At 66.0% G+C, this 54972-nt stretch carries 57 protein-coding genes, 3 tRNA genes and 1 riboswitch (1 of these 61 only partly in view); of the genes, 34 read left to right on the top strand and 26 right to left on the bottom strand.

Annotated features, from left to right (window positions below):
- The 6 genes from pcp to I7X43_RS12220 form a co-directional block, all read left to right on the top strand.
- Positions 1 to 118 carry the final stretch of a pyroglutamyl-peptidase I gene (pcp, locus tag I7X43_RS12245; protein ID WP_198101227.1) on the top strand. Its footprint begins 524 nt before the window's first position, so 118 of the gene's 642 nt are visible here — the last part of the coding sequence; its start codon lies beyond the left edge, outside the window; the stop codon is at positions 116 to 118.
- Positions 118 to 1317, top strand: coding sequence for a glycolate oxidase subunit GlcF (glcF, locus tag I7X43_RS12240; RefSeq protein WP_198101226.1), 1200 nt, complete (start codon positions 118 to 120; stop codon positions 1315 to 1317). Before pcp ends, glcF begins: the two co-directional genes overlap by 1 nt.
- Positions 1318 to 1369: 52 nt before the next feature.
- The gene (locus I7X43_RS12235; RefSeq protein ID WP_198101225.1) at positions 1370 to 1570 is read left to right on the top strand and encodes a zinc-finger domain-containing protein; all 201 of its coding nucleotides are present in this window, start codon (positions 1370 to 1372) and stop codon (positions 1568 to 1570) included.
- A 1-nt stretch (position 1571) separates the two neighbouring features.
- Positions 1572 to 2021 carry a YybH family protein gene (locus I7X43_RS12230; protein ID WP_198101224.1) on the top strand — a complete coding sequence of 150 codons (450 nt, stop codon included), beginning with the start codon at positions 1572 to 1574 and terminating at the stop codon, positions 2019 to 2021.
- Positions 2022 to 2100: 79 nt separating this feature from the next.
- Positions 2101 to 3018 carry a YheT family hydrolase gene (locus I7X43_RS12225; RefSeq protein ID WP_246480391.1) on the top strand — a complete coding sequence of 306 codons (918 nt, stop codon included), beginning with the start codon at positions 2101 to 2103 and terminating at the stop codon, positions 3016 to 3018.
- Entirely contained in the window at positions 3011 to 3520 is a 510-nt protein-coding gene (locus I7X43_RS12220) for a DUF2946 family protein (protein WP_198101223.1), read from the top strand. The genes I7X43_RS12225 and I7X43_RS12220 overlap by 8 nt, the downstream gene beginning before the upstream one ends.
- 3 nt (positions 3521 to 3523) lie before the next feature.
- Here I7X43_RS12220 and I7X43_RS16585 read toward each other — a convergent pair whose 3' ends face one another.
- Entirely contained in the window at positions 3524 to 5914 is a 2391-nt protein-coding gene (locus tag I7X43_RS16585; protein ID WP_198101222.1) for an alpha/beta hydrolase family protein, read from the bottom strand.
- A gap of 135 nt (positions 5915 to 6049) precedes the next feature.
- Between I7X43_RS16585 and I7X43_RS12210 the strand changes: the two genes are divergently transcribed.
- The 3 genes from I7X43_RS12210 to I7X43_RS12200 all read left to right on the top strand — a co-directional run bounded on the left by I7X43_RS12210 (position 6050) and on the right by I7X43_RS12200 (position 10007).
- Positions 6050 to 7231, top strand: a complete 1182-nt coding sequence (locus I7X43_RS12210; protein WP_198101221.1) for a serine/threonine-protein kinase — start codon at positions 6050 to 6052, stop codon at positions 7229 to 7231.
- 83 nt (positions 7232 to 7314) lie between these two features.
- Entirely contained in the window at positions 7315 to 9363 is a 2049-nt protein-coding gene (locus I7X43_RS12205; protein ID WP_246480390.1) for an ATP-dependent helicase, read from the top strand.
- Entirely contained in the window at positions 9363 to 10007 is a 645-nt protein-coding gene (locus I7X43_RS12200; RefSeq protein WP_198101220.1) for a lysoplasmalogenase, read from the top strand. The genes I7X43_RS12205 and I7X43_RS12200 overlap by 1 nt, the downstream gene beginning before the upstream one ends.
- On the opposite strand, the gene I7X43_RS12195 is transcribed toward I7X43_RS12200, so the two are convergent.
- The 5 genes from I7X43_RS12195 to I7X43_RS12175 form a co-directional block, all read right to left on the bottom strand.
- Positions 9976 to 11724, bottom strand: a complete 1749-nt coding sequence (locus I7X43_RS12195; protein ID WP_198101219.1) for an ATP-binding response regulator — start codon at positions 11722 to 11724, stop codon at positions 9976 to 9978. The genes I7X43_RS12200 and I7X43_RS12195 overlap by 32 nt on opposite strands.
- Positions 11724 to 12347, bottom strand: coding sequence for a response regulator (locus I7X43_RS12190; RefSeq protein WP_198101218.1), 624 nt, complete (start codon positions 12345 to 12347; stop codon positions 11724 to 11726). Before I7X43_RS12190 ends, I7X43_RS12195 begins: the two co-directional genes overlap by 1 nt.
- A 208-nt stretch (positions 12348 to 12555) precedes the next feature.
- Positions 12556 to 13356: a LytR/AlgR family response regulator transcription factor gene (locus I7X43_RS12185; RefSeq protein ID WP_198101217.1), complete on the bottom strand. Its 801-nt coding sequence runs from the start codon at positions 13354 to 13356 to the stop codon at positions 12556 to 12558.
- Positions 13357 to 13366: 10 nt separating this feature from the next.
- Entirely contained in the window at positions 13367 to 13798 is a 432-nt protein-coding gene (locus I7X43_RS12180) for a hypothetical protein (protein WP_198101216.1), read from the bottom strand.
- Between the two features lie 2 nt (positions 13799 to 13800).
- Complete coding sequence (locus I7X43_RS12175) at positions 13801 to 15291, bottom strand: histidine kinase (protein ID WP_246480389.1); 1491 nt, start codon at positions 15289 to 15291, stop codon at positions 13801 to 13803.
- Positions 15292 to 15466: 175 nt separating this feature from the next.
- Between I7X43_RS12175 and I7X43_RS12170 the strand changes: the two genes are divergently transcribed.
- Positions 15467 to 16117, top strand: coding sequence for a glutathione S-transferase family protein (locus tag I7X43_RS12170; RefSeq protein ID WP_198101215.1), 651 nt, complete (start codon positions 15467 to 15469; stop codon positions 16115 to 16117).
- Between the two features lie 38 nt (positions 16118 to 16155).
- Here I7X43_RS12170 and I7X43_RS12165 read toward each other — a convergent pair whose 3' ends face one another.
- The 3 genes from I7X43_RS12165 to I7X43_RS12155 are packed head-to-tail and all read right to left on the bottom strand — an operon-like array spanning position 16156 to position 17839.
- Positions 16156 to 16722: a YceI family protein gene (locus I7X43_RS12165; RefSeq protein ID WP_198101214.1), complete on the bottom strand. Its 567-nt coding sequence runs from the start codon at positions 16720 to 16722 to the stop codon at positions 16156 to 16158.
- A 22-nt stretch (positions 16723 to 16744) separates the two neighbouring features.
- Positions 16745 to 17305, bottom strand: a complete 561-nt coding sequence (locus tag I7X43_RS12160) for a YceI family protein (RefSeq protein ID WP_198101213.1) — start codon at positions 17303 to 17305, stop codon at positions 16745 to 16747.
- On the bottom strand, positions 17306 to 17839 hold the full coding sequence (locus tag I7X43_RS12155) for a cytochrome b (protein WP_198101351.1): 534 nt from the start codon (positions 17837 to 17839) through the stop codon (positions 17306 to 17308).
- A 167-nt stretch (positions 17840 to 18006) separates the two neighbouring features.
- On the opposite strand from I7X43_RS12155, the gene I7X43_RS12150 reads away from it, so the two are divergent.
- Complete coding sequence (locus tag I7X43_RS12150; RefSeq protein WP_198101212.1) at positions 18007 to 18696, top strand: CYTH domain-containing protein; 690 nt, start codon at positions 18007 to 18009, stop codon at positions 18694 to 18696.
- Between the two features lie 9 nt (positions 18697 to 18705).
- On the opposite strand, the gene I7X43_RS12145 is transcribed toward I7X43_RS12150, so the two are convergent.
- From I7X43_RS12145 to I7X43_RS12110, 8 genes are all read right to left on the bottom strand, one after another.
- Complete coding sequence (locus tag I7X43_RS12145) at positions 18706 to 19506, bottom strand: substrate-binding periplasmic protein (RefSeq protein WP_198101211.1); 801 nt, start codon at positions 19504 to 19506, stop codon at positions 18706 to 18708.
- Between the two features lie 36 nt (positions 19507 to 19542).
- Positions 19543 to 20259 carry a site-2 protease family protein gene (locus tag I7X43_RS12140; protein WP_198101210.1) on the bottom strand — a complete coding sequence of 239 codons (717 nt, stop codon included), beginning with the start codon at positions 20257 to 20259 and terminating at the stop codon, positions 19543 to 19545.
- Positions 20260 to 20338: 79 nt separating this feature from the next.
- A complete protein-coding gene (locus I7X43_RS12135; protein WP_198101209.1) occupies positions 20339 to 20575 on the bottom strand; it encodes a hypothetical protein in 237 nt (78 codons plus the stop codon).
- Between the two features lie 137 nt (positions 20576 to 20712).
- Entirely contained in the window at positions 20713 to 21975 is a 1263-nt protein-coding gene (locus I7X43_RS12130) for a type II toxin-antitoxin system HipA family toxin (RefSeq protein WP_198101208.1), read from the bottom strand.
- Complete coding sequence (locus tag I7X43_RS12125) at positions 21969 to 22460, bottom strand: helix-turn-helix domain-containing protein (RefSeq protein ID WP_198101207.1); 492 nt, start codon at positions 22458 to 22460, stop codon at positions 21969 to 21971. The genes I7X43_RS12130 and I7X43_RS12125 overlap by 7 nt, the downstream gene beginning before the upstream one ends.
- A gap of 19 nt (positions 22461 to 22479) precedes the next feature.
- Positions 22480 to 22716, bottom strand: a complete 237-nt coding sequence (locus tag I7X43_RS12120; protein ID WP_198101206.1) for a hypothetical protein — start codon at positions 22714 to 22716, stop codon at positions 22480 to 22482.
- A gap of 144 nt (positions 22717 to 22860) precedes the next feature.
- A complete protein-coding gene (locus I7X43_RS12115) occupies positions 22861 to 23586 on the bottom strand; it encodes a response regulator (protein WP_198101205.1) in 726 nt (241 codons plus the stop codon).
- Complete coding sequence (locus I7X43_RS12110) at positions 23583 to 25007, bottom strand: ATP-binding protein (protein WP_198101204.1); 1425 nt, start codon at positions 25005 to 25007, stop codon at positions 23583 to 23585. The genes I7X43_RS12115 and I7X43_RS12110 overlap by 4 nt, the downstream gene beginning before the upstream one ends.
- Before the next feature lie 139 nt (positions 25008 to 25146).
- Here I7X43_RS12110 and I7X43_RS12105 point away from each other — a divergent pair, with 139 nt between their 5' ends.
- A complete protein-coding gene (locus I7X43_RS12105; RefSeq protein WP_198101203.1) occupies positions 25147 to 26418 on the top strand; it encodes a cytochrome-c peroxidase in 1272 nt (423 codons plus the stop codon).
- Positions 26419 to 26451: 33 nt separating this feature from the next.
- Here the strand turns inward: I7X43_RS12105 and I7X43_RS12100 are convergent, their stop codons facing one another.
- Both I7X43_RS12100 and I7X43_RS12095 read right to left on the bottom strand, forming a co-directional pair.
- Positions 26452 to 27180 carry a hypothetical protein gene (locus I7X43_RS12100; RefSeq protein WP_198101202.1) on the bottom strand — a complete coding sequence of 243 codons (729 nt, stop codon included), beginning with the start codon at positions 27178 to 27180 and terminating at the stop codon, positions 26452 to 26454.
- Between the two features lie 7 nt (positions 27181 to 27187).
- Positions 27188 to 30733: an indolepyruvate ferredoxin oxidoreductase family protein gene (locus tag I7X43_RS12095; protein ID WP_198101201.1), complete on the bottom strand. Its 3546-nt coding sequence runs from the start codon at positions 30731 to 30733 to the stop codon at positions 27188 to 27190.
- 157 nt (positions 30734 to 30890) lie between these two features.
- Here I7X43_RS12095 and I7X43_RS12090 point away from each other — a divergent pair, with 157 nt between their 5' ends.
- From I7X43_RS12090 to I7X43_RS12075, 4 genes are read left to right on the top strand one after another with little or no spacing between them, the layout of a single operon-like run.
- The gene (locus tag I7X43_RS12090; RefSeq protein ID WP_198101200.1) at positions 30891 to 31463 is read left to right on the top strand and encodes an Lrp/AsnC family transcriptional regulator; all 573 of its coding nucleotides are present in this window, start codon (positions 30891 to 30893) and stop codon (positions 31461 to 31463) included.
- A gap of 12 nt (positions 31464 to 31475) precedes the next feature.
- Positions 31476 to 32597 (top strand): GGDEF domain-containing protein, encoded by a 1122-nt coding sequence (locus I7X43_RS12085; RefSeq protein WP_198101199.1) that lies wholly within the window; start codon positions 31476 to 31478, stop codon positions 32595 to 32597.
- 20 nt (positions 32598 to 32617) lie between these two features.
- Complete coding sequence (locus I7X43_RS12080) at positions 32618 to 33472, top strand: EamA family transporter (RefSeq protein ID WP_198101350.1); 855 nt, start codon at positions 32618 to 32620, stop codon at positions 33470 to 33472.
- 24 nt (positions 33473 to 33496) lie between these two features.
- Positions 33497 to 34075 (top strand): hypothetical protein, encoded by a 579-nt coding sequence (locus tag I7X43_RS12075; protein ID WP_198101198.1) that lies wholly within the window; start codon positions 33497 to 33499, stop codon positions 34073 to 34075.
- Between the two features lie 6 nt (positions 34076 to 34081).
- Here I7X43_RS12075 and I7X43_RS12070 read toward each other — a convergent pair whose 3' ends face one another.
- Complete coding sequence (locus tag I7X43_RS12070) at positions 34082 to 35458, bottom strand: M28 family peptidase (RefSeq protein WP_198101197.1); 1377 nt, start codon at positions 35456 to 35458, stop codon at positions 34082 to 34084.
- A 58-nt stretch (positions 35459 to 35516) separates the two neighbouring features.
- Between I7X43_RS12070 and I7X43_RS12065 the strand changes: the two genes are divergently transcribed.
- The 3 genes from I7X43_RS12065 to I7X43_RS12055 are packed head-to-tail and all read left to right on the top strand — an operon-like array spanning position 35517 to position 39036.
- Positions 35517 to 36473, top strand: coding sequence for a DUF2157 domain-containing protein (locus tag I7X43_RS12065; protein ID WP_198101196.1), 957 nt, complete (start codon positions 35517 to 35519; stop codon positions 36471 to 36473).
- A complete protein-coding gene (locus I7X43_RS12060) occupies positions 36470 to 38017 on the top strand; it encodes a GDYXXLXY domain-containing protein (RefSeq protein WP_198101195.1) in 1548 nt (515 codons plus the stop codon). Before I7X43_RS12065 ends, I7X43_RS12060 begins: the two co-directional genes overlap by 4 nt.
- A 56-nt stretch (positions 38018 to 38073) precedes the next feature.
- A complete protein-coding gene (locus tag I7X43_RS12055) occupies positions 38074 to 39036 on the top strand; it encodes a HEAT repeat domain-containing protein (protein WP_198101194.1) in 963 nt (320 codons plus the stop codon).
- Positions 39037 to 39091: 55 nt separating this feature from the next.
- Here the strand turns inward: I7X43_RS12055 and I7X43_RS12050 are convergent, their stop codons facing one another.
- A complete protein-coding gene (locus tag I7X43_RS12050) occupies positions 39092 to 39763 on the bottom strand; it encodes a dienelactone hydrolase family protein (RefSeq protein ID WP_246480388.1) in 672 nt (223 codons plus the stop codon).
- On the bottom strand, positions 39754 to 40695 hold the full coding sequence (gene mltA, locus I7X43_RS12045) for a murein transglycosylase A (RefSeq protein WP_375140396.1): 942 nt from the start codon (positions 40693 to 40695) through the stop codon (positions 39754 to 39756). Before mltA ends, I7X43_RS12050 begins: the two co-directional genes overlap by 10 nt.
- A gap of 283 nt (positions 40696 to 40978) precedes the next feature.
- Here mltA and I7X43_RS12040 point away from each other — a divergent pair, with 283 nt between their 5' ends.
- The gene (locus I7X43_RS12040) at positions 40979 to 41119 is read left to right on the top strand and encodes a hypothetical protein (RefSeq protein ID WP_198101192.1); all 141 of its coding nucleotides are present in this window, start codon (positions 40979 to 40981) and stop codon (positions 41117 to 41119) included.
- Here the strand turns inward: I7X43_RS12040 and apaG are convergent.
- Positions 41113 to 41499 carry a Co2+/Mg2+ efflux facilitator ApaG/CorD gene (gene apaG / locus I7X43_RS12035; protein ID WP_198101191.1) on the bottom strand — a complete coding sequence of 129 codons (387 nt, stop codon included), beginning with the start codon at positions 41497 to 41499 and terminating at the stop codon, positions 41113 to 41115. The two genes, I7X43_RS12040 and apaG, sit on opposite strands and share 7 nt — an antisense overlap.
- Here apaG and I7X43_RS12030 point away from each other — a divergent pair.
- From I7X43_RS12030 to I7X43_RS12020, 3 genes are all read left to right on the top strand, one after another.
- The gene (locus I7X43_RS12030; protein ID WP_198101190.1) at positions 41498 to 42100 is read left to right on the top strand and encodes a DNA-3-methyladenine glycosylase I; all 603 of its coding nucleotides are present in this window, start codon (positions 41498 to 41500) and stop codon (positions 42098 to 42100) included. The genes apaG and I7X43_RS12030 overlap by 2 nt on opposite strands.
- 10 nt (positions 42101 to 42110) lie before the next feature.
- Positions 42111 to 42788 carry a ribulose-phosphate 3-epimerase gene (gene rpe, locus I7X43_RS12025; protein ID WP_198101189.1) on the top strand — a complete coding sequence of 226 codons (678 nt, stop codon included), beginning with the start codon at positions 42111 to 42113 and terminating at the stop codon, positions 42786 to 42788.
- Positions 42789 to 42875: 87 nt separating this feature from the next.
- Positions 42876 to 42963: riboswitch (cyclic di-GMP riboswitch) on the top strand.
- Between the two features lie 41 nt (positions 42964 to 43004).
- Positions 43005 to 44819 (top strand): S8 family peptidase, encoded by a 1815-nt coding sequence (locus tag I7X43_RS12020; protein WP_198101188.1) that lies wholly within the window; start codon positions 43005 to 43007, stop codon positions 44817 to 44819.
- A 24-nt stretch (positions 44820 to 44843) separates the two neighbouring features.
- On the opposite strand, the gene I7X43_RS12015 is transcribed toward I7X43_RS12020, so the two are convergent.
- Together I7X43_RS12015 and I7X43_RS12010 are read right to left on the bottom strand one after the other, a co-directional pair.
- Positions 44844 to 45773 (bottom strand): pseudouridine-5'-phosphate glycosidase, encoded by a 930-nt coding sequence (locus tag I7X43_RS12015; protein ID WP_198101187.1) that lies wholly within the window; start codon positions 45771 to 45773, stop codon positions 44844 to 44846.
- Positions 45763 to 46707: a PfkB family carbohydrate kinase gene (locus tag I7X43_RS12010; protein ID WP_198101186.1), complete on the bottom strand. Its 945-nt coding sequence runs from the start codon at positions 46705 to 46707 to the stop codon at positions 45763 to 45765. The genes I7X43_RS12015 and I7X43_RS12010 overlap by 11 nt, the downstream gene beginning before the upstream one ends.
- Here I7X43_RS12010 and I7X43_RS12005 point away from each other — a divergent pair.
- The gene (locus tag I7X43_RS12005; protein ID WP_198101185.1) at positions 46706 to 47410 is read left to right on the top strand and encodes an HAD-IA family hydrolase; all 705 of its coding nucleotides are present in this window, start codon (positions 46706 to 46708) and stop codon (positions 47408 to 47410) included. The two genes, I7X43_RS12010 and I7X43_RS12005, sit on opposite strands and share 2 nt — an antisense overlap.
- Here the strand turns inward: I7X43_RS12005 and I7X43_RS12000 are convergent.
- Positions 47358 to 47963, bottom strand: coding sequence for a chalcone isomerase family protein (locus I7X43_RS12000; protein WP_198101184.1), 606 nt, complete (start codon positions 47961 to 47963; stop codon positions 47358 to 47360). The two genes, I7X43_RS12005 and I7X43_RS12000, sit on opposite strands and share 53 nt — an antisense overlap.
- A 270-nt stretch (positions 47964 to 48233) precedes the next feature.
- On the opposite strand from I7X43_RS12000, the gene trpE reads away from it, so the two are divergent.
- The 10 genes from trpE to I7X43_RS11950 form a co-directional block, all read left to right on the top strand.
- Entirely contained in the window at positions 48234 to 49721 is a 1488-nt protein-coding gene (trpE, locus tag I7X43_RS11995; protein ID WP_198101348.1) for an anthranilate synthase component I, read from the top strand.
- Positions 49722 to 49723: 2 nt separating this feature from the next.
- Positions 49724 to 50308 carry an anthranilate synthase component II gene (locus I7X43_RS11990; protein WP_198101183.1) on the top strand — a complete coding sequence of 195 codons (585 nt, stop codon included), beginning with the start codon at positions 49724 to 49726 and terminating at the stop codon, positions 50306 to 50308.
- Entirely contained in the window at positions 50305 to 51333 is a 1029-nt protein-coding gene (gene ltaE / locus I7X43_RS11985; RefSeq protein WP_198101182.1) for a low-specificity L-threonine aldolase, read from the top strand. The genes I7X43_RS11990 and ltaE overlap by 4 nt, the downstream gene beginning before the upstream one ends.
- A gap of 1 nt (position 51334) precedes the next feature.
- On the top strand, positions 51335 to 52366 hold the full coding sequence (gene trpD / locus I7X43_RS11980) for an anthranilate phosphoribosyltransferase (RefSeq protein WP_198101181.1): 1032 nt from the start codon (positions 51335 to 51337) through the stop codon (positions 52364 to 52366).
- Between the two features lie 3 nt (positions 52367 to 52369).
- Positions 52370 to 53152: an indole-3-glycerol phosphate synthase TrpC gene (trpC, locus tag I7X43_RS11975; protein ID WP_198101180.1), complete on the top strand. Its 783-nt coding sequence runs from the start codon at positions 52370 to 52372 to the stop codon at positions 53150 to 53152.
- Positions 53149 to 53853: a uracil-DNA glycosylase gene (locus I7X43_RS11970; protein WP_375140395.1), complete on the top strand. Its 705-nt coding sequence runs from the start codon at positions 53149 to 53151 to the stop codon at positions 53851 to 53853. Before trpC ends, I7X43_RS11970 begins: the two co-directional genes overlap by 4 nt.
- 65 nt (positions 53854 to 53918) lie before the next feature.
- Positions 53919 to 54004 (top strand) — tRNA-Tyr (locus I7X43_RS11965).
- Positions 54005 to 54020: 16 nt separating this feature from the next.
- Positions 54021 to 54094 (top strand) — tRNA-Gly (locus I7X43_RS11960).
- A 67-nt stretch (positions 54095 to 54161) separates the two neighbouring features.
- Positions 54162 to 54236: transfer RNA gene (locus I7X43_RS11955), tRNA-Thr, on the top strand.
- A gap of 48 nt (positions 54237 to 54284) precedes the next feature.
- Positions 54285 to 54972, top strand: a 688-nt coding sequence (locus I7X43_RS11950) for a GTP-binding protein (RefSeq protein ID WP_198101179.1), incomplete at its 3' end; no start/stop codon positions are given.

The raw sequence follows: 54972 nt of genomic DNA, 5'->3' as shown, positions 1-54972 counted from the left end.
GCCGCAACCGCCCCTGCGGTTGGAGGTGATGGTGGCGGGCGTTCGCGCTGCGTTGACGGCCGCCCTGAACACGCCGGACGGGGCCGACTTGGCCCTGAGCGCAGGTTTCGAGTCCTGATGCACACGAACCTGGCCCCGTCTTGGCAACACGACGTCAAGGCGCAGCGAGCGGCCGAGCTGATTCAGTCTTGTGTCCACTGTGGGTTTTGCACCGCCACGTGCCCGAGTTACCAGGTACTGGGCCATGAAATGGACAGCCCGCGGGGGCGCATCGACTTGATCCGCGAGGTCTTGCAGGGCGAGCCACCTCTGCGCGCCACGCAGGTGCACTTGGATCGGTGCCTCACCTGCCGCGGTTGCGAGTCCACCTGTCCGTCCGGGGTTCGCTACGGTGAGTTGGTCGAAATTGGTCGGCATTTGGTGGAACAAACCGCTCCGCCCCGCCCCCGGTTGGAGCGCTGGAAGCGTGCGGTGTTGGCCCGGTTTCTGCCCTCGCGTGCCTTCGCATGGGCGCTGACACTGGGCCGCTGGGTTCGGCCCTTGGCCCCGCAGCGCCTGCGACGCGCCATTCCCGCCCCTGCTCCAGTGCGCCATTCGGCCCGCGTGGCCAGTCAGCCGCGGCAGGTGTTGTTGCTTCGAGGGTGCGTGCAGGGCGCGCTGGCCCCGAATATTGAAGCCGCGACGCAACGGGTGCTCGCTGCGGTCGGGACGCAAGGACTGCCCATTGAGGGATGTTGCGGAGCCGTGCGGGCGCACTTGGGGGACGAACGCGGAGCGCAACGCGACATCGAAGCCCTGGTGGCCCGATGCGCGGGCCGACCGGAACCCATTGTGTCCAATGCCAGCGGCTGTGGCTTGATGGTGCAGGAGTACCCGCTCCATCAACCCGGAGACGCGGCCCAAGACGTGGCGGCGCGCACGCAAGATTTGGGCGTGTGGCTGCTGACGGACAGCCATATCGAGCGGCTTCGGGCCCGGATGCGCCCAGGGCCCTTGCCGCGGTTGGCGTGGCACCCACCCTGCACGCTGCAACATGGCCAGCGCAAGGCCGATGCCGTGGAGCAAGGTTTACGTGCACTCGGGTTTGAGGTGCTGTTGCCGCAGGATTCGCACCTGTGCTGCGGGTCGGCGGGCACCTACTCGGTGTTGCAGCCTGCGGTTGCTCAAGCCCTGCGGGCGCGCAAGCGGGCGACGCTGGGGGCGTTACACGCCGAGGTCATCGTCAGTGCCAACATCGGCTGCCTGACTCATCTGGCTGAAGAAGACGGCGTGCCCGTGCGCCATTGGATTGAGGTGGTTGCCGATTGCCTGCGCTGAGGGACCGGGCTTCCTAGAATCCGGACTTATCTACTTTGTTTCGTGAGCGACCATGAGCCAATCCGTCGTCGAAGTCAGCGCCAAGGAAACGCAGGGCCCGGGCGTGGTGGCCTGCCCCAACCCCAAGATGACCCTCTGGAGCGGCCATCCCAAGGTCTACATCGACCTGAGTCATGGCGGCCACGGGCGTTGCCCCTATTGCGGCACGGAGTACCGCCTGAAGGCGGGCGAAGTGTTGTCGAGCGGCCATTGAGATGAGCCGCCGCGCGCCGCTGGCGGTGCTGCTCGCCAGCCCGGAAGACATCGAGACCCAGTTTTACGAAGCGCTGCAAGCCGGCGATGTGGATCGGTTGATTGCGCTGTGGGTGGGCGACGAAGAGGTGCGTTGCATCCACCCCGGGGGACCGCTCTTGGTGGGCATTACGGCCATTCGAGCGAACTTCGAGCAACTGCTCACCCAAGGTGGGATGTCGATCGAGCCCACCGAGGTGCGCAAACTGCAGACCGACCAGTTGGCCGTTCACCAAGTGCGGGAGCGACGGTTGGAGCCGGGCCCCGAGGGCATGGTGGTTTCCTGGGTGGTGGCCAGCAATGTCTATCTGAAAACGGCTGAAGGGTGGCGCTTGGTCTTGCATCACGCCAGCCCGGCTCAGCAAGGCGGTGCGGCGCCTCTGGTGGCGACGGCGTCGGCGATCTTGCACTGACGCGGTGGGCACGGGCTTGGGACCGATTGCGGCGCCGAGGTGGCTTCCGGGGGGACACGCCCAAACCATTTGGCCCAAGTTGTTTGCCCGCCGCTTTGAGGGCGATCCGGTGCACTTTCGGCGCGAGCGTTGGGAAACGCCGGACGGCGACTTTGTCGACTGCGATTGGTTGGTGTCACCGCGGGGTGATTCCGAGTCACCTGTTTTGGTCCTGTTCCACGGGCTTGAGGGCCATTCCGGTAGCCACTACGCCCAGGCCTTTGCGCACTGGGCACGGGCCCAAGGCTGGGCGTTTGCCGTTCCGCACTTCCGCGGCTGCTCCGGTGAACTCAATCGTGCACCCCGGGCCTACCACTCCGGGGACCACGTCGAAATTGATTGGATGCTGCGCCAGGTGCAGGCCGTGCGATCCGGGCCCTGCGTGGCGGTTGGGGTGAGCCTGGGTGGCAATGCTTTGCTGCGCTGGGCCCAGGAGGCGGGGCCTGATGCCTGCTCACGGCTTCGGGCCTTGGCCGCGGTGTCGGCACCGCTGGACCTGGCGGCGGCGGCCCGGGCCCTCGAGCGGGGCGTCAACCGCTGGGTTTACACCCGCTATTTCTTGCGCACCATGGTCCCCAAGGCCCTGCAGAAGGCCGGTCAGCACCCCGGCCTTTTTGATGTGGAACGTGTGCGCCGTGTGGGCAGTGTGTGGGATTTTGATGACCACTTCACGGCCCCGCTGCATGGCTTTGCCAATGCAACCGACTATTACACCCGTGCCAGCGCCGCGCCGGGCCTGGGCCGCATACGGATTCCCAGCCTGGTGCTGAACGCGCGCAACGATCCTTTTGTTCCCTTTGACAGCCTGCCGCGCGCCCAGGACGTCCCGAACCCGGCCGTTCGCCTGTGGCAACCCGACCATGGGGGGCATGTCGGTTTTGCCACCGGCCGCTGGCCCGGCCATCTCTTGGCCTTGCCCGCGCGGGTGGGCGCTTGGTTGGAGCCGCACCTTGGATGACTTGGTTCGTGCCGCCATGGCCAAATGGCCGCAAGTGCCGGACTGCCGGGGCTGGCTGGCGCTGGATGCTCGGGGTGACTGGTACATGCGAGACGAGGCGTGCCAGCGGGCGGGTGCCTTTCCGAACCCCAAGGGGAGTCGTGTTGTTCACGACAAGTTGCTGGCCTTTATCGCCCGCAATTACGAGGTCGATTCCCAAGGGCGCTGGTTTTTCCAGAACGGCCCACAGCGGGTCTATGTGGTGTTGGAGTCCGCGCCCTGGGTGCTGCGCGTGCAGCCGGACGGGACGGTGCGAACCCACACGGGCCGCGCAGTCCAGGTCCTCAGTGCGTGGCTGGACGAGTATGGCTGGCTCTACCTGGGCACGGATGCTGGGCTGGGGCTTGTGCACAGCCAAGATATGGTTCAGGCGGTCGACCGGGTTGAGAGCGGCGGCTGGTGTCCTGAGTCGGTAACAAGGGCGGAATTGCCGGCCCGCTTTGGGTTCGTGCTTGAGCCCTGAGGGTTAGCGCAGGGGCGGCCCCAAGTGGCGGCGTAACCACTGCTGCATTTCCCATTGCACTTGGCCAGCGGCCTCCCGGGAAGCCAGACTGTGCCCTTCCAGCGGCAACACCACCAAACGTGCGGTTTGCCCGAGCCCGGCCAAGGCGTGGTACAGCCGTTCGCTTTGCAGGACGGGCGTGCCAGGATTGGGGTCTTGCTCGCCGTGAATCAACAGCAGCGGCTCCTTGATGCGCTCCGCGTGCAAAAAGGGCGAGGCGCGCAGGTAGGCGTCGCGGGCCTCCCACAGCGAGCGGCGTTCACTTTGGAAGCCAAACGGAGTGAGCGTTCGGTTGTAGGCCCCCGCGCGCGCAATGCCCACCTTGAAAAGTTGGGTGTGGGCCAGCAAGTTCACGGCCATGTAGGCCCCATAGCTCTGACCGCCGATGGCCAGTCGGCTGACGTCGACCGAGCCCACGTCGCGCAACTGATCGACCAGGGCCTTGGCGTTGAGTTGAATCTGCTCGATGAAGCCATCGTTGACCGTGCGAGAGTCGCCCACGACCGGCATGGTGGCTTCAACCACCACGGCGTAGCCTTCCAGCGCCAGCCACACGGGGCTTCCCGGCGCGGGCAGCCCGCCCAACTCGCTGTAGGCCGCTGCCTGGGAAGCGAGCTCGCCATCGGTGAACTCACGGGGATAGGCCCAGATCAACGTGGCGCGCTTTTGCCCGTCTTGGTGATCGGGGGGCAACAGCAGCCAGGCCGACAACTCGACACCGTCGTCCCGTTTAAAGCTTAGGTACTGGCGCTTGATGGTTCGCAGGCTGGCGCCGAAATCCCGCGGGGGCAGCAAGGCGCGCCAAGTGCTTCCCTCTCGAACCCCCAGCTGAGCGGGCTCCTGACCGCGCTCGACTTGGGTTAACAGGCGCCGCTCGTCCACCCAGCCAATCGGCATCTCCACGCTGCCCTCTGGTGCATGGAAGACCCGCTGGATCGGGTGGTCTCTCAGGCCGTATCGATCCAGGAAGGGGCGCTCACCTTTGGGACCGGCGCCACTGCCGACGAACCAAAAATCTTCGCGGTCGGCATCCATGGCGACCACGCGTCCGCCGTGTGGCAGGGTGCGCATCAGGGGGCTGCCCGGATGTCGAAAGCGTTCGCGCAAGGGGTGCTCGAACAGCAGCCGACTTTGGCTGCCGTCCAAGGGCAGCAGGTAGGTGCGCGTAATGGCTCGACTTCGGTCGGTCTCCGTCAACAAGGCGTGCTGGCCGTTTTCCAGGAACCGCAGTCGCGAGAACCGGTAGGGCATGCGCTGCACTTCCACGGGGTCGCCGCGATAGGGCGGGTCCAAGCGCATGACCCGGTCACGATAGGACGACTTGGAGGAAACGGGGCCGCTGTCCAAGGCTTCAACCCAATACACCGCGGCGTCATCCGTGGGGCTGGCGTAGAACACCCGGGGGCCAGGAATCACGCCGTCGATGGGAATGCCAGCCCGGGAAGGCAGGCGCGCCAACTCCCGCAGAACGCGTCCCTGACGGTCGCGCACTTCGGCCACTTGGGGGAAATCGTCCCAAGCCAGGTGACGGCTGAAGGGCCGGGTCATTCGCTCCGTGAGCAGCGCTTGGCCTCGACCCGCCACGGCCACGCTGGTGAAGAGCCCAGGTTCGCCCAGACGACGTCGCGCCCCCGTGCTGACCTGAAAGGCCATCAGTTGCGAGCGGGCATGGTGCTCAAAGAGTGCATCGTCCTGCTCGTTGCGAAGTAAATCCGGCAAGGTGCGCTCCGGGCTTCCGCGCCCGTGGTGGTCTTGTATTTGGGGGCCTGGCAAGGCGGGGGCGGGGGCTCGGCTCGGTACCACTGTGGGCACCACCAGTTCGGTGGCGGAGAGCCAGACGGGATCGCCCTCCCACAGCACCAGGTTGAGTGCAATGCCACCGGCCAGCTGCGGTTCCCCTCCCGCCGTCTCGCCCCACCACAACTCGCTGCGGGACAGGGTGCGGCGCATGAGGATGTAGTGACGTCCGTCGGGGGCCCAGGCAAAGCCATGCCACGCACCGCCGGGGGGGAGCGCGATGACCCGTTCCGCCGCTTGCGGATCCATCAGGGGGCGCAGTCGCAGGGTCACCAGCGCGGCGCTACCCAAGGCGCTGGCATGCGCCTGGGGATCGAAACGCGCGCCAGCGAGCTTGACTTGCGGCCGTGCCAGCTCCGCCAGAGGGGTGTAGCGACGGGGGGTGATGAGCGCGAGCCAGCGCCGGTCGGGCGACACCAGGGTGCGAGCGGGCAATGGGGCGTCCAGCGCGGCGCGTGTGGCGGGCGCGGGTTGGCGGTAGGGTTCGGCGTGGCCCAGGGGAATCAGGAGCCACAGAGCTCCGAGCAGGCCGAGCAAGCGGGTGAGAAGGCGGTGCACTTGTGCATTTTTCAACACTTGCGGAGCCCAAGCCGAAATCTCGTAGCGATTGCTTACAGATCCCACGCATCGCTTACAGATGTCAGGGATCACCCTTCCTAGCATCAGCCCATCCAAACTGCGGCGAGAAGCATCATGGGCTCGACCGACTCCAACAAACCAGGTTTCGAGAGCGCCGGCGAGGCAGTCGGCGGCTGGACGCTGCGGCAATCACTGAGCGAAACCCTCTCCGGTCATTGGTGGGCGGCGGCCCAGCGCAAGACCCATCAGCCGGGGTCGATCCTGGTCTACAACCGGGTAGACGATGCGGGCGCCGTGCTGGTTCAGGCTGCGCAAGCAGAGCAACAAGGGTGGCGCCACCCGGATATCTTGTGGCCGGTGGATTCCGGGCTCACGCCGGATGGACGCCCGTATGTGGTCGTCGCAGGACAAGACGGTGAACCGCTGCTGCACGCCGTGAAGTCGGCGTCGCTGCGTCGGCGTTTGGAGTGGGTCGTGCAACTGTGTGAGTTGCTGCTGATCGCCGAAACCGCGGGGCATGCACTCGGTGAACTGGATCCCAGCTTGCTGTGGGTGGGACCGCAAAACCAGTTGCGTTTGGTGGCACTGGCCCTGACCCGCCGCCCCTCAGGCAAGCCGCTGAGCGACCGTCCCGCGCAGCGCAGTCGCGCTGCGAAGGCCTTTCTCTGCCCTGAGCACACGGGGCCCGCCCCGGGCGGGGCCTCTGCCCAAGTTTTTGCCGTGGGCGTGCTGATGGCGCTGCTGGTGACCGGACGGTTGCCCTATCCGGTGGCGGTCGACAGCAGCCGGGCCCTGCCGCAGTGGCCGGCCCTGAAGCCGCTGGCGCGTGCGGAGCTGGATGACCTGCTGCAGCGGGCCGGCTCGCCCGAGCCTGAACTGCGCCCACGCGATGTGGCGGACTTGGCGCTTGAGATTGAGTTCTGGTTGGATGGCAGCGAAGGGGGGGCCACAACCGAGGCGGGAGCCCTGGCGGCGCTGCAGCAACACGTTCACGAGGAAGCGCGTTCCCTGAACTGGTCAGCCGAAGAGCTGAAGAAAAGCTTGGCGGGCGACCCCGAGGAGGCCCCTGCCGAGGTGCTGGCACCCCGGACGAGCCCGCCGAGCGCGCCCACGCCGCCATTGACCTTGGAGCCCTTGGCCGCACCGGCCGCGGCGCTTGCGCCGCCGCCGATCCCGCCGCGTCGCGCTCCGCCAGCGCCTGCCCTGGCGGAGGAGGAACTGGACTTGGGATGGCTGTGGCTTGCGGGCGCCGCTGTGGTGCTGGCGCTGGCGGCCCTGGGCTTGTGGTGGCGCTAAGGGCTTAAGCGGTAAGGCGCGCGGGCTGAGGGCTCGGATAATGCCCCGATGCCCCTCGCCACCCCCCTGTTTTTTCCCTTCGCATGAGCGCTGCGGGCCTGAACGCGGCGCAGATGGCGGCCGTCAATCACTTGCACTCGCCGTGTTTGGTGTTGGCGGGGGCGGGCTCCGGCAAGACGCGCGTCATCACGCACAAGATCGTGCGGTTGCTTAATGCGGGGTTGCGACCGGATCAGATCGCGGCCATCACCTTCACGAACAAAGCCGCGCAGGAGATGCGCGAGCGGGCCAAAGAATTGGTGGGCAGCAAGGCGGCGGGGAAGTTGGTCATCAGCACGTTTCATGCGCTGGGGGTGCGATTTCTCCGGGAAGAAGGCCCCCGGTTGGGCCTGAAACCCCAGTTCTCCATTTTGGACAGCGACGATGTCGTCAACCTGATCCGGGACTGCGCCAGCACCACAGACGCCAAGCTGCCCAAGATCTGGCAGTGGCAAATCAGTTTGTGGAAAAACGAAGGCCTGGACGCGAGCGGGGCGCTGGCGGTGGCGGAAAGTGAGTCCGAGCGCCAGGCGGCGGTGATCTTTCAAGCGTACAGCGAGCGATTGGCGGCCTTTCAGGCGGTGGACTTTGACGACCTCATTGGTCTGCCATTGAAGCTTTTGCGCACCGACCCCGAGGTGGCGCAGCGGTGGCAGCAGCGCTTCCGCCATGTGCTGATCGACGAAGTGCAGGACACCAACGCGGTGCAGTACGCCCTGCTCAAGGCCCTGGTCGGGGCGCAGGGACTCTTCACCGCCGTGGGCGACGACGACCAGAGCATCTATGGCTGGCGCGGTGCGACGCTCGAAAACCTCAAGAGCCTGCAGACCGATTACCCCAGCCTGCAGGTGATCGCCCTGGAGCAAAACTACCGTTCCACCGGGGCCATCTTGCGCGCCGCCAACCACGTGATCCAGGCCAACCCCAAGCTGTTCGAGAAGAAGCTGTGGAGTGACTTGGGCGAGGGCGAGGCTGTGGCCTTGCTGCAGTGTGATGACGAGCAGCACGAGGCCGAGCGCGCGGTGGCCCGACTCATTGCCAAAAAGAATGCGGACGGGGCCAACGGCAAGTGGAGCGATTGCGCCATCCTGTACCGCGCCAACCACCAGGCCAAAGTCTTTGAGCAGGCGCTGCGCCGGGCGCAGGTGCCCTACAAGGTCAGCGGGGGACAAAGTTTCTTCGAACGTGCGGAGATCAAGGACCTGTGCGCCTGGCTGCGCTTGCTCGTCAATCCCGATGACGACCCGGCCTTTCTGCGGGCGGTTGCCACGCCCAAACGGGGCATTGGCCATCAAACGCTGGCGGCATTGGGCCAGTTTGCCGGGGCACGCAAGATCAGTCTGTTCGAGGCCTTGTTTTGTGAGAGCCTCGACACGGTGATGAGCCCGCGCCAATTGCATGGCCTGCACGAATTCGGGCGCTATGTGAATGACCTGGCCGAGCGCGCACGTGCCGCCTCGGGTGGGGCCGCCGCGCGGACGCTGAGCCTGGCTTGGTTGGAAGAAATCGGGTACGAGTCGCACCTCATGGATGGGGAAGACAGTGAAAAAGCGGCAGCCAATCGCTGGAGCAATGTGCTGGACTTTGTCGACTGGATGGCCCGCCGGTGTGGCGGCGAGGGCAGTGAGCGGGAGGAGCAAACCCTGCTCGATGTGGCGCAAACGCTGAATGTCATCTTGAGCCTGATGGAGCGGGGGGAGGAGCAGGACCAAGTCGTGCTCTCCACGCTGCACGCCTCCAAGGGGCTGGAGTGGCCCCATGTGGTGCTGGCCTCGGTGCTGGAAGGTTTGCTGCCCTTTCACAGCGACGATGACCCCATCACGCCCGAACGCCTGGCCGAAGAGCGGCGACTGATGTACGTGGGCATCACCCGCGCCCGCCGCAGCTTGGCGGTCAGCCTGCCGCGGCGGCGAAAAAAGGGGCGCGAAATGGTCATCACCCGGCCCAGCCGGTTTGTGGAAGAAATGCGCCTGGACGAGGGCGGGGCCAAACGTGACCCGCGCGCGGAATTTCTGGCACTCAAAGCCCGTATGGCGGCTGAGGTGGCCGCGCGCGAAGCCAAGGCCCCGGTTCAACCCAAGGAGACCCTGTGATGTTGCTGCTGTTGGCCGCCGTATTGGGCCTGGTATTTGTTGCGGCGGACTTGGCCTGGCTGCCTGACGTACTGCGCTTCGCCGCCAAGCCGGCCGCGACCCTGGCGCTCATTGCTTGGGCCTGGCCGCGGGGCGCCTTTCAACCGCTCCAGCGCCGTTGGCTGCGCGTGGGTTTGCTTTTTTCCTTGGGGGGAGATGTGGCGCTGCTTTGGCCTCAGCAAGGGTTCTTGCCGGGGTTGGTGAGTTTTTTGTTGGCGCACTTGGCCTTTATCCGTAGCCTGAGCATCCAGGTTCGGTTTGGCGCACGACTCGAGCCTTTGCTGGGGTATGCGGCGCTTGCTGGGGTGCTGCTGGGTGGCATTTTGTGGCCGGGCCTGCCGGCCGACCTGCGCGTGCCGGTGCTGGTCTATGTGGCGGTGCTGGTGGCCATGGCCGGCCAGGGGGCCGCTTGGTGGCTTCAGGCTCGCAGCCGTGCAGCGGCGTATGCGGCCTTGGGCGGCGCGGCCTTCTTGGTGTCCGACAGCCTGATTGCCTTGGACCGGTTCGCCGGGGGCGTGCCGCTGGCGACGGTGTGGATCCACAGCCTCTATTGGCTGTCCCTGGCGCTGATGATCAGCGCCCTTCCGCGCACAGCGCCGCGCTGATCTCGGCGGCCAATGCCAAGCCGTCAACAGGCTTGTGGCGCACCTGTAAACCCGCAGCCAAGACCTCTTGAACGCGCTCTGGCGAGGTTTCGCCGGTAATCATCCAAGCCTTGGCCTTGCACCCCCGAGCGCGAATGGCAGCCAGTGCATCCAAGCCCGAGACGTTGTCGCGCAATCGGTAGTCCAGAACCAGTGCTTCGGGCTGCCAAGCGCCCGCCAAACAGGTGAGGGCACTGGGGATGTCTTCGGCGCTGCGCACGCTCCAGCCCAGGGTGGTCAGCAGTTCAGCCAACGACTCGCGGATCGCCTCTTCGTCATCGACCACCAGCACCCGGCGCGCGGGCGACTGCAGCGCCTGGAGCGGCTCGGGCGTGGCGGTGGCGGGTTGGAGTGCGGCGGCGTTGGTGAGGGGCAGGGTCAGGATGAAGCGGCTGCCCTTGCCCGGAGCGCTCTCCAAGCGCAGCCCCATGGCCAGCAGGTTGGCCAAACGACGCACGATGCTCAGCCCCAAGCCCAGGCCCTGGGCCCGATTGCGGCTGGTGTTGCTGACTTGGTAAAACTCCTCAAAGATGCGATCTTGGAGCTCGAGGGGAATGCCCGGCCCGCTGTCTTCCAAGCTGATTTCGGCGGTGCGACCGTCGCGGCGCAGTGCCACCGTGATGTGACCTTCGGAGGTGAACTTCAGGGCATTGCTGGCCAGATTGCCCAGTACGCGCTTGAGCAAGGTGGGGTCGGTGCAGGTCAGCAGGTGCTCGCCGGGAGGGGGTAACACGCAGTGCCATTGCAACGCTTGTTGCTCGGCCTGCGGGCGCATGTCGTCCGACCAGCGCGTCAGCAAGTCACCCAAGTCGACATCTTGCAGGTCCACCGTCACAGCACCGGCATCCAGGCGGGACACTTCCAGCAAGCTATCGAGCAGGGCCTGGCTGTCTTGCAGCGCGCGTCTCAAGCCCTGACCCAGCGTCGCCAGGCGCTCGTCCTGTTGCTGACTGGCAAGCGCTTGAACCGTGGCGATCTGGTAGGAGAGCGCTGTGAGGGGTTGGCGCAAATCGTGGCTGGCGGCCGCAAAGAAGCGGGTCTTGGACTCACTCGCCCGTTCGGCGCGGTCACGCGCCTGACGCAGGTCATCGTTCAGCCGCACCAATCGCTGCAGCGTTTCGCCTTCGTTTTGTACGTGACGAATGAAGACGCTGAACATGAGCACCATCAGGCTGGCTGCGATGACGCCTTCGAGGGACTGCTGACTCAGCCACGCCAGCCCCAGGGCGCCGCCATAGATCAACACCCATCGGAGGTAGGCCCGCGCATCGCCCCCGACGGTAGTGACGGCGCCCATGGCATTGCCGACCAAAACCATGGTGAGCAGGTAGTGCCAGGAGCACAGGGGTTTCAGGAACACCGCGCCGATGAAGGCGGCATGCAGGGCGCTGAGCGCGAGCAATATTTGGGTCAGGCCCGCAAGGATCTGGGCGGGCGGTCGCCGCCGCGCCATCTGGCGGTCCAGCCACGCTTCCCGCGCCCACAGGCCGGCCGACATGGCCACGAAAAACAAGGCCCCGGCCCACGGGGCACCGGCTTGCCAGGCAATCCAGCCTACGGTGGCATCCACGAACAGTCGCGGACGTCGGGTGTGGCGAATGCCGGCCCCAACCAACTCCAGCCGTTCGGCCAGCAGTTGTTCCTGCTGGGCGGGGCTGAGTGCGGGGCCTGGGGTCATCAGAGCCCGCCGTCGCTGCGGGCGCGATGCGCCGCTTCCCCCCGGCTGCGGACCTGCAGCGAGGCCAGGATGGAGCGCACGTGGCTCTTAACCGTGGTGTCGCTGATGCCCAGCGCCCGTCCAATTTGCTTGTCGGACTCGCCCCGCACCAGATGCTGCAGCACCTCGATCTGACGTGGCGTCAAATCTGGGTACAGCAACTGCAGGTCCAAGGGCGGCAGCCCGCCGCGCATGGGTGAAGCCGGCGGGGTCTCGGGCCGTCCGCCTGAAATGACCGTTTGGATGGTCTTGATCAGTTCCTGGGCCCCCGCGGCTTTGCGGACATAGCCCGCAACGCCCATGTCCAAGGCTCGGCGCATGACCGGTTCTCGATCGTCACCGGACACCACCACGATGGGGGCTGAGCAACCCGCGTCTCGGAGTGCCTGGATGGCTTCGGCGCCATCGGTCTCCCCCAGCCACCAATCCAACAGCACCAATTCATACGGAATCGACTGGGCCAATTCCTTGCCGGTTTGCAAGTCGCGTGCCTTGTCGAGTGACAACTCGGGCATCACGATTTGCAGGAGCATTTCCAGCGAATCGCCGATCAGCTGATGATCTTCAATCCAAAGCGCGCGCATGGCTTCCCAAAAAAGAATCGGGCTGCGAACCAGCGGTTCTTCAGCCCGACCGCCTACCAAATCCCCTTGGAGGCCTCGTTTGTTGATGACAGCGATGAGGCACTGTAGGGGGCGAGATGGCATTCTGCGGCCCTCCAAATGGAGGAGCGCACCACACCGTATATATCAAAGTGTGACATGCGCCAAGAACTGCACGAACGCCCGCGCCTTACATCCCCTTGAACAGGTGGGTGTAGCTGCGGCTGACTTCCAGCTTTTCGTTCACGCCGCGAATTGCCACCAACTGACGCCCTCGGAAGTCGCGGCTCACCCCGGTGATGGCTTTGACGTTCACCAGGGTGGAGCGATGGATTTGCCAGAACAGGTGCGGGTCCAACTCGTCCACCAGCTCTTTGATGGGTTTGCGGATCAGCGCTTCAATCTGCTCGGTCTGCACCCGGGTGTATTTCTCGTCGCTGATGAAAAACAGGATCTCGCTGACCGGAATCATGCGGATCTCCTGGCCGACCGAAGCCTGAATCCACTCCAAGTAGCGCGGTGGTTGGTTGGGATTGAGCTGGGCCGAGAGGCGGTGCAGCAGTTGCTGAATGGGTTTTTCGGGGTCGCCCTCGCCACTGTCGCGCGCTGCAAAGCGTTTCTTCAGGCGCTCGACCGTCAACTGCAGGCGCTCGCGCTCTGCCGGCTTGAGCACGTAGTCGGCCACCCCTTGCTCGAAGGCCTCCACGGCGTACTGGTCGTAGGCCGTGATGAAGACGATTTCGGGAATGCGCCAATCGTCCGTTTCTTCCAACTGGGCAATCTGTCGCGCGGCCTCGACGCCGGTGAGGCCGGGCATGCGGATGTCCAGCAGGCACAGATCCGGTTTGTGCTCCCGCGTCAGCTCGACCGCCTCCAGGCCGTTCTTGGCCTCCGCCACGATCTCCAGATCAGGCCACACCTCGGTCAAGCGCGCGCGCAGTTGCTCGCGCATCAATCGTTCGTCGTCGGCCAGGATGGCGCGAATGCTCATGGAATCCTCCTCAGGTCCGCGCCACCGGCGTCCTGCGGTTGCGCTTGAGCACCCACCATACCAGCAGCAGCGGCAGCAAGAACGGCGCCAGCACCGCCAGCGACATGCCCGCAAAGAGCAGACCCAAGCCGCCAAAAACGGCGAGCATGACCAAGATGGGCAGACCGACGCCCAGCATCAAGGCCAGGGGAACGACCACCAGCACCGTGAAGCCACAGGCCAGTGCCGCGGCGATCCATCCCAGGGGGCCGTGCTCTGTGTGCGTCCCCATCCATTCGGACACCTCGCCGGACCACAGATCCTCGCCGTCCACGACCACTTGCCAGGTCCCGGCATCCGACGCGTGTTCCAGCCCGATGCCCAGAATCAAGCTGCCCAAGGCCAGGCTCAAGACCAACAGAATCAGGCTGCTCCAGCCCACCCACTTCAGAAACTTGCTCATGATCAGGCTCCTTGTTCCGGTTCGTTGCTCTTGTACGGCACAGCCACCCGGATGATCGTGCCGCAGGGTTGGTTCTCGGCGACGGTCAGGCTCGCCTTGTTACCAAAGAGAAGTTGTAGGCGTTCGCGGGTGTTGGCCAAGCCCACCCCCGTGCCGCTGGTGGCCGCGCGGCCAAACCCGAGGCCGGTGTCGGCCACTTCCACGACCAGCTTGCCGTGTTCAATGCGAGCCCGAACCGCCAAACTGCCCCCCTCGGGTTTGGGCTCCAGCCCGTGCTTGATGGCGTTTTCAACCAGGCTCTGAATGATCATGGGCGGGAATTCGGCGGAGAGCAGGCCTTCGGGCACGTCAATGTCCACCTGCAGGCGCTCTTCCATCCGCACTTGCAGAATCTCCAGGTAGGGCCGCACCACCGCCATTTCGCGCTTCAAGTCACGCAGCCCGTTACCCTGCCCGTTGGCTTCGCGCATGGTGGGCATGGTGGCGCGCAGCAGGGCGATCAGGTTCTTTTGCATTTGGCTGGCGCGCTTGGGGTCGACTTCGATCAGGTGGTCGATGGACGCCAACGTGTTGAACAAGAAGTGCGGTTCCACTTGCGCCTGCATGGTGTTCAAGCGCGCTTCCGCCAGTTGGCGGCGCAGGGCCTCGGCCTCGGCGGTTTCTTCCGCTGCAGCGGCCTTGGCTTCGGCTTCTTGCCGGCCCTTGTAAGTGGCCTTGATGACGAGGCTGAGCATGACCCACAACGCGGCCAAGTTTTCCAGCGCTTCGCCGGCGTGCACCACGCGGGTGCGGGTGGCCTTTTCGCGGGCCTGGCTTTTCCATTCTTTGAGGGCGCGTTCGTAATCGCGCTGCCACTGGCGGAGTTCCTTTTGGTACTCCTGTTCCACTTGATTGCGGGCTTCCCGGGCGGCGTCCTGGGCGGCCTTGTTCATGTCGCGCTCGACTTCTTTGCGCAGCTCTTCGCTGACGGACTGCGGCAGTTTGATTTCGAACACCTGGGGGGGCGCCGAAGCGGCACTTCCCGGCTCGCGGGGCGCCACGATGCGCACGCCGCCCGGATGGATGTCCACTTGCGCGGCCTCACCCTTGCCGTCCTTGGTGCCGATAAAGACGCCCTTCTTGCCGATCTGGATGCTGACGTCGCCCACCGAGCCGCTGGCGCCCGGGGCCGGAGGTTCAGGCACCTCCTCTTCATCCGGGGTGCCCGGGTGTTGGGGGGGGGCGGGTAGCTCCGGCATTTCAGGCATCTCCGGCAGGGCGGCCCGCTGGGCGGACACGGTTTCCGTGAAGCGCCAGGTCAGGAAGATGCCGGTAAACAGATGGACCGCGATCAGCAAGCCGATGGAGTAGCCTGCAAAGCGCCACCAACTCATGCGCACCAGCCACTGGGCATAGCGATGAAAGGCGGCAATGCTGGTCACGGTCCAGCGGCTGAGGCGCTCACGCCAAAGCGGGTCGGTGATCCAGGCGGGGATGCGGGGCGATTTGTCCATGGCCCGCACTCTAGGGGCTTGCGCTGGCCCGCGCCGGGTCCGCGCGACCGACTGGTGTTTGCGGTGGACTGGCCGCAGGAGCGGCGGACAGACCGTCGACGCTGCAGATGAACGGCATGACTTTCGGATGGATTGCCGCCCTGGGCAGAATGGCCGACCTTTGAAGGAGACCCCCATGCGACTGTACGGATTCCCCGGTTCCGCCTCCCTGGTCGTGCGCTTGCTGCTCGAAGAAACGCAGCAACCGTACGAGTTCGTGGCGTTGGATGGAGCCAAGCAGGAGCACAAGCAGCCGGCGTACTTGAAGCTCAACCCCCATGGTCGGGTGCCAACGCTGGTCGACGGGGAGACCGTGCTTTACGAATCGGCCGCGATTTGTCTCTACCTGGCGGAGAAGACCCAGGGACCTTGGGCGCTGCCGACGGATCCTGCGCAGCGGGGCCAGCTTTACAAGTGGCTGATGTTCTTGACCAACAGCGTGCAGCCGGCGCTGGTGGCCTATTTCTACCCGGATCGCCTGATTGACCTGCCCGACGCGGTTCCGGCGGTGAAAACCAAGGCCGAAGCCAATACCCTGGCCCTGTTCCGCCAGATCGATGCGGAGTTGGGCGCGGCAGGGCCCTACCTCCTGGGGGAGGAGCCGACGGTGGTCGACCTGTTCCTCTTGATGCTGGTGCGCTGGGGCCGGTGGTTTGCAACGCCAGCCGTCGAGGCTTGCCCCAACCTGGCGCGTTTGGTGGCGGGGCTCAGCGCCCGCCCGGCCGTTCAACGCACCTTCGAACTTGAAGGCATTCCCGCGCCGTACTGCCTGCTGCCCCAGGGCTGAGCCCGGAGCAGCAGAAGTGGGAGCGTTTGCTTGGGGCTTTAGGGCTGCTTCAAGCCTTCCACCTGAATCACCAGCTTGACGGCGTCCGGAATGAAGGCCGCCCCATAGCCCATGCCCCAGGCGCTGCGCTGAATCGTGGCTTCAAAGTCGCCGCCGCAGGCTTGCACCTTCAGCATGGGATGGGCATAGCAGTTGTAGTGGGTGGCGGTGAGTTTGACCGGGGCCGTTTTGCCCAGCATCGTCAACTCGCCGCTGACGGACTTGATTTTGTCGCCGTCAAACTCGAATTGCGTGCCCACGAAACGGGCTGTCGCGTGTTGCTCGGCGTCGAAGAAGTCCTTGCTCTTCAGATGGCGGTCAAAGTTGGGCGTGCCGGTGCTGATCGACGTCATGTCAATCGTGATCTCAGCGCGACCCGTTTTGGCCGCAGTGTCCACCGTGATCTGCCCTTCTTTCTTGTCAAAGCGTCCCCGGTTTGTGCTGGTACCGAAGTGACGCACCTCAAAGGTCACAAAGCTGTGGGTGGGGTCCAGCTTGTAGGTGGCGGGTTCCGCGTGCGCCAAGCCGGCCGCGCAGGCCAGGGACAACAAAGCGATACGTTTCATCAAAACTCCAGAAGGAAAGAAATCAAAGCGGCGCGAGGCCGCTTAACGGGAACTTGAAGCGCACTTGCACCTCGTGCGCCACCAGGCTCGCATCGGCCCAGTCGCCGCTGCCGATCTTCCAGTCGCTCCGCAGAAGCGTGAACTGGCCGCCGGCGAGCGTGATGGGGCCTTGGGGCTGCAATTGAAAAACCACGGTGAGCGGGCGGGTTTGGCCCTTCAGGCTCAGCCGGCCGCTGGCCTCAAAGCGTGCGGGGCCGACGGCGCGTACCGTCTGGGCCAGGAATTGCGCGTCGGGGTGCTTGGTGCTGTCAAACCATTCGGGTTTCGCCAGCTCGGCTTCGACTTCGGGCGTCCCCAGGCTCGCGCTCTTGAGTTGGATGCTCAAACTGAGCTGGGCTGCCTCGGGCCGCTTGGGATCGAACTGCAGCCGATCCAGCTTGAAGGACTTGAAGCGCCCTTCCACCGGCACCCCCATCTGCTTGCTGACAAATACGACCTCGCCCCCGGGGGCCAGGGACTGGGACAGGGCGATCGGCGAGAGCAACAGGGCGCCGAGCGAAAGGGTCAGAGCGGAGAGGTTCATTTAATGCCAACGCATGCGGTTCAAAAGGCCATCGCGGTCGATGAAATGATGTTTCACCGCTGCGGCGATGTGGGCCGCGATCAGCGCGACCAAGCCCCAGGCGGCAATTTTGTGCAGCCCTTTGAAAAGCTCGGCCCAAGCAGGGTCTTTGGGAACCAGATCGGGCAGCGGCAGGATCCCCAGCCACACGACAGGAAATCCGGCTGCATTGCTGTAAGCCCAGCCCAGCAAGGGGACCAGCAACATCAAGGCATATAGCGCCCCATGCACCCACTGCGCCATCAGCCGTTGGTGGTCGGGCATGGGTGTCGGCGGCGGCGGGGCGTGACGGAGGCGCCATATCCCGCGAACGAGCGCCAAGCCCAGCAGGGTGACGCCCAGCCATTTGTGGTTGTTCAGGGCCTTGAGTCGCTGCGGGCTCATGGGCAGGCCGGCAGCCCACCAGCCCACGGCGATCGTGGCCAAGAGGCCCAGGGCCATCAGCCAGTGCAGGGCGATGGCAGGGCGCGTGTATCGGGGAATCGTTGGCGTCATGGCCGGCAGTGTGCCGTGCACTTTGCGCTGGGCGGTGCGCGGTGCGTTCACGAAATGTTTCAAATTAATTGAACGATGCGCGAACCATTCGATTGGCGAGGGCGGCTACATGCTTGGACAATGCAGGGCCTTTGTGCTGATCCTGCCCCGTGACCCCTGACGCGCCCATGAGCCATCGCGAATTGGAAATTCGGCTGAACGTACCCGATGCAGCCCTGGGGGCGGTGTGGGCGTGGCTACTTGAACTGCCGGGTGCTTTTAGCTTGCCCATGGCGGCCACCTACTTTGATACCGAGGCCAGTGAATTGGCCCAGGCCGGCTGGGGGCTGCGGTTGCGGCGCGAAGGGGAGCTTTGGGTGCAGACACTCAAGGGTCCGGCCTTGGACGATTTGAGCCGTCCCGAACATGAAGTTCCGCGGGAGGTCAGTGCGGGTCGCCCGGCGCTGGATCTGGCGTTGCACCACGACTTTGCCCTCGGCGCCGCAGTGTTGGCGGGCTTGCGGCGGCCTTTGATTCCGACGTTTTCGACGGAGATCGAACGGCTGCGAGTTCCCTTGCCCTTGGTCGACTGCGCTGTGGAAATGGCACTCGATCTGGGTCAGATCCATGCCGGCGGGCGATCGCTTCGTGTGCAGGAGTTGGAACTGGAATGGAAGGCCGGGGAGCTCGGGCCGTTGTTGGATTTGGCCGAGGCGCTGGTGCGTCAACATGGCCTCTTGTGGGAACCCCGCACCAAAGCGGCCCGGGGTCACGCGCTCTCGCACGGCCGGGTATTGGCCGCGCCGGAAGCCGATGTCGAGAGCACGCTCACCCTGCTGCAGCATTGGCGCGAACAAGCGCGGTCGCCGGACGCCTGAACGGTCGGCTTAAGGCTCCAGCCGGAACTGACGGCGTAGCGCGGTCAACTCCCCCCGCGCTTCCATGTGGGGCAACTCCTGTTCGACCCAGTGGTGGAGTTGCGCGCCCAGCGGATGTGCTTTCGTGAACAGCATATGGAAGGCATTGGGCCCCACGCCCGAAAGTTGGGCCCGGCCCAACTCCAAGTCCTCGTCAAACCGGTATCCACTGAGGGCCGAAAGCCCCTGAAAGACCTCTTCGCCCACCACCATGACGTCAATGCGCCCGTGGTGCAGCATTTGCACCAGGTTGGCGTAGCTTTTGGCACGGACAAATTTTTGCGGCTCCGCGTCCTGCAACTGCGAATACGCATAGCCCAGTACGCCGCCCACGACGAAGCGTTTCAAATCCGCCGGTTTTTGAATGTCCAGGCCATTGCGGTGCTGGCGCAAACTCCAAAAGTAAAACGTTCGTGTGGTGTAGAGCGGCCGGGACAACCAGAAGTCTCGCTCCCGCTGAGCGTTCCGACTGGCGTTGAGCAACATGTGATACGGCTTGCCGTGGCGAACGCCTTCTTCACAGCGCTTCCAGGGCACCAAGTCCAGGCGAAAGCTCACGTTCTGGCGCGTCAAAATTCGTCGGATCACTTCGACGGTGTAACCCGTGACTTCGCGGGTCTTCTGTGTGCCGGAACGGACCCAGTAGGTGTAAGGGGGCCATTCCGCTTCGTCATCGCAGATTCGAATCTCCGTGTCGGCACGCTCACCTGCCTGAGCCCAGCAGGACGCAGCAACCACCCAACTCGCGATCAACGTGCTCCAGACGCGCATAAGCCGACGTTAGCCGATTTGAGGGGCGGCCTGCAGTCAGCGATGCGGCCGCAGCAGTGCATGGGTATCGTGGGACATGATGGCCAGGAACGCGACCAAGATGAGATAGGCCGCGCCCCAGCGCCAGCGCAGCGCGGGACTCACGGCGTAATAGGTGGCGGCTTCGGGGCTGCGCCGGTGCTTCCATGCTTGCCAAGCTTGGGGGGCCGCCAGCAGGGCCACGATCAACAGCATGGGGCTGGGGTTCCACCAAAACACGGCCACCAAGAGAGGCCCGCCCAGCAGCCAAATGCGGGGAGACAGCACGCTGGTAATGCGGCCCCCATCGAAGGGCGGCAAGGGAATCAAATTGAAAAGATTCAGGATGAAGCCGCTGTAGGCCACGGCCAGCAACCAGGCGCTCTCAGGGTTGCCTCGCGCCACGGCAAAGCACAGCAAGGCGCCCAGGGTGCCCAACAAGGGCCCGCCCATGCCGATGTAGGCCTCGGTGGCGGCGTCGTGCGGCAGCTTTTTAAGTTCCACCCAGGCGCCGATGAAGGGGATGAACGTGGGCAGCCCCACCGGCAGGCCTTTGAGGCGGGCGGCCACGTAGTGCCCCATCTCGTGCACGAACAGCAACGCAATGAAACCCGCCGCGTAGCGCCACCCAAAGACAAAGGCGTAAAGCACCAGCGAGACCAGCATGGAGCCCGCGCTGGTGAGCACTTTGCCGAACTTGGCACCAGAAAAGAGCAGGGTCAACAGTTTGAGCATGCCCCCATCGTAGGCGCGTTAAAAAACAAAAAGCCCGGCAGAGCCGGGCTTTGTAGACACGCCGCGAGAAGGGCGTGGGTCAGACCGAGGGGGCCTTGACGGACTTCTTGGCGGTCAGCACGACCGTGGGCAGGTGGATGGGCTTTTGGGCGGTCACCACCACGGTGGGCAGCAGGATCGGGGCGGCCTCGTCGGCCAGGTGCATGGGGCTGGCCATCGCAGCGGCGCTGGCGAAAGTCAGGCCGGCCATCAGGGCGAGGGTCAGGCCATCGGTCAGGGTGTTCAGAACCGGGCGGGTGTTGAACTGGGTGGTCATGGTGTTGCTCCTTCAGGTCAGCGTGTTGCGGTGACTGAACTGTGAGCGATCGGGGTTAACCCGAAAACCGATGTGCGATGAACTGCAGGTTTGAGCGCGTGATCCGCGCGCAGGCCGGGGTGAATGGCGGCTCTCGGTCAGCCCCAGTTGCCCCGCTGATCTGTCAGGAATGGCCGGTCGATTTGCTGAGCGAGCGAGTCAATGTCCGCAGGCCGAACGCCGTGCGCGGCGAAGTGTGGCTTCCAGCCTGCCACGACGGCGGCGACCTCGCGCACCTGGGATTCCGCTTCGTGTCGACGCAGCCCAAAAAGCGCGTGCTCAGACAGCGCATTGGCCAAAGTAGCGTCTGCCGCATCGGCGCCCACACGCATTTGTTGATAGCCCAAGGCTTGGCCCGTGGGCAGCACATCGAACGCGGGTGACAGCTCGTACTCTTCGCGCTCGTTCATCAACAGCGCGTGGTTCTTTTCGTGGTCATCGGTGTTGTCGATCAGGATGTTGAACACCATGCGACGAAAGAGCTCTGCCATTTGGGCACGGCCCACTGATTGCTTGGCAACGCCGCGCCGGCGCAGCAGCTGCGCCAGTTCAGGATAGCCGAGGGGCTCACCTGCCGCATGGAGCGCCACATTGGCAGAGAGGGCATGCAGGCGCCGAACCCCGGAGGCCAGGGGCAGGCGGTCAAAGCGCTTGATTGCGATGGCATGGCCCCGAACCAATGGGATCGCTTGGGTCACCGCGACACGAATGCGAGCCCGCGCCGCCAAGGTCATGGTGGCATGTTCCACCAGGGGTGAGTCGAAGGGTTCGCCCAGATCGCCAAACTTCAAGATCCATTGCGCACCTTGTAGGTTTAGCAGCGCCTTGGGCCTGGCACCCCCCATCGTCACACTGGGCACGATCAGCCGGCGCTGGGCCTCCGGCACAGGCTCTCCAGCTGCGACCTTCTTGACCAACTCATGGAGTTGAGCGACATCGGCGAGCCCGGGCAGCGGTCCAAATCGGCGCGGCTGGTATTGATCCTGTGAGGTGGAAACACCCAATGCACCAAACCGTTCATCCCCCGCGAAGTACAGGTACTCCATCAGGGACAAACGTGGCGGCTTGTCCAGGAAGCGAATGACCCGCTCGCCCCATCGATCCGGCTTGGCGTCGTCGACCGCGCCCGCCGCCACCTCAGGGGCCCGGGGCAGGAATTCCGAATCGATCAAAGGCAAGTCTTCGCTCAAGGCGAACCCGGTCTGCAGCCAACTCGGGGCATAGCGCAGTGAAACACCCCTAGACGCCCGAACCAGCTTGAGTTCTCCGATCAGTGCCGGCTGGGTGGGCTCGCCCGTCCACCACAAGTAAAGGGTGTCCAGTGGCTGGCGGACGTCAAGCGGGGAAGCTGCGGTCACCATGACGGGCTCGCCTTCGCACCCGGCCGGGGTGTCGTGTCGTCGGGATTTGACGCTTGGCGCGTCGAGCTGGATGTCGTCTGTTTGGCCAAGCGCACTTCTCGCTCAAGCGCGCCATGGTCAAGCTGCGGAGCGGCCAATTCCGGCAGCGCCTGGATACGCCCCATCATCCACAGCGCGGTGGCCAACGTGCCCATGGCCACCCCTGGATCGCCCTTCTCCATGCGGATCAAAGTGGGGACGGAAACCCCGATACGGGCCGCCCAATCCTTGCGCGATTCCCGTCGCCGCTTGCGGGCAATGGTCAGGTTTTCACCCAACTCTCGCAGTTGGGCGCGCACGATGGGCGGCAACTCAACAAGGGCAATGGATTGTTTTGGCATTTCATAGATGTTATCAAACGGAGCAATATAAGAACATCTATGTTTTGCTGTTGCATTTTCCGCCCACAAAGCACAAAGCCCGGCAGAGCCGGGCTTTGAAGACACGCCGCGAGAAGGGCGTGGGTCAGACCGAGGGGGCCTTGACGGACTTCTTGGCGGTCAGCACGACCGTGGGCAGGTGGATGGGCTTTTGGGCGGTCACCACCACGGTGGGCAGCAGGATCGGGGCGGCCTCGTCGGCCAGGTGCATGGGGCTGGCCATCGCAGCGGCGCTGGCGAAAGTCAGGCCGGCCATCAGGGCGAGGGTCAGGCCATCGGACAGGGTGTCCAGAACCGGGCGGGTGTTGAACTTGGTGCTCATGATGTTGCTCCTTCAGGTCAGCGTGTTGCGGTGACTGAACTGTGAGCGATCGGGGTTAACCCGAAAACCGATGTGCGATGAACTGCAGGTTTGGGCGCGTGATCCGCGTGCAGGCCGGGGTGAATGGTTGTTGAGGGCGAGCCCTCAGCGGCCCAGATGCCCGGCGTCAGGGCTGAACCGGTAGCCCACGCCGTAGACGGATTGAATGCCGCTGCTGCCGCCCAACAAGGCTTCGAGTTTGCGCCGCAGGTTCTTGATGTGGCTGTCGACCGTGCGGTCGCTGAGGTCCCGAAACTCGTCTTGGTGCAGGGCATCTAGCAACTGCGCGCGCTCGTACACCCGCCCGGGCTGCTGGAGCAGGGTGCGGAGCAGTCGGTACTCCACCGGCGTCAGCGTGAGCCACTGCCCGCGCCAGCCGATCCGCTGCCCCGCCTCGTCGAGCACGAAACCGCCCGTGCCCGGAATCTCCACCGCGGATGGGCCCGCCAGTCGCCCTTGTGAGCGCCGCAGCAGGGCGCGCACTCGGGCGACCACTTCGCGCGGGCTGTAGGGCTTGCACAGGTAGTCATCGGCTCCCAGGTCCAAACCCAGCAAACGGTCAAACTCGTCGACCCGGGCGGTGGCCATGAGGATGGGCACGTTCGAGCGTGCCCGCACCCGTTGGCACAGTTGAAGCCCGTCCAGGCCCGGCAACATGATGTCCAGTAGCAGGGCATCCCAGGGTCCGTCGGATTCAAAGCGGTGCCAAGCCTGCAGGCCGTCAGCGCAGGGCTCGGCGCGGTAGCCGGCATGGCGAAGGTAGTCCAACAGCAGTTGGGCAATGGCGGGGTCGTCTTCCACCACCAAGATGCGGGCGGGTTGGGGGGTCATGGCGGCGGGCTGGACGGGAGGGACAGGGTCACGCGCAAGCCCCCGCGGGGGCTGGTGCTGGCCTGCAGGCGCCCGCCATGGCGTTGAACCCAGGCCTGGGCAATGGACAAGCCCAGACCGCTGCCGGCGCCGTCTCGCCGCTGGCGGGCGGGGTCGGCACGGAACAGCGGGTCAAACAGCTTGGGCAGCAGGCCTGGGGAAACGCCCGGCGGGCTGTCATCGACTTGGATCTGCACGCCCTCTCCAACCGCTTCCACAGTCACTTCGAGGAGGCCCGGTGCATCCGTGTAGGCCACGGCATTGGTCAAGAGGTTGTCCATCACCTGCTCAATGCGCACCCCGTCCCAGCGGACTGGGGGTAGCGGCGGCAGAGGGTGGAGGGCCAGCGTCAGCCCGGCCTGAGCGGCCAAAGCTTGGTGGCGAGCGACGACACCTTGCACCAAGTCCCCCACCTCCAGCGTGTGAGGGTGGAAGGGTAAGGCCCCCAGATCGGCCAAAGCCAAGCAGTGAAAGTCGTCGGCCAGGCGGCGCAAGCGTCCGACTTCTCTGGATAAGGCCTCCAGGCGCTCGTCGTTGAAGGGCCGAACGCCATCCCGCACGGCCTCCAGCTCGCCGCGCAAGACGGTGAGCGGGGTGCGCAGCTCGTGGGAGAGCTCCGCCATCCAGCGCCGGCGGCTGGATTCGAGCGACTGCAGGGCGGCCGCCAGGTGGTTCACGTCGTCCACGAGCGCATCGAACTCGTTGCGCAGGGCCGCGGCGCGGCGCGGCAGGCGCACGCTGAAATCCCCTTGGGCCAGGCGGTGGCTGGCCTTCTGGACAGCGGTCAGGGGCTGCAACCAGCGGCGCGCCAGGCCCCAGGCCAGGGCCGCGGCCAGGGCCGCGACGACGGCGCCGATGGCCAGCATGCCCAGGAATTGACGCTGCAGAAAACGACGGTCCAGGGCCTCGGGTGCTTCGGGACGGGGCATCAGGCGCGCCAGCGCCACGGTCCGCCCCTCCAGGACGATGGGTTCTTCCAGCGGCTGGCGGCCGGGGGGCGGGGAGCGGCCCCAGATCAAGTGCCCCTGCGGATCCACCAGCGACAGGCCGCGCCGCGCCGGGTCCCGTTCGCCACCCGGAGGCGGTCGGGGCCGATCGGGCGGTCTGCCATCCGGCCCTGGCGGTGGCCCGGGTGGCCCTTCAAGGAGGTCGCCTCCAGGCGGCAGCAAGCGCTGGGGTTGGGCTCGGAGCCCTTCAATGCCCCACTGGTCAATCGCCGCACGGGCTGCCCCGGCAAAACTTTGGAGCCGCTGCCGGTCCTGAGCGCGCAGGTAATCCGAGAACCCCGCCCGCAGGTTCCATGCCATCAAGCCCCCCATGGCGGCAGCGGCCGCCAGGGCCGTGGCCAGGAGGGTCAGGCTGAGTTGATGGGCCAAGCGCACGCGTTCACTCTAGTGGCAGTTGGGTGGCCAAGTGTGGAGGGCGTCTGCACATTCGGTTCATTCTTGCTGCGCAATGGGTCGCCACAGTGCGCGCAGGCCGAGCCACTTTTCTGGCCGCAAGACCTTGAAGGAGACCGTCATGTCCTTGCCCCGCCCCACCTTTCTCGACCGCAGCTGGCGTGCGATTCCGGCCGTGTTTGCGGCGGTGTTGATGCTGACCGCTTGCGGCGGCGGATCGGACCCGGCCCCGAACATGCAGGCGGCGGCCAACCCGCCCGCGGCGCCTGCGTCCGCGCCGACCCCTGCGCCAGACCCCACCACAGCCCCTGCGCCGACCGACCCCAAATTCGTGGTGGGCGACCGCCTGTTCCACGAGCCCGCCCTCTCGGCCAGCGGTCGGCAATCCTGCGCCAGCTGTCATGAGGCGAGCCGGGGCCACGCGGATCCGCTGGGCACTTTTCTCCCCCTTGGAGGCGCGGATGGGCAGCAGCAAGGCATTCGCAGCACCCCGACGTCCCGCTACTTGGACGCCGCCGGCCCGTTCACTTTCAACGACCAAGGCCAGCCGCGGGGCGGCTTGCTCTGGGACGGTCGAGCCGACACCCGGGCCCAGCAGGCTCGAGGGCCGCTGTTCAGTGCCGCCGAGATGGCCAATGCCTCAACGGCCGATTACGTGCGTCGCCTGCGGACCACGGGGGCCTATGGGGAGCTGCTGCGGGCCTACAGTTTGAATGAAACGGCCAGTGATGAGGCGCTCTTGTCGGCGAGCCTGGATGCGCTGGCGCAGTACCAGGCGCGCGATCCGGACTACCACCCGTTCACCAGCAAATTCGACCGGGTGCAGGCCGGGCAAGCCAGCTTTACCGCGGCTGAAGCGCGGGGGCTGGCCGCGTTCAACGACCCGCAACGCGGCAACTGCGCCAGCTGCCACGACAGCCAGCCGCGCAACGGGCGCGCGGCCCTGTTCACCGACTTCTCGTATCACGCGCTGGGCGTGCCGCGCACGGTGAGCACGGCCACGGCGGCCCCCAACTTCTTTGACTTGGGCCTGTGCGGCCCCTTGCGCACCGACCTGAGTGGTCGCACGGAGCTGTGTGGGCGATTCAAAGTGCCGACGCTGCGCAATGTGGCCGTCACCGGGCCGTACTTCCACAACGCCCGCTTCAGCACCCTGGAGGAGGTGGTGAGCTTTTACGCCTTGCGGGATGTGGACCCGGCGCGCTTCTATCCGGTGATGTCGGGCCAGGTCCAGCGTTTCGACGACTTGCCGCTGGCCTACCACGCCAATGTGGAGCGTCGGGCGCCCTTTGCGCCGTTGCCGGGCAATCGCGCGCGGCTCTCACCCCAAGAGGTGAGTGACATCGTGGCGTTCTTGAACACCCTGACGGACGCGCCGCCCACGGCGCCTTGAAGGACTCAGTCGCGGGTGACGGGTCTGGGGGACTCAAGGCCGCTCGGGGGCGGGGACCCAACTCAGGGTCCAGTCCAGCACCACGGTGTCCTGGACCGCCAGCAAGCCACCCAAGAGGCTGAAGGCTTGCAGGCCATGATCTTGGTGGCGCAAGGCCAATCGGCCCTCCATGCGCCAGATCTCGGGGGCCTCTCCGGTCGCCGGGCTGTGGCGCACGTGCAGGGCGACGCGGTAGTTCTGCCTCTGTCCGGCCAGGGTGAGGCTCACTGTGGCCACCCACCAGGGGGCTGCGCCGGCAAGGTCTAGCAGGTCGAGCTGGACGTCGGGGTGGGTGTTGGCCTGCAGGGCCAGCAGCAGGTTGCGCCGCGTGGCCGCACGCGCCGCGTCGTCGAGCGGGCGCTCGTTGAACTCCCCGCCGGCTTCGGCCCGCCAGGCGGGGTGGTCGAGTTCCAGTTCGGCCAGGGGCACACGTAGGGCCCCACTGGCGCCGGCCAGGCCGCGCGGCGGCAACCACAGCCAGCCTTCGAAGCGCTCGGCCTGCAGGATGTGGTGGTGGCCCACGCGCTCGCCCAGGGAGCCACCTCGGAAGGCCACGATGCGCAGCTGGGAGCGGCCGGGGTCGGCCCTCCAGCGCTGACCTTCACCGTTGGGTTGTGGCACGGGTCGGGCCGTGGCGCCACCGGGGTCGGTGCCGACGCGGGGCGCTGGCACCGAACTGCAGCCTGCCAGGGGCAGGAGCAGCAAGGCCGCGCGCCGTTTCATCGGAGACTCAGGCGTTCCACTGCGCCATCAAGCGCTCCCACTTGGGCAGCACGGCTTGCACATGGCGTTCCTTCACATGGCCGTAGCCGCGGATGTCTTCGGGCAAACGCGCCAGCTCCAGCGCTTGCGGCAGGCGCTCCGCAGTTAGCGAGGCGAGCAGGGCGTCGACCGTCTGTCGGTAGCGCTGAATCAGGCCGCGCTCCATCTTGCGCTCTTCGGTGTGGCCGAAGACGTCCAACGCCGTGCCGCGCAGGCCCTTGAGGCTCGCCAGCACCCGGAAGGCCGGGCGCACCCAGGCGCCAAAGGGCTTTTTCATCAGCTCGCCCTTGTCGTTCTTTTGGGCCAGCAGCGGCGGCGCCAGGTGGTGCACCAGCTTGTAGTCGCCTTCAAACTGCGCGGCGACCTTGGCGGTGAAGCTCGGGTCGGTGTGCAGGCGGGCGACTTCGTACTCGTCTTTATAGGCCATCAGCTTGAACAGGTACTTGGCCACGGCCTCTGAGAGCGCCTTGCTGCCGAGTTTCTCTTCTGCTGCGCGTACCTGGTCCACCACGGCCTTGTACTGGGCGGCGTAGGCGGCGTTTTGGTAGCCCGTCAGGAACTCGACACGCTGGGCCACCATTTCATCCAGCGACGGGCGTTTGATCAGTTGCACCACCGCTTCCGCGGCGAACAGGCTCTTGACCTTGGCGTAGTCCGCCGCGCAGCGGCGGCCCCACTCGAAGGCGGCCTTGTTGTTGTCGACTTGAACGGCATTGAGTTCGATGGCGCGCTGGATGGCCGCGAAGGAGAGCGGGATGCGGCCCATCTGCCATGCATAGCCCATCATGATGGGGTTGGTGTAGATGCTGTCCCCGAGCAGCTTGACGGCGACTTCCTCGGCGTCGAACTTGCCCAGCAGGTCTTTGCCGACCGCGTTTTCCAGCGCCTGCTCACACGCGCTGCCCGGGTGCTGCCAGTCGGGTTGGAGCACAAAGCTGGCGGTGGGGCTGGTGTGGGTGTTCAGGGCCACAAAGGTGCGGCCGGGACGCATGGTTTGCAGCGTGGCCTTGTTGGCGGCCACGATGCCGTCACAGCCGATGATCAAGTCGGCCTCGGCCGTGCCCACCTTGGTGCAGTGAATGGCTTCCTGGGCGTTGGCAATCTGGATGTGACTCCAGGTGCTGCCGCCCTTTTGCGCCAAACCGGCCGCGTCCTGCGTGACCACGCCCTTGCCTTCCAGGTGCGCGGCCATGCCGAGCAACTGGCCGATGGTGATCACGCCCGTGCCGCCGACGCCGGCCACCACGATGCCCCAGGCGGTCTCGCAGGTGGGCAGGGTGGGATGGGGCATCTCGCCCAGCAGTGCGTTGTCAAACGGCGAGGCCTTTTTGCCTTTGGACTTTTTGAGCTGACCGCCCTCGACCGTGACGAAGCTGGGGCAGAAGCCCTTGACGCACGAGAGGTCCTGGTTGCAGCTGTTCTGGTTGATGGTGCGCTTGCGGCCGAAGTCGGTCTCCAGCGGCTCGATGGACAGGCAGTTGCTCTGCACGCCGCAGTCGCCGCAGCCTTCGCAGACCAGCTCGTTGATCACCACGCGCTTTTCGCTCACGGCCATCTTGCCGCGCTTGCGGCGGCGGCGCTTCTCGGTGGCGCAGGTCTGGTCGTAGAGGATGGCGCTGACGCCCTCGATCTCGCGGAACTCGCGCTGGATGGCGTCGAGTTGATCCCGATGGTGCACCTGCACCCCGGCGGGCAGGGCCACGCCGGTGTACTTCTCGGGGCTGTCGGTGACGATGCAAAACTTGGCCACGCCCTCGCTGATCACGCTGTTCATGATCTGCAGGACCGAGTGGCCCTCGGGGCGCTCGCCGACCTGCTGACCCCCGGTCATGGCGACCGCATCGTTGTAGAGGATCTTGTAGGTGATGTTCACGCCCGCCGCGATGGACTGGCGAATGGCCAGGATGCCGCTGTGGAAGTAGGTGCCATCGCCCAGGTTGCAGAAGATGTGCTTGGCCTTGCTGAAAGCGCTCTGGCCGACCCAGGGCACGCCCTCACCGCCCATCTGCGTGAACGTGCTGGTGTTGCGACCGGGCATCCAGCTGACCATGTAGTGGCAGCCAATGCCGGCCACGGCGCGCGAGCCCTCGGGGACGCGCGTCGAGGTGTTGTGCGGGCAGCCTGAGCAGAACCAGGGCACACGGTCGGCACCGCCGGCGACTTTGATCTCGTCGGTCAGCGCGCGGTCCTTGGCCTCGATGACGGCCATGCGGGCATCCAGGCGCGCGGCCACGTCGGCGTCCACGCCCAATTTTTTGAGGCGCTGGGTGATGGCGCGCGCAATGATGGCCGGCGTCAGGTCGGCCTGCGGGCGCAGCAGCCAGTTCTTGCTCGGGTTGGGCAGGCCCCACTCGCCGCCGCTTTGCTCGTCATCGTCGAACTTGCCCAGCACGTGCGGGCGCACGTCGGAGCGCCAGTTGTAGAGCTGCTCCTTGATTTGGTATTCGATGACCTGGCGCTTTTCTTCGATGACCAGAATTTCTTTCAGCCCGGTGGCGAACTCGCGCGTGATGTTGGCTTCCAGCGGCCACACCACATTCACCTTGTGCAGGCGGATGCCCAGTCGGCGGCAGGTGTCGTCGTCCAGGCCGAGGTCGAAGAGGGCCTGACGAGTGTCGTTGTAGGCCTTGCCCGAGGCGATCAGGCCCAGGCGGTCCTGATTCGTTTCGATGACGTTGTAGTTCAGCTTGTTGGCCCGGATGTAGGCCAGCGCGGCGTACCACTTGTGGTCCATCATCCGCGCCTCTTGCTCCAGCGGCGGATCGGGCCAGCGGATGTGCAGGCCCCCCGCGGGCATCTCGAAGTCCTCGGGCATCAGGATCTTGACGCGGTCCGGGCTCACGTCCACGGTGGCGCCGCTCTCGACGATCTCCTGAATCGTCTTCATGCCGCTCCACAGGCCCGAGTAGCGGCTTAGGGCAAAGGCGTGCAGGCCCATGTCCAGGATGTCTTGCACCGTGGTCGGGAAGAACACCGGGAAGCCGACGGCCTTGAACACGTGGTCGCTCTGGTGCGCGGCGGTGGAGCTCTTGGAGATGTGGTCGTCGCCGGCGATGGCGATCACGCCGCCATGCTGGGCGGTGCCGGCCATGTTGGCGTGCTTGAACACGTCAATGCAGCGGTCCACCCCCGGGCCCTTGCCGTACCAGATGCCGAAAACGCCGTCGTACTTTTTTTCTTGCGGGTGCAGATCCAGTTGCTGGGTGCCCCAGACCGCCGTGGCGCCCAGTTCCTCGTTCACGCCGGGTTTGAAGACGACGTGGTTCTTTTCCAGGTGCTTGCGGGCGGCCCACAGCGCTTGGTCGTAGCCGCCCAGCGGCGAGCCGCGGTAGCCGCTCACGAAACCGGCGGTGTTGAGGCCCACCAGCGCGTCGCGCGTGCGCTGCAGGATGGGCAGGCGCACCAGCGCTTGCACCCCGCTCATGAAGGCGCGGCCGCGGTCCAGCGCGTACTTGTCGTCCAGCGTGACGGTTTCGATGGCGCGGCGAATGTGCTCAGGCAAGGGTGCGTTCATGGCAGGCCCGACAAAAAGGAAGGGTGGGAGGGGCGCGCGGCGCAGGCGCGAAAGGTCCGCCAGTGTAAAAACATCGACGTGAGAAGTGCTTGCGATGTTTGCCCTAATCTGGAGCAATTGAGCAAGAATCTTGCTTTTCAATACCTAGGACCGAATCATGGGTGCCACGACGCGCCAATCTGGGAAAGACCCGCGCCAAGCGATCGCGGCAGCCAAGCGGGCTGCGGATGCGGGCGAAGAGCGCAGTGGGGATCAACTCGATCGCTACGACTTGGCCATCCTGGTGGCGCTGCAGGCCGACGCCCGGCTGACGAACGCCGAACTGGCGCAACGCATCGGGCTTTCTGCGGCCCCCACGTGGCGGCGCGTGCGCTGGTTGGAAGAGCAGGGTTTCATTACGGGCTATCGGGCGGAAATTGACCGTCGACGCATTGGATTGGGGGTGCTGGCCTTTGTGAAGGTGGATGCGGATCGCAACAACGCTGCCGCCACGCGGGAACTGGAGGCCGCACTCCGTGCCCTGCCCGAAGTGATCAGTTGCCACTACATCAGCGGAGCGGGTACCTTTGAATTGCAGGTGGTGGCCACTGACTTGGATGCTTTCAGCCGCTTCACCCTGGAAACCTTGTTGGTTTTGCCCAATGTCGGTGACGTGCACACCAGCTTCTCGCTGGGGGAAGTCAAGACCGCGGGCGCACTACCCCTAGGACATTTACGGCCGTCGCGCTGATACGCTGAGCCCATGTCTGTCCACCCCAGTCCGTCCAACGACGCCCTGCCGCTGGCGGGGATGCTGGGCAGCGAGCGCCGCTTGCGCATCCGTATGGGGCAGCAAGTCCTGTCGCTGGCGCTGGTGTTCGGAAACGGGCTGTTGTTGACCTATGCGGCTCACTTGGCGGGTACTCCGACCTGGGTGACGGGGCTGTGGTTTGCGCTGGCGGTGGGGTTTCAACTCATGATGGCGCTGGCTGTGAGGCTGGAATGGACCGCGGGTCGGGATGATCCGTCGCTGGCCGCCGTGCAAATCGGCGTCATGGTGTTGCTCGGCGCCGCGGCGTACCCGCTGGCGGGCCCATTGCGAGCGCTGGCCGTCCCCACCTTGCTCATTACGCTGGCCTTTGGCATGTTCGCTCGCTGCGGCCAGGCCATGTTTCGGCTGACGGTCTTGGGGCTCTTGCTGCTCTTGGCCGTCATGGGGCTGGATTATTGGGTGTGGCCGGGCCGATCCAGCCCCGACGAGAACATCGGGCACGCCCTGTGTGCCCTGTTTACCTTTCCTGCGCTGGGATTGCTGATGCACCGGATGGCGCGGCTGCGCGACCGTCAGCGTGAGCAGCGCCAGGCGTTGAATGAAGCCCTGGTCCGCATCAAGCGGCTGGCGCGGCGTGATGACCTGACGGGGCTATACAACCGCCGACAAGGCAAACGCGTCATGCTGGAAGCGCTGCAGCGCCAAAAGCGGGCGCCGACCGGGCTGTTGGTGGTGTTGCTGGATCTGGACCATTTCAAAAAGATCAACGACACCCAAGGGCATGCGGCGGGGGATGCGGTGTTGCGCTGCTTTGCCAAAGCGTTGACCCAGAGTCTTCGGAAGGGGGATGCGGCGGTTCGTTGGGGCGGAGAGGAATTCTTGGCGGTGCTGGAGCCGACCGCACAGGAGGGCTTGGTGGCGTGGCTGGCGCGCCTCAAGCTCGGCATCGAGCGGCAGCCCTTGGTCACCGAACGGCCCGAATTGCGGTTCACCTTCAGTGGCGGGGCGGCGTTTTGGCGCCACGGCGAAAGCCTGGAGGCCTGGGTGGATCGGGCTGACCAAGCGCTGTACCGCGCCAAGGCTGAGGGGCGAGACCGGGTGCTGCTGGAATGATGGCCGTTCGGGACCCTGGGCTGCCGCCGCGCCACGCCCTGTTGGCGCTGGCGGTGGTGGGGGTGTGGGGCAGCAACTTTGTGGTCATGAAGTGGGCCCTGCAGAGCTTTCCACCTTTGTGGCTGGCGACGCTGCGTTTCGCCCTGTCGGCCTTGCCCCTGCTCGTCCTCCCGCGCCCCCCGGTGTCCTGGCGGGTGCTGGGGGGCTACGGACTGCTCATCGGGGTGGGCATGTTTGGGCTGCTTTTTGTCGCCCTGCAGACCGGAATCTCGCCGGGTCTTGCGTCCTTGGTGGTGCAAAGCCAAGTGTTCTTCACCTTGCTGATGCTTTGGGCCCTGAAGGGCCAGGGGCTGAAGCGCCTTCAGGGGTGGGCGTTGGCGTGCGCGGCGCTGGGCGTGGTGTGGATTGCTGCGCAACAAGATGCGGCGGCCACACCGCTGGGGTTGCTGCTGACGCTCATGGCGGCCCTCAGTTGGGCGGTGGCCAATGTCGTGGGCCAGGCGGCCGGCCGGGTCAACATGCTGGCCTTCATGGTGTGGAGCAGTGCGGCGGCGGCACCCGCGCTGGCGCTTGTGGCGCTGACCGTTGAGGGCGCCGCGGCGTTTTCAGAGGCGGTGACGGCCGCCTCCCCAGCGGCCTGGGCCGCTGTGGGATGGCAGGCCGTGGGCAATACCTTGTTTGGCTACGGGGCCTGGGGCTGGTTGCTGGCCCGCCACAACGCCTCGGCGGTGGTGCCGTGGGCGTTGCTGGTGCCTGTGGTGGGGATGGCCTGTTCCTGGCTGCTGCTGGGCGAACCCCTGCCGGCCTGGAAGTGGGCCGGGGCCGGGGCCGTAATGGTCGGTCTCTTGCTGAATACTTGGGCCCTGCGCCGTTAGGGCGGCGATGACAAAGGGATGACGATGAAGCGACGCGTTGCGACCGTGGCGGCTTTTCAAGCCGTGGGCTTTTGGGCGCTGGGGGGCCTGGCGTCGGTGGGCGCCCAAACGGCCGAGGTGCTGGAGGTGGAACTGCGCTGGGTCACCCACAGCGGCGTGCAACCCGGCAGCCTCAGCACGGGGAGCACCCGGGCGCAGTTGGATTACTTGGGGCCGGCTCTTCGGGTTCAAGCCGGTGAGCGGGCCGCGTGGCGGTTGCTGGAGCCCCAAGAGGGCTGGCAGTTTGCCTGGACGACGCAAGAGCAAGGGGGGCGATTGCGGCTGGAGTCGCCCACCGGCGCGCCGCGGTTTTGGGAATTGGGCTTGGTGACCACACGCCGCTCGGCGCGAGAACCCTTGAGTCTGAGCCTGGAATGGACCCAACCCGAGGGGCAGGGCGGCAGCCAGAGTTGGCGCAGCCGGTTGCCGGTGCAGCCGGACCACTGGACGGTGGTGGCGCGGGCAGGGCGGTGGGCCTCGCAGCCCGCGGACGGCACGCTGCGCACGGGCGAGGCGCCGGTGGTGCGGGAGCTTCAGGTGCGGGTGCGCTCCGTTCCTCAGTAAGCGGGCTCAGCTGCCGCGGGGTGGCGCGTAGATCGCCAGGCTTGCGCGGCCCTGGTTGTCGAGGGCTTGCACCGCAAACACCCAGTCATCGCGCGAAACGCCCTGGAGCAGGGCCGAGCGGGCGCCTGGCCCCACGTCCAGCGCATGCTCCCAATGGGCCGCTTCGCTGCGTCGCCACAGCACCCGGTAGCCACTGGCACCGTCCACCCCAATCCACATCAGCCGGGTGTCGTTGCTGAGCTCGCGAGCATCCACCCGCACGTCGTTGGGCGGCGCGGGGGCCCAAGCCAAGCTCAGCAGACCGGCCAGATTGGCCTGCGTGATGCGCGCCACATAGGCCGGATCCACAAAGCGGGGCAGGTCACCCATTTGTTGACCGCTCTCCACCCGAACGTTCTGATGCTGGTGGGCGTAGTTTTCAAAAGGCTCGCTGAACCGGACCGCAGCCAGCCCGCGCTCCAGGAAGGGCAGGTGGTCGCCCCCGCGTAGCGTCCGGTCACGACGCTGGATGAGTTGCACTTGAAAGCCCGGGACATGGGTTTCAATGGCTTGCTTCAAGTGCCGTCCGAATTGGGCCGTCGGCAGGTCCTCGGAACCGCCCGCGGCGGCCAGCTCTTGCTGGGCCTTCAGACGCGGCGAGGGCTCAGCGGCGGCGCCTCGGAGCATCAGGCGTAGCAGCGGATCCAGACCATCGGCGAAGAGCCGCAGCGTGTGCGGTGCGTGCTCGCCTTGGGCCCCGTGTGGGCTGCCGACGATGTCGTTGGTGATCACGCCCTCCACCGTGAAGTGGGTGTCAAGCTCGCGCGCCAGTTGGGCGGCCCCGAGCAGGCCTTGCTCTTCCCCTGCTACCGCGGCGAACACAATCGTGGCGTTCAGCGGGCGCGTCTTGGCGGCATGGGCCGCGAGGCAGGCGGCTTCCATCACCGCCGCGGTGCCGGAGGCGTCGTCGTTGGCGCCTGGCGCGTCACCCTCCGCGTCCATCACGTCGCCGTTGCGGCTGTCGTAGTGGCCCAGCATGACCAGCACGCGCGGACTGCCGAGGCGCCCCGGCAGCGTGGCCACGATATTGACGATCTCGGTCGGGCCTGCGAGGCGTCGCCCGGCGGGCTCCAGGTGGGTGCGCGCTTGCACCTGCAGGGGCGTGCCGGCGGCACAGGCGCGCAGCTCGGCTTCAATCCAGCGGCGGGCCGCGCCAATGCCGCGTGTGGGGTGCGTCGCGCTGGAGGCGGTGTGGCGCGTGCCAAAGGCGGCCAGCCGCTCGATGCGTGCTTGCAGCCGATCGGCCGAGACGTGGCCCAGCGTGGACGCGAGCAAGGGATCGTCTGGCGATGCCGGCGGGGGCGCTGCATGCGACGTGACCGCAAACCACAGTGAAATCAGCATCCGCCGCATGAAGGCCTCCTAGCATTGGGGCTCGTACCCTAACCCAGGACCTAAAACCATGCACGCTGCCGACCTCCGCACGGGCATTCTTCAACTGGCGCCTGACCGCGACCGGCGCGAGGCGCTGCTGGCTTTGGCGGAACTCGACGGCCGGCCGCCGGCGTCATTGGCCAGCTGGCCCCAAGTGCTGGCCCCCTTGGCCGGCTTGCTGTTTGGCCTGGGGCTGGTGATGTGGGTGGCGGCCAACTGGGGCGACTGGCCGCGGGCGGGGCGGTTTGCGCTGCTGCAAGCCACGGGCGTGTTGGCCATTCTGGGTGCGTGGCGCTTGCCGCAGGCCCGTACCGCCCTGGGGCTGGTCGCCTTCTTGCTGCAGGGTGGGTTGCTGGCCTTCTTCGGTCAGACCTACCAAACCGGAGCCGACCCGTGGCAACTGTTCGCGCTGTGGGCGGTGCTGGGGCTGCCGCTGGCCTTGGCCTTGCGCAGCGATTGGATCTGGGTCCCTTGGACGCTGGTGATGGCGCTGGGGGCTCAACTCTGGGTCCACACCTATAGCGGGCACCGTTGGGGGTTGGAAGCGAGCACTTTGGCGGTGCAGGTGATGGCCAGTGGTGTGTTGTTGACGCTGTGGCTCGGGCTCGGGCCTGCAGCCCGGCGCTGGACGGGCTGCGGCCCCTGGTCCGAGCGAGCCGGGTGCCTGTGGCTCGCCTTGCATGTGGGAGGCTGGGGCTTGCTGGCGCTCTTTTCCCAGGATTGGGCGCTGCTGTACTGGGTGGCCGGTCTCGTGCTGGTGGGGGCCTTTGCGCTGCAGTGGCGGGCGGGTGACTTGGTGCAACTGGCGATCCTGGCTTTGGCGTGGGACACCTGGGCCACGTTTGGCCTGGCCCGTGCCTTGTTTGATGGAGCGCAGGGGGACCCCTTCGGGCGTTTGTTGCTGTTGGGGTTGATCGTGACCGGCCTGCTCGCGGCCAGCGTGCAGTGGCTCATGCGCCGGGCGCGTGCGGGAGTAGCCGCATGAACCGCACCGAATTGCTGCGTGTGGCGAAAGCCAAGGGCCTCGTGGACCCCAACGCGCATTGGCCCGACAGCCGACCTTGGCCGGTCGTGCTGATGACCGCACTGGGGGCGTGGCTCGCGGCCTTTCCGCTTCTAGGCGCGGCGGGGGCCTTGTTTGGGGCCGTGTTTGAGCGCTCCCTGGGCCTGTACGGCGTGGGGGTGGCGGCGCTGGCCCTGGCCGTTTGGTTGCTGCGCGAACGCGGGCAGCCGCTGTTTGTGGAGCAGCTGGGCGTGCCCACCTTGCTGGCCGGGCTGCTGTGCATAGGGGTGCGATTGGCCAAGGACTTGCCCGACCGCTGGGCGGCGGTGGCGATGGCCCTGCTGTGCCTGGCGCTGGCCGCGCCTCTGGGGCGCACCTGGCTGCGCATGCTGCTGGGCGCTGCAGCCGCCGGGCTGGGGCTTGCAGCCTTGCACGGCGGAGGCTGGCCACGGCAGGCCGTGTGGCCTTGGGTGCTGGTGATGCAGGGTGCCGTGGTGGGTTTGTGGTGGACCCGCTGGCGTGAAGCGCGCGTCGCGGCCTGGGCGGAGGCCATCGGCAATGGCGCTGTGGGGGTGTTGTTGGCCGCCCTGGCCCTGGACGCCGGCATGAGCTGGCTGGTGGGCGGCCTGGGCCCGGTGCCCTGGAACTGGACGCATCACCTTCACGGGGGCGGGTGGGGCGCTGGGGCCGCCGCGGTCGCGCTGGGGGTCGCGGCGGTGCTGGCGTGGCGTTGGCCCTTGCTCCGCACCCTGCGCTGGGCCGCCTGTGCGGTACTTCTGGCCTTGGCCAGCGCGCTTTTGCCCCCCTTGGCCGGCGTGGCGGTGATTGCCGGGACCTGCGCCCTGCAGCAGCGCTGGCGCTGGCTGGGTGCCAGCGCGCTGACGGCCCTGTGGGTGCTGGGCAGTTTCTATTACCGACTGGATTGGGACTTGCAATCCAAGGCGCTGGCGCTGGTGGCCCTGAGCGCCGTGCTCGCTGCGGTGGCGCGCTGGTCGGTGCGGGCGTTGCCCCCAATCCAGCCCGAACCCGAAACCTTGACGCGATCGCGCTCGCTGGCGCTCCTGGTAGCCACGGCGGCGGGGCTTGCCGTGATCAACGTCGGCATCCTGCAAAAGGAGCGCTTGCTGGCGCAAGGCGAGCCGCTCTTTGTGGAGCTGGCACCGGTCGACCCGCGCTCCTTGATGCAGGGCGACTACATGCGGCTCAACTACGCGCTGCTGCGCTCGGTGGGCGAGTGGCCCCCCCGGCCCGGTGCGCAACGCCCCCAGGTGGTTCTCAAGCGCGACGCCCAGGGCGTGGGGCATTTTGTGCGCCGCGCCGAAGGGCCGGCGGCGCTGGCCTCCGACGAGCGGCTGCTGGAGCTCAGCCCCAAGGACGGGCGTTGGACCGTGGTGAGCGACGCCTGGTTTTTTAGGGAGGGCGAGGCAACCCGCTGGCAAGCCGCCCGTTATGCCGAACTGCGGGTGTTGCCGGATGGGCGTGCCCTGCTGGTGGGGCTTCGGGGGGAGGGCCAAAAGGCGTTGTGACTGGCGCGTCGGATTAGCATGCGCGTCCTTACAACCACACCCTTCGGGGAGGATTCATGAAGCAGTTCTTTGGTCGGCTGGCCTTGTTGGCGTTGCCGGTATTGACGGCCTGTGCGCCTCAAGCTTATTTGGTTCGTCAACCGGAGCCCAGCGGGCTGCGTGCCGAGGGGACTCCGCCTGCGGCAGAGACGATCAAGATGGAAGACCAGCGCAAGGGGGCCGACCGCGATTTCAGCACGGGGACCCTGCCTGCAACGTTGCGCACCGATGCCGGGCCCATTGATCCTCCAGCGTACTTGGCGACGGCACTGCAGGCGGAGCTGGCGTCGCGCGGCTTGCCCGTGCGAGTGGCATCCGGATCGGCACCGGGCGGCATCAAGCTGCACACATTCCGCGTGCTCAACCACCGCAGCAGCGGGTTCTCGCCGTTTGTGACGCTGACCTTCCTGGCCGCCGATATTGAGACCCCCACCGGTACCCAGCGGGTAGCGGCCTTTGTGCGCCGCGGCAAGGTACCGGTGTGGAGCTTTGACGAGGTGATTGAACCGACGTTCAATCAGCCGATGTCAATTGCTGTCAAGGAACTGGCCAGCAAGATTGCTGCCCGTCGTTATGGCTACCGCGGACAGGAATCGCAGGTGGATGCACTGATCAAAAAGCTCAGCGCGCCCCGCGGGCCGGAGGCCTTCTTGGATGTGCATGCGCTGGGCACCCTCCATCACCCCAAAGCCATTGGTTTCTTGGGCAGTCTGTTGCAGGACGGGGACGAGTACGTTCGTGCTGCTGCCATGTCCTCCTTGGGCATGCTGCGCGCACATGACCAATTGCCTCGATTCAAGGCGATCTACCAAGGGCGGGAGGCTCAATGGGCCGATCGTGCCATGGCGCTCAAGGCCATTGGCGACCTGGGCAGCCCCGAAGCCCGTGCGTTCTTGGAGCAAGAACTCAAGCATTGGGAAAGCAAGGGCAGCGATAAAGAGGCACTTTGGACCGCGCAGGTGATCCGCCTGTTTATCTGACGGCCGCCTTGACCCGCTTTTCGGTCCGGTCCATTGAGGGCCGGACCGTTTTGTTTCAGCGCGGCGCGCTGAGGTGTCGCCCGAAAAAGTTCATCAACCGCTGCCAGGCCAATTCGGCACTGGCGGCGTCGTAAACCGCTCGCGTGGCGTTGAAAAAGCCATGCCCTGCCGGGTAGAAGTGGATGTCCGGGGTTCGGCCGGCGTCGCGCATCTCGGCTTCCAGACCCCGGGCGACGGTGGGCGTGCACCAGTCGTCCTGTTCGGCGAAGTGCCCCTGGAACGGGATGGCAATGGCATGGGGCTGGGCCAGATGGGCCGGGGGCACGCCGTAAAAACAGGCGGCCGCAGCCAGCCCGGGTACGTGGACGGCCGCGGCCACGGTCAGGGCCCCGCCCATGCAAAAGCCCATCACGGCGACGGGCTGTCCTCCTTGAGCGAGGTGGGCAGCGGCGCCGCGCAGGTCCTGGTGCGTGGCATCCACGAAGTCCAGGCTTTGCATCAGGTGGTTCGCCTCGTCGGCTTCGGTGGTGAGCCGGCCGCGGTACAAGTCCGGCGCCAGGGCTGTGTAGCCGGCCGCGGCCAAGCGGTCGACGACGGAGCGGATCTGCGGGTTCAGCCCCCACCATTCCTGAATGACCACCACGCCCGGGGCGTCGGGGCGGGCCGCTTGGGTTTGGTAGGCGGGCGTGAGGCCGCCGTCGGGGCGGCGGAATTCGATCATCGGCATGGGTCGCTCCGGCAAGCCAGGGAAGCCGGCATAGTGGCGTCGCGCGGCCACAGCACCCAGTAGCGCAGCGCTTGCTTCATGCGTCCGGCTTGCTGTTCGGCTTCGGGGCCCCAGCCCCAGAAATAATCGGCCCGCACCGCCCCCTGGATGGCCGCCCCGGTGTCTTGCGCCAGCACCAGGCGGCGCAAAGGGGTGTTGGACAGGGGTTCGGTGCTGTCGAGCCACAACAAGCTGCCATAAGGGACTTGGCTGCGATCAACGGCCACCGAGCGCCCGGCAGTCAGCGGCACGCCTTGCGCCCCGCGTGGGCCCAGTTGCGGGTCGGCCAACGGCTCCTCCCGGAAGTAGACCAGGCGAGGATTGGCCCACAGCAGCTCTTGGACGCGGTGGGGGTTGGCTTGCGCCCAGGCTTTGATGGCGGGCCAATTGGCCTCGTGCGCTTTGAGTTCGCCCTGCTCAATGAGCCAGCGGCCGACGGAGCGGTACGGGTGGTCGTTGTGACCCGCAAAGGCCAAGCGAACCGATCGGAGCCGGCCGTCCAACTCGCGGACCTGGGCGCGCCCCGACCCTTGAATCTGCAGCACCAACGCATCCAAAGGGTCTTCCACAAACAGCAAGGGACTGGTGCGTCCGCGCCACTGTTGATCGAACTCCTGTCGTGCTGCACGGGCCAATTGGGGATCTTTGGGCAGTGAAAAGATGGGGGCGGAAAAGCGCCCGCTGGCGTGGCGCTGGGCTCGCAACTCGGGCTCGAAGTAGCCGGTAAGCAGGCCTTCAGCCTGGCCATCAACCCCTTCAACGCGATAGGGCTGCAGGTGGGTCATCAGCCAGCCATGAGCTTGCAATCGATCCGAGGGCACCGGGTCCAGCAACCAGCGTGCGCACAGGGCGCTCCACCCCGCCGGAGGACGCCCGCAGTTGCGTTGAAACACGGGCCATAAGGCCTCGGCGCTGTCCTCTCCCCAGCCTGGCAATTCGCTCCAGGCGGCGGCGACCCATCGCGCGGGGCCGCGAGGCGCCTCCAGGTTGGCGGGCCGAGGGGGCGATTGGGTCGGCAGGGCCGTTGCTGGAGGCGCCGCGGGGAGTTCGGCTGCTGGCGCTTGCGCGGGCCTGTCGGGAGCGGTCCCGCAGGCCGTGAGCAAGGTCGCGCAAAGCACGAGGGAATGCACCCATAGAGCCGTGGGGGACCAACCGGCCCTGTGGTGCAATTCGGCCATGTGGATCATCTTGTTAGAGGCCGCCCTGGCCCTGGGCTTGGCGGCGTTCATCGTGTGGTGGACGATGTTTTCAGGGCGGCGCCCTGAACATCATTCCGACCAAGACCCGGAGGACTCATCGGGCGCCGGGCGTCAATGAAGTTGACTGGTGTCAGCCAGAGCAAACTCCGGCACCTCGGCATAAAACACCTCGGCGGCCTCACTGACACACAAATAACGGCCCTTCATGCTGCCGTGAGGGGTGCCAATTTGGGCCCAGGAGCTGTACTGAAAGCTTTGACCGGGCTGGAGGTAGGGCTGGTGACCGACCACCGCCAAGCCCCGCACCTCTTCCACCTGCCCCCGGGCATCCACGATGCTCCATTGACGCGCCACGAGCTGAGCGGGCAACGTGCCCGTGTTTTCAATCGTGACCGTGTATTGGAAGGCCCAGCGCTCTTGCGCTGGATCGGTCTGCTCAGCCAGTGGCTGTACGGCGACGCTGCAGCGAAACTCGGCGCGAGAGGAGCTTGACGACATGAAAACCATCCAGGGAGATGACGGCCGGGCGCGCTGCGCCTGGTGCGAGGCCGCTGATTTTCCGCTCTATCGGCACTACCACGACACCGAGTGGGGTTATCCGGTGGCCGATGAAACGCGACTCTTCGAGAAGCTGTGCCTGGAGGGGTTCCAGTCCGGACTGAGTTGGCGAACGATTCTGACCAAACGCGAGGCGTTTCGGGTGGCGTTCGCGGGATTTGACGTCGCCCGGGTGGCGGCATTCGATGAGGCCGACATCCAGCGCTTGCTGAAGGATTCGGGCATCGTGCGTCACCGGGGCAAGATTGAAGCCACGATTGGTAACGCCCAGGCCCTTGTCGCGCTGCACAACAGTGGACGCAGCTTGGCGGCGATGGTGTGGGACCATGAAGAAGCGCCGGCGCTCCCGATCGTCCGCTCGGAGTCGGCGGCCTCCCAAGCCCTGTCCAAACAGCTCAAGAAAGTGGGCTTTCGGTTCGTGGGGCCGACCACCTGCTATGCCTTCATGCAGGCCATGGGATTGGTGAACGACCATGCCCCGGACTGCTGGGCTCGGGAGCCCGCGATGCGCGCTCGGGCGGCGTTTCAAGTGCCCACCTAAAATTTCGGTCATGACTGCACGCATCGCCCCCAGCCTTCTCTCCGCTGACTTTGCCCGCCTGGGTGAGGAGTGCCGCAACGTCCTGGCCGCCGGTGCGGACTGGATTCACTTCGACGTGATGGACAACCACTACGTGCCCAACCTGACCTTCGGCCCCATGGTGTGCCAGGCTTTGCGTCCGCATTGCGTGTTGCCCGATGGGCGCGCGGCGGCCATCGATGTGCACCTGATGGTCGAGCCTGTGGACGCGCTGGCCCAGGCGTTTTGCAGGGCGGGGGCGGACCTGGTGAGCTTCCATCCCGAAGCCAGCCGGCATGTGGACCGTACCTTGCAACTGATCAAGGCCGAGGGCAAGCAGGCCGGCCTGGTGTTCAACCCGGGCACGCCGCTGGATGTGCTGGACTGGGTGATCGACAGGGTGGACCTCATCCTGATCATGAGCGTCAACCCGGGGTTTGGGGGCCAGAGCTTCATCGACTCGGCGCTGCGCAAGCTGGAGCAGGCGCGCAAGCGCATCGAGCAGACGGGGCGCGACATTCGCCTGGAGATCGATGGCGGCGTCAAGGTGGACAACATCCGCCGTATCGCCGATGCAGGCGCCGACACCTTCGTTGCGGGCTCGGCCATCTTTGGTCAGGGGGACTACAAGGCCGTGATTGACGCCATGCGCGCGGAGTTGGCGGCCTAAGGGCGATTCCGTGTATTTGTAGGCAAGGGCCGCCCTGGTGCAAGGATGGGCCCCTTGGCGAGACCAACGGAACTCTCTAAGCTGACGCCATCCATCCCGCAAACCCGGCGAAAGCCGGGGACGCAAAGCCTCCGGCCTACAGCAACTGGGTTGCCACGGTAGCGGGGCTGCCGGTGCCGCCCTGCGGCGCTGGCCTCGAACTGCACGAGGCGCCCGATGTCAACAACCCGTCACTGGTTCCGCCGCACGTTGCTGAGTGTGTGCGTCCCCGCCTCTTTGTTGACGGGGCACCCCGGCCTTGCCGCCCCGGTGTTGGATGAAGGTCAAGAAAACGCGGCGCCGTGGGCGGCCGCCGAGATCGTTTCAGATCGGCTGATCGTGAAGTACCGCTCGGCCTCCAGCGGCGATTCGTCCCGGGCTCAGATGGCGTTGCGCGTTGCCAGCAACCGCCAGGGGGTCCAGGCACAGTTTCAGCGGTTGACGTCTGGCGGGGCCCGCGTGTACCAGTTGAATCGCCCCTTGCGGGGGGAAGCCTTGCAGGCGATGGTGCGTAGTTTGCGCGACGGGGATCCTGGGGTCGAGTATGTGGAGCCCGACGTGGTGCTGAAGGCTGCCTGGACGCCGAACGATCCGCAGTGGGCCCAGCAGTGGCATTTGGGTACCGCCGGATCGGGTATCCGTTCGGCCACCGCCTGGGACAAGGCGCAGGGCAGCGGGGTGACGGTGGCTGTGGTTGACACCGGCGTGCGGCCGCATGCGGATTTGAGTGCTCAATTCTTGCCGGGCTATGACTTTGTCAGCGATTTGAAAATGGCGGGGGATGGCAGTGGTCGGGACGCGGATGCCCAAGACCCCGGCGATTTCACAGCGGCCGGCCAGTGCGGTAGCGGCAGTCTGGCGGAACGCAGCTCCTGGCATGGCACCCATGTGGCGGGCATCGTGGGCGCGAGGACGGGCAACCAATTGGGCGTGGCGGGTGTTGCGCCGCTGATTCGAGTGCTCCCGGTTCGGGCCTTGGGGCGCTGTGGCGGCTACACGTCCGACATTGCGGATGCCATTGTTTGGGCTTCGGGTGGCGCGGTCTCTGGCGTGCCCGCCAATGCCAACCCGGCACGGGTCATCAATTTGTCGCTCGGGGGCCCGGGGAGTTGCAGCCTGACGACGCAAAACGCCATTCAGGCCGCGCGGACTCGCGGTGCGGTGGTCGTCGTTGCCGCAGGGAATTCGCGTAGCGACGCAACCGGAACCCAGCCGGCCAACTGCAGTGGCGTCGTCACCGTGGCGGCGGTGAACAAGGCGGGTGGCAGGGCGTCGTATTCCAATTACGGATCCAAGGTCACTTTGGCGGCGCCAGGCGGCGATTCGGACGGAGCGATCCTCTCGACCTACAACACGGGGACCACCACGCCCGGTGCGGACAGCTACGCGGGGCTGATGGGCACGTCCATGGCGACGCCGGTGGTCAGTGGCGTTGCCGCCCTGATGCTGTCTGCCAACCAGTCACTCACGCCCGACCAGGTGATGAACCTGTTGAAGAGCAGCAGCCGAGCGTTTACGGCGGCCTGCAGCGGTTGTGGTGCGGGGATGGTGGATGCCACGGCTGCGGTCGCGGCGGCCTTGGGGCAGAGCGCTGCGCCGGCGCCCGCCCCAGCACCCGCGCCAGCGCCTGTCCCCACCAGCGGCACAGTGACCGAAAAGGAGTCCAACAACACGCTGGGGACCGCGCAGGCGTTGCCCGACGGCACGCGAACGGTCAATGGCAGTCTGAGCACGACCACCGACATCGACCACTACAAGCTGAATGTGCCTGCCGGCAAGACAGTCAGTCTGACGTTGCGTGCCGGCAGCCGCTCCGGCTTTGGCCTGAGTCTTTATCTCGGCAGTGGTCAACTGCTGAGTCAACTGGCGGCCAGCGTGGGGCAAACCAGCACGATGTCTTTGCGCAACGCGGGCGGCGCGCCGCTGGCGGTGATTGTGGCGGTGCGCCGAACCGCCGGAGACGCGGGGGCCTACACGCTCACGATTCAGTGAGCCCAGGCCAGTGGGCCTCAGGGCTCAGGTGGGGCCCAAAGACACGGCCAGTCGCCCCCCCAACACGGCGTTGTTTTTTACGAGGGCGATGTTGGTGGCCAGACTGCGGCCTTGAGAGAGTTCGGCCAAGCGTTTGAGCAGGAATGGCGTGCTGGCCTTGCCGCTGATGCCTTGCTGTTCCGCCTCGGCCAGTGCTTGGGCCAGCCAAGTTTCGACCGTGACCCGGGGAATCTCACTCTCCATCGGCACGGGGTTGGCCACCACCACACCACTGGGTAGCCCCAAACGCCAATGGCACTGTAGAAAGTGGGCAATCTCGGTGGGGGTGTCGAGCTGAAAATCTGCAGTGAGTCCCGAATCCCGGGTGTAGAACGCGGGAAAGGCTGACTGGCCAACCGCCACTACTGGAACGCCATGGGTTTCCAGGACTTCCAGGGTCAACGGCAAATCCAGAATGCTCTTGGCGCCTGCGCAGACCACGGCCACGGGCGTGCGGGCCAGTTCCAGCAGATCGGCACTCACGTCCATGGACTGAGGGGCTCCACGGTGAACGCCGCCAATGCCCCCCGTCACAAACACGCGTATCCCAGCCAATGCGGCACACAGCATGGTGGAGGCCACGGTGGTTGCGCCCAAGCGTCGACTCGCCACGGCAAATGCCAAGTCGCGCCGGCTGAGTTTCATGGCCTGCTGACCCGATTGCGCGAGGTGGGTGAGTTGCGGGTCTGACAGACCAATATGAATGCATCCCTCCATCACGGCGATGGTGGCTGGCGTGGCACCCTCAGCGCGAATCAAGTCCTCGACGGCGCGGGCAGTGTGCAGGTTCTCCGGATACGGCATGCCGTGGGCAACGATGGTGGATTCCAGCGCCACCACGGGCCGACCCACCGCGCGGGCTTGCGCCACTTCGGGCGCAAAGCGGAGACAAGGGTTGAGGGACTCAGTTGTCATAGGCCGAGCAAATTTGTAGGAAAAGGGCCAACAAGCCGGGTTGGATGCGGGTGGCCACACTGGTGGAGGACTGAAGGCACAAGTGGCTCAGGTGCTGTCCAAACTGGGCGGCACCGCGCCAGTTCTCTGGACGGTACAGCAGGGCCGCCACCACGCCGGCGGCGAAGGCATCGCCAGCCCCGGTGACGTCGACCGCCCGGTCCAGGGGAATGGCAGGCAAGGTGGTCCACGACCATTGGCCTTCTACCCACTGGCCCAACCGGACGCCTTGCGCGCCTTGGGTGACCAGGGCGCGTTTGAGGCCGCGGCGCGCCATTTCCGTGTTGCCGCCGCCCGCCCACCATTCGCCCGCGTTCACGATGAGGGCGTCCAGTCTCGAGAGGTCCTCGGGCAAGCGGGCCATCTTGGCCTCGGAAATGCCCTGTAGCAGGGCCAGACCCTGACGCGGTTCGCCCAGCCAGGCCGTGAGCGTGTCCTGGCGCAAATTGAGGTCCGCGATTTGCAGGGGGGCCTCGGCGCGCAGTGCTTGCGTGTCCCGGAGGGTTTCGGGCCCCAGGTGTTCCAGCGCTTCCATTTGCGCCAACCCCAGGTGCAAATTGCCATCGGTTTCCAACACCGCGGTGTAGGCGCCGCTGATGCAGCCCGGAATGGTGCGGACAGCGTGAATGTCGATGCCCAGTCGGTTGCAATCTGTCGCTAGGGTTTGGCCTGCACTATCGTCGCCCCAAGCGCTCAGCAAGGTGACCGGGAATCCCAGGAGTCGCAGGGTGTGTGCGATGTTGCGAGCCACACCGCCGGGGTGGCAACTCTCGGTGACGGGGTTGGAGCTCCCGGCCAGGGGGGCGCTGAGCAGACGGAGCTTTCGGTCCCAGGCTGCGCCCCCCAAGCACCAAGGGGACGGGCCAAGCGAGGCAGCGACGACACTGAAGGGCATGAGTCAAACCATTGAAGCGTTGTGGGTGGATCTGGATGGAACCCTGGTCGACACCTTGGGGGATTTTGTCGCGGCCTTGGAAGCTGTGGCCCGGGAGCGCGGTTGGCCCGCGCCACAGGCCTCTGATGTTCGCCAGTGGATCGGGCGCGGCGGGGATCACTTGATCCACGATTGGCTCTCAACATCCCGCCAACCGATGCACCTGCAGGCCGAGGTGAAGGCGCAGTATGACCGCCACTACCGACAGGTCAACGGATGCCACGCCCAGGTGCGCGCCGGAACCGTGCAAGGCCTAAACGGGCTCCAGGCCCTGGGATTGCCTTTGGCCTGCGTGACCAACAAGCCACAAGCCAATGCCCACGCCTTGTTGGCGCAGTTGGGCCTGCTGGATTACTTCGCCGTGCTGGTGGGGGGCTCGGAGGCCGTGCGACCCAAACCGGCGCCAGACAGCCTGCTGCAGGCTGCGCAGCGGCTCGGGGTCCCCCCGTCTTGCTCATTGATGGTGGGTGACTCCGAGAATGACGCGGCGGCCGCGAGGGCCGCCGGGGCTTGGGGCGTGGTCTTGCTGCGCGGGGGCTACAACCACGGGCGGCCCATCGAGACCGAGCCCGCTTGGGCGTACCTGGACGAGCTGTCAGCGCTCCCGACGCTTATCGCTGGCGCCCGCTGTGCCGCTTCTCTTTCCCGAGCAAGAGCTCCTTGAGATCTTCATCCGCGGGTTGGTCTCCGAGCCAAATGCGCAGCAAGGCGTTGTAAAACTCGATTTCCTTGATGGGCTCGCCGACTGCTTTCCCATCGACGACCACTTGGGCGCCCGTCCCCGGAATCCAATCGACCCCGATGGTGGAGCCCGAGTTGGCTCGCTTCATGTCGTTGAAGATTTCACCGAATTTGAAGATGCCGTTGATGGTCTTGGCCCGTTCATCGGCCACCGCGTTCTTGCGCATGCCGTCGGTGAATGCCTTGCCCAGCTCCTTGCCGTCGACATCGCGCAGCATTTTCAGCATGACCCGCTTGGCACCCTCCTGTTTGATCACGCCGTCCGGGGTGTCCGCCTTGGCTTTCAAGTAGAAGCCAACGCTGTAGACCTTGAAAATGGCGCGATAGCGGACCCCCGCGCCATTCAGCAGCAGCTTCTGACCGGCGACTTCCGTTGTGGTGTCGAATTTCACGCCACCGGCTTCGACAGTGGTCTGCGCCCAGGCTCCCAGCGGGAGTGCAAGAGACAGCAGAACGGACAGAACAGCTCGGCGCATCAGATCCTCCAGGGGCAGGGGTAAAGCGTTGATTGTGGACAGGTTTTTCGCCTTGCGTTCACGCGAAGGGGCTGTGCAATGTGCACGATGTCATAACAGCTGGCAATGGTCGCGAGAACGCTACACTCGTTCGCATGTTCGTGAATCGCAAACTCACCAAAGGGTCGGGCGACCGGGGAGCTTGGCCCTGGCGACCCTGCGCACTGCGTAGCTGAGTGGGCGTGGCTGCGGCCGCGTCCGGGTGAACCCTTGCGTGCTGGACCCGCTGTGATCACGAACGAACAAGATTTTCTGCGTCTGGCTGAGGCCGGACACAACCGCATCCCCCTGGTGCGCCAGGCCTTTGCGGATCTCGAAACCCCTCTCTCCCTCTACCTCAAGCTGTGCGCCGGCCGGCCGCTGAGCTTTTTGCTGGAGTCCGTCATCGGCGGTGAGCGCTTCGGGCGCTATTCCTTCATCGGTCTGCCGGCCCGCAGCCTGCTGCGCGCGCGCGGCAGGGTCTGCGAGATCGTGCGCGATGGTGAGGTCGTCGAACGCCATGAGGGCAATCCGCTCGATTTCATCGCCGACTACCAGGAGCGACTGAAACCGGCGGTGCTGCCCGGTTTGCCGCGTTTCTGCGGTGGCCTGGCCGGCTACTTCGGCTACGACACCGTGCGCGCCATCGAGCCGCGCCTGGCCACGAGCCGCCCCACTGGCGGCCTGGGTTTGCCGGACATTCAGCTGCTGCTGAGCGAGGAGGTCGCTGTCATCGACAACCTCAGCGGCCGGCTGTTCCTGATCGTCTGGGCCGACCCTTCGGTGCCAGACGCCTACGCCAAGGCTCAGGCGCGCCTGGACGAACTGGCCGGCAGTCTGCGCCGGGGCGTCGGCCTGCCCGAGGTCAAGCCCAGCGCGCCGCAGCCCGTGCAGCGCGAACGCGACCCGGCCGAGTTCATGCAGGCGGTCGAAAGGGCCAAGGAGTTCATCGCTGCGGGCGATTGCATGCAGGTGGTGATCGGGCAGCGCCTCAAGAAGCGCTATGACGCCGACCCGCTGAGCCTGTACCGCGCGCTGCGCTCGCTCAACCCCAGCCCCTATATGTATTACTACGACATGGGGGATCACCAGATCGTTGGCGCCTCGCCTGAGATCCTGGTGCGGGAGGAGCACCGCTCCATCAAAGACGGCGGCGGCCGCAAGATCACCGTCCGCCCGCTGGCCGGCACCCGCCCGCGCGGCGCCACGCCGCAGGCCGATGCCCTGCTCGAAGCCGAACTGCGCGGTGACGCCAAGGAGCGTGCCGAGCACCTGATGCTGATTGACTTGGCCCGCAACGATATCGGCCGCATCGCCCGCACCGGCAGCGTGAAGGTGACGGCGGCTTTCGAAGTCGAGCGCTATTCGCATGTGATGCACATCGTCAGCAATGTCGAGGGCGTGCTGCGGCCCGAGGTCGGGCAACTGGATGTGCTCAAGGCCAGCTTCCCAGCCGGCACCCTCACCGGCGCGCCCAAGGTGCGGGCGATGGAACTGATCGACGAGCTCGAACCCGTGGAGCGCGGCATTTACGGCGGCGCCTGCGGCTATTTGAGTTTTGCCGGCGACATGGACCTGGCCATTGCAATCCGCACCGGCATCGTCAAGGACGGTCATCTCTACGTGCAGGCGGCTGCTGGGGTGGTGGCCGACTCCGTGCCCGAGCTGGAGTGGAAGGAAACCGAGGCCAAGGCCCGTGCCGTGCTGGCGGCGGCCGAACTGGTGGAAGGAGGGTTCTGACCATGATCCTCATGATCGACAACTACGACAGCTTCACCTTCAACCTGGTGCAGTACCTGGGTGAGCTGGGGGCCGAGGTGAAGGTGCTGCGCAATGACGAGATCGATGTCGCCGGCATCGGCGCGCTGAACCCCAGCCACCTCATTCTTTCGCCCGGCCCCTGCACGCCGACCGAAGCCGGCGTGTGCGTGCCGGCCATCCGGGCCTTCAAGGGCAAGCTGCCCATCCTGGGGGTGTGTCTGGGGCACCAGAGCATTGGCCAGGCGCTGGGCGGCAAGATCGTGCGCGCGCAGCGCCAGATGCACGGCAAGGCCAGCACCATCACCAACGATGGCCGGGGTGTGTTCAAAGGCCTGCCGCAGCAGTTCAGCGTGATTCGCTACCACTCCCTGGTGATCGAGCCGGCCACCTGCCCGCCCGAGCTGGAGGTGAGCGCGCGCAGCGAGGACGGCGAGATCATGGCCGTGCGCCACCGCGAACTGGCCGGCACCAAGACGCCGATCGAGGGGGTGCAATACCACCCGGAATCCATCCTCTCCGAGCATGGCCACGCTCAGCTGAAGAACTTTTTGGAACTGGTCCTATGAGCCGCGTGATTGATTTGCGCAGCGACACCGTCACGCGCCCGACGGCCGGCATGCGCGCCGCGATGGCCGCGGCACGCCTGGGCGACGATGTGTTCGGCGACGACCCCAGCGTCAATACCCTGCAGGCGGCGGTCGCCGAGCGCCTGGGTTTCGAGGCGGCGCTGTTCCTGCCCAGCGGCACGCAGAGCAATCTGGTGGCCCTGATGAGCCACTGCGAGCGCGGCGACGAGTACATCGTGGGTCAGCAACAGCACTGCTACCGCTGGGAGGCGGGCGGTGCGGCCGTGTTGGGTTCAATCCAGCCGCAGCCCTTGACCCAGCAGGCGGATGGCAGCCTGCTGCTGGCGGACATCGAGGCCGCCATCAAGCCCGACGACCCGCATTTCGCTCGCACTCGCCTGCTGTGCCTGGAGAACACCATCGGCGGGCAGGTGCTGGACCCGGCCTACGTGCGTGATGCCCAGGCGCTGGCGCGCCGGCATGGCCTGGGTTTGCATCTGGACGGCGCGCGGCTCTTCAATGCCGCTGCTGCGGCGCCCGGCGAGGTGCTGGCCAATGCCCGCGCAATCTGCGCCGGTTTTGACTCGGTCTCGGTCTGCTTTTCCAAGGGTCTGGGCGCACCGGTGGGTTCGGTGCTGTGCGGCTCGCATGACTTCATCGCCCGCGCCAGACGCTGGCGCAAGATGTGCGGCGGTGCCATGCGCCAGGCCGGTCTGCTGGCGGCGGCAGCGCAGTACGCGCTCGACCACCACCTGGAGCGACTGCGCGAGGATCATGCGCTGGCGCAGCGCTTGGCCTCAGGCCTGCAAGGCATCCCAGGTGTGCAGGTGCAAGCGCCGCAGACCAACATCGTGTTTGCCGACGTGGCCCCCGCGCGCAGCGCCGGCCTGATTCCGTATTTAAAGGAGCACGGTGTGTTGGCCACCGGTCTGTACCGCCTGCGCTTTGTCACCCACCTGGATGTGGACGAGGCCGGCGTGGACCGCGCCATCACCGCTGTTCGTTCCTATTTCTGCGAGGCCTGAGATGCCGATCACCGACCAAGAAGCCCTGCAGCGCGTCATTGAGCACCGCGAGATCTTTCCCGACGAGATGCTGGCGTTGATGCGTCGCATCATGACGGGCGAGATGTCGCCGGTGGTGGCGGCGGCGCTGATCACCGGATTGCGCGTCAAGAAGGAAACGGTGGGCGAGATTGCGGCCGCCGCTGAAGTGATGCGCGAGCTCAGCCGCAAGGTGCCCCTGCCGGACCCGCCCCACCCGCACCTGGTGGATGTGGTCGGCACCGGCGGCGACGGTGCGCACAGCTTCAACATCAGCACTTGCTCCATGTTTGTGGCCGCCGCCGCCGGCGCCGTTGTGGCCAAGCATGGGAACCGCAGCGTCAGCAGCAAGAGTGGTAGCGCCGATGTGTTGGAGTCCTTGGGCGCTCGCATTGACTTGCAGCCGGACGCCGTGGCGCGCTGCCTGGTTGAGGCGGGCATGGGCTTTATGTTTGCGCCCAACCACCACCCGGCGATGAAGAACATCGCCCCGGTGCGCAAGGAGCTGGGGGTGCGCACGATCTTCAACATCTTGGGCCCGCTGACCAACCCGGCCGGTGCGCCCAACATCCTGATGGGGGTGTTCCATCCCGATTTGGTCGGCATCCAGGTGCGCGTGCTGCAGCGCATGGGCGCCAAGCACGCGTTGGTGGTCTACGGTCAGGACGGGCTGGACGAGGTCTCGCTCGGTGCCGCCACCCTGGTGGGCGAACTGCGCGACGGGCAGGTCACCGAGTACAGCATCCACCCCGAAGACTTCGGCATTGCCATGGCGGCCACGCGCAATCTGCGCGTCGAGAACGCCGAGGCTTCGAAGGCCATGCTGCTGGGCGTGCTGGAGGGCAAGACCGGCCCGGCGCGCGACATCGTGCTGCTCAACGCCGGCGCGGCGCTCTATGCGGCCGATGTGGCGGAGTCGATCGCCGGTGGCATTGAGCGCGCCCGCTCGGCCATCGACAGCGGCGCTGCGCGCGCCAAGCTAGAGCAGTTCGTCAACGCGACGCAGCGGGGCTGAGCGATGGAAGACGTGTTGCGCCGCATCGTCGCGGTCAAGCAAGAGGAGGTGGCGGCTCTGCGGCCACGTGCGGCCGAGCTGCGCCGCAGTGCCGAGCAGGCGCCGCCCGCGCGCGGCTTTGCCGCCGCGTTGCAGGAACGAGTCGCGCAGGGGCGGTCCGCAGTGATTGCCGAAGTCAAGAAGGCCAGCCCCAGCAAGGGCGTGCTGCGAGAGTTGTTCGACCCCGCTGCCATCGCCGCCAGCTATGCCCAGCATGGCGCGGCCTGCCTGTCCGTGCTGACCGACGAACGCTTCTTCCAGGGCTGCAACGCCTACCTGCAGCAGGCCCGCTCAGCCTGTGCGCTGCCGGTGCTGCGCAAGGATTTCTTGGTCGATGAGCTGCAGATCCTCGAGGCCAAGGCCATGGGCGCGGATGCGATCCTGCTGATCGTGGCCTGCCTGGACGATGTGCAGTTGCGCGACCTGGAGGCTTGTGCGCTGGCATTGGGCCTGGATGTGCTGGTCGAGTCGCACGACGCCGCAGAGCTGGAGCGGGCCCTGCGCCTGAAGACGCCCCTGATGGGCATCAACAACCGCAACTTGCGGACGTTCGAGGTCAGTCTGGACACGACGCTCAACTTGCGCCGGGTGATCGGGCCGGATCGGCTGCTGATCACTGAATCGGGCGTGCTGGTGCGCGCGGATGTTGAGCGCCTGCGGGTCGCCGATGTGCAGGCCTTCCTGGTCGGAGAGGCCTTCATGCGCGCTCCGGACCCCGGCCGAGCCTTGGCCGAGCTGTTCGCTTGAGCGCCCTGCAGGAGCCGCTGGGCGCGGTGCTGGCGCGTGCCCAACTGGATGAGGGCTGGGCTGCACCGCTGGCGCGGTGGTTGCCACAGGGGCAACCGCTGATCGAGCGTATCGAGGCGCGTCAGCGGGCTGGGGCGCTGGTCTACCCGGCGCAGCCGCTGCGGGCGCTGGAATGGACGCCGCTGCCGGCCTGTCGCGTAGTGATCCTGGGCCAGGATCCCTATCACGGGCCTGGCCAGGCGGAAGGCCTGTCCTTCTCCGTGCCTTCGGGCCAGAGGCTGCCGCCCAGTCTGCGCAACATCTACAAAGAGCTTCAGCGTGACCTGGGGTTGGCACCGTCAGCAGATGGTCACCTCGGCGCTTGGGCGCGGCGTGGCGTGTTGCTACTCAACACGGCGCTCACGGTGGAGGGTGGCCAGGCCGGCGCCCACGCAGGCTGGGGTTGGGAGGCGCTGACCGACGCTTGGATTCAAGCGGCGGCGCGCGATCGCTCGCCCAAGGTGTTCATGCTCTGGGGCAACCATGCCCAAGCCAAAAAGCGCTGGCTGACGGATTCTCCGCATCTGGTGCTCAGCGCCAATCACCCATCCCCCCTGTCGGCGAACCGGCCGCCCGCGCCGTTCATCGGCTGTGGTCATTTCGGACAGGCCCAGACTTGGTTGCGCGCACGCGGGGTGAACTGGCACTGGAGCCTGGATTGAAAACTTTTTTGACGACCGGCTTGCGAGCTTGATAAACCCTTGCTATAGTCGCGGGCTCGCTCCCAGGAGGGGTGGCCGAGTGGTTAAAGGCAGCAGACTGTAAATCTGCCCGCTAACGCGTACGCTGGTTCGAATCCAGCCTCCTCCACCAAAGCGGTACTCCTTCAGCGGGAGTAGTTCAATGGTAGAACCTTAGCCTTCCAAGCTAATGACGCGGGTTCGATTCCCGTCTCCCGCTCCAGCGGTTGGTTTGGTAGGAAAGGCGGCACCGGATTGCAGATTGTTGAAGTCTGCAGCCCAGTGTCGCTGCCCATGTGGCTCAGTGGTAGAGCACTCCCTTGGTAAGGGAGAGGTCGCGGGTCCGATTCCCGCCATGGGCACCACCCTTTTCTTTCCCCTTCTTTGTCTGAGCAGACCGCCAGGAGCATCAAATGGCAAAAGGTAAGTTTGAACGCACCAAGCCGCACGTGAACGTGGGCACCATCGGTCACGTGGACCATGGCAAGACCACGCTGACGGCAGCGATCGCAACGGTGCTGGCTTCGAAGTTCGGTGGCGAGGCCAAGGCCTACGACCAGATCGATGCGGCCCCGGAAGAGAAGGCTCGTGGTATCACGATCAACACCGCGCACGTCGAGTACGAGACGGCCAATCGTCACTACGCTCACGTGGACTGCCCGGGTCACGCTGACTACGTCAAGAACATGATCACCGGTGCCGCCCAGATGGACGGCGCCATTCTGGTGTGCTCGGCCGCTGACGGCCCGATGCCCCAGACCCGTGAGCACATCCTGCTGGCCCGTCAGGTCGGTGTGAAGTACATCATCGTCTTCCTGAACAAGTGCGACATGGTGGACGACGCCGAGCTGCTCGAGCTGGTGGAGATGGAAGTTCGCGAACTGCTGAGCAAGTACGACTTCCCGGGCGACGACACCCCCATCATCAAGGGTTCGGCCAAGCTGGCGCTGGAAGGCGACAAGGGCGATCTGGGCGAAGCCGCCATCATGCGCTTGGCCGACGCGCTGGACAGCTACATCCCCCAGCCGGACCGTGCCATTGACGGCGCGTTCCTGCTGCCCGTGGAAGACGTGTTCTCGATCTCGGGTCGCGGCACCGTGG

Source organism: Inhella gelatinilytica (assembly GCF_016093295.1).
Taxonomy (GTDB): domain Bacteria; phylum Pseudomonadota; class Gammaproteobacteria; order Burkholderiales; family Burkholderiaceae_C; genus Inhella; species Inhella gelatinilytica.
This window is presented reverse-complemented; position numbering and strand designations above follow the sequence as displayed.

Coding starts and splice junctions, on each gene's coding strand:
- glcF (WP_198101226.1), top strand. CDS start 118: ATGCACACGAACCTGGCCCCGTCTTGGCAACACGACGTCAAGGCGCAG.
- I7X43_RS12235 (WP_198101225.1), top strand. CDS start 1,370: ATGAGCCAATCCGTCGTCGAAGTCAGCGCCAAGGAAACGCAGGGCCCG.
- I7X43_RS12230 (WP_198101224.1), top strand. CDS start 1,572: ATGAGCCGCCGCGCGCCGCTGGCGGTGCTGCTCGCCAGCCCGGAAGAC.
- I7X43_RS12210 (WP_198101221.1), top strand. CDS start 6,050: ATGGGCTCGACCGACTCCAACAAACCAGGTTTCGAGAGCGCCGGCGAG.
- I7X43_RS12205 (WP_246480390.1), top strand. CDS start 7,315: ATGAGCGCTGCGGGCCTGAACGCGGCGCAGATGGCGGCCGTCAATCAC.
- I7X43_RS12200 (WP_198101220.1), top strand. CDS start 9,363: ATGTTGCTGCTGTTGGCCGCCGTATTGGGCCTGGTATTTGTTGCGGCG.
- I7X43_RS12195 (WP_198101219.1), bottom strand. CDS start 11,724: ATGACCCCAGGCCCCGCACTCAGCCCCGCCCAGCAGGAACAACTGCTG.
- I7X43_RS12190 (WP_198101218.1), bottom strand. CDS start 12,347: ATGCGCGCGCTTTGGATTGAAGATCATCAGCTGATCGGCGATTCGCTG.
- I7X43_RS12185 (WP_198101217.1), bottom strand. CDS start 13,356: ATGAGCATTCGCGCCATCCTGGCCGACGACGAACGATTGATGCGCGAG.
- I7X43_RS12180 (WP_198101216.1), bottom strand. CDS start 13,798: ATGAGCAAGTTTCTGAAGTGGGTGGGCTGGAGCAGCCTGATTCTGTTG.
- I7X43_RS12175 (WP_246480389.1), bottom strand. CDS start 15,291: ATGGACAAATCGCCCCGCATCCCCGCCTGGATCACCGACCCGCTTTGG.
- I7X43_RS12170 (WP_198101215.1), top strand. CDS start 15,467: ATGCGACTGTACGGATTCCCCGGTTCCGCCTCCCTGGTCGTGCGCTTG.
- I7X43_RS12165 (WP_198101214.1), bottom strand. CDS start 16,722: ATGAAACGTATCGCTTTGTTGTCCCTGGCCTGCGCGGCCGGCTTGGCG.
- I7X43_RS12160 (WP_198101213.1), bottom strand. CDS start 17,305: ATGAACCTCTCCGCTCTGACCCTTTCGCTCGGCGCCCTGTTGCTCTCG.
- I7X43_RS12155 (WP_198101351.1), bottom strand. CDS start 17,839: ATGACGCCAACGATTCCCCGATACACGCGCCCTGCCATCGCCCTGCAC.
- I7X43_RS12150 (WP_198101212.1), top strand. CDS start 18,007: ATGAGCCATCGCGAATTGGAAATTCGGCTGAACGTACCCGATGCAGCC.
- I7X43_RS12145 (WP_198101211.1), bottom strand. CDS start 19,506: ATGCGCGTCTGGAGCACGTTGATCGCGAGTTGGGTGGTTGCTGCGTCC.
- I7X43_RS12140 (WP_198101210.1), bottom strand. CDS start 20,259: ATGCTCAAACTGTTGACCCTGCTCTTTTCTGGTGCCAAGTTCGGCAAA.
- I7X43_RS12135 (WP_198101209.1), bottom strand. CDS start 20,575: ATGACCACCCAGTTCAACACCCGCCCGGTTCTGAACACCCTGACCGAT.
- I7X43_RS12130 (WP_198101208.1), bottom strand. CDS start 21,975: ATGGTGACCGCAGCTTCCCCGCTTGACGTCCGCCAGCCACTGGACACC.
- I7X43_RS12120 (WP_198101206.1), bottom strand. CDS start 22,716: ATGAGCACCAAGTTCAACACCCGCCCGGTTCTGGACACCCTGTCCGAT.
- I7X43_RS12115 (WP_198101205.1), bottom strand. CDS start 23,586: ATGACCCCCCAACCCGCCCGCATCTTGGTGGTGGAAGACGACCCCGCC.
- I7X43_RS12105 (WP_198101203.1), top strand. CDS start 25,147: ATGTCCTTGCCCCGCCCCACCTTTCTCGACCGCAGCTGGCGTGCGATT.
- I7X43_RS12100 (WP_198101202.1), bottom strand. CDS start 27,180: ATGAAACGGCGCGCGGCCTTGCTGCTCCTGCCCCTGGCAGGCTGCAGT.
- I7X43_RS12095 (WP_198101201.1), bottom strand. CDS start 30,733: ATGAACGCACCCTTGCCTGAGCACATTCGCCGCGCCATCGAAACCGTC.
- I7X43_RS12090 (WP_198101200.1), top strand. CDS start 30,891: ATGGGTGCCACGACGCGCCAATCTGGGAAAGACCCGCGCCAAGCGATC.
- I7X43_RS12085 (WP_198101199.1), top strand. CDS start 31,476: ATGTCTGTCCACCCCAGTCCGTCCAACGACGCCCTGCCGCTGGCGGGG.
- I7X43_RS12075 (WP_198101198.1), top strand. CDS start 33,497: ATGAAGCGACGCGTTGCGACCGTGGCGGCTTTTCAAGCCGTGGGCTTT.
- I7X43_RS12070 (WP_198101197.1), bottom strand. CDS start 35,458: ATGCTGATTTCACTGTGGTTTGCGGTCACGTCGCATGCAGCGCCCCCG.
- I7X43_RS12065 (WP_198101196.1), top strand. CDS start 35,517: ATGCACGCTGCCGACCTCCGCACGGGCATTCTTCAACTGGCGCCTGAC.
- I7X43_RS12060 (WP_198101195.1), top strand. CDS start 36,470: ATGAACCGCACCGAATTGCTGCGTGTGGCGAAAGCCAAGGGCCTCGTG.
- I7X43_RS12055 (WP_198101194.1), top strand. CDS start 38,074: ATGAAGCAGTTCTTTGGTCGGCTGGCCTTGTTGGCGTTGCCGGTATTG.
- I7X43_RS12050 (WP_246480388.1), bottom strand. CDS start 39,763: ATGCCGATGATCGAATTCCGCCGCCCCGACGGCGGCCTCACGCCCGCC.
- I7X43_RS12040 (WP_198101192.1), top strand. CDS start 40,979: ATGTGGATCATCTTGTTAGAGGCCGCCCTGGCCCTGGGCTTGGCGGCG.
- I7X43_RS12030 (WP_198101190.1), top strand. CDS start 41,498: ATGAAAACCATCCAGGGAGATGACGGCCGGGCGCGCTGCGCCTGGTGC.
- apaG (WP_198101191.1), bottom strand. CDS start 41,499: ATGTCGTCAAGCTCCTCTCGCGCCGAGTTTCGCTGCAGCGTCGCCGTA.
- rpe (WP_198101189.1), top strand. CDS start 42,111: ATGACTGCACGCATCGCCCCCAGCCTTCTCTCCGCTGACTTTGCCCGC.
- I7X43_RS12020 (WP_198101188.1), top strand. CDS start 43,005: ATGTCAACAACCCGTCACTGGTTCCGCCGCACGTTGCTGAGTGTGTGC.
- I7X43_RS12015 (WP_198101187.1), bottom strand. CDS start 45,773: ATGACAACTGAGTCCCTCAACCCTTGTCTCCGCTTTGCGCCCGAAGTG.
- I7X43_RS12005 (WP_198101185.1), top strand. CDS start 46,706: ATGAGTCAAACCATTGAAGCGTTGTGGGTGGATCTGGATGGAACCCTG.
- I7X43_RS12010 (WP_198101186.1), bottom strand. CDS start 46,707: ATGCCCTTCAGTGTCGTCGCTGCCTCGCTTGGCCCGTCCCCTTGGTGC.
- I7X43_RS12000 (WP_198101184.1), bottom strand. CDS start 47,963: ATGCGCCGAGCTGTTCTGTCCGTTCTGCTGTCTCTTGCACTCCCGCTG.
- I7X43_RS11990 (WP_198101183.1), top strand. CDS start 49,724: ATGATCCTCATGATCGACAACTACGACAGCTTCACCTTCAACCTGGTG.
- ltaE (WP_198101182.1), top strand. CDS start 50,305: ATGAGCCGCGTGATTGATTTGCGCAGCGACACCGTCACGCGCCCGACG.
- trpD (WP_198101181.1), top strand. CDS start 51,335: ATGCCGATCACCGACCAAGAAGCCCTGCAGCGCGTCATTGAGCACCGC.
- trpC (WP_198101180.1), top strand. CDS start 52,370: ATGGAAGACGTGTTGCGCCGCATCGTCGCGGTCAAGCAAGAGGAGGTG.